Source organism: Lysobacter sp. Root667 (assembly GCF_001427715.1).
Taxonomy (GTDB): domain Bacteria; phylum Pseudomonadota; class Gammaproteobacteria; order Xanthomonadales; family Xanthomonadaceae; genus Lysobacter.
The window spans coordinates 171,065-228,735 of the sequence record NZ_LMHF01000016.1 but is presented as its reverse complement, the minus strand read 5'-3'; the positions used below and the strand labels follow the sequence as shown (position 1 = coordinate 228,735).

The 57,671-nt window shown below is 68.4% G+C and carries 48 protein-coding genes (2 of these 48 running past the window's edge); 35 read left to right on the top strand and 13 right to left on the bottom strand.

Annotated features, from left to right (window positions below; all coding sequences use genetic code 11):
- Together ASD78_RS19670 and ASD78_RS19660 are read right to left on the bottom strand one after the other, a co-directional pair.
- A protein-coding gene (locus ASD78_RS19670) for a hypothetical protein (RefSeq protein ID WP_056104662.1) crosses the window boundary here: on the bottom strand, positions 1–353 show its 5' portion. 193 nt of this gene lie to the left of the window's left edge; 353 of the gene's 546 nt are visible here — the first part of the coding sequence; the start codon lies at positions 351–353; its stop codon lies off the left edge, out of view.
- A 574-nt stretch (positions 354–927) separates the two neighbouring features.
- A complete protein-coding gene (locus ASD78_RS19660) occupies positions 928–2,949 on the bottom strand; it encodes a M13 family metallopeptidase (RefSeq protein ID WP_082575742.1) in 2,022 nt (673 codons plus the stop codon).
- 1,024 nt (positions 2,950–3,973) lie between these two features.
- On the opposite strand from ASD78_RS19660, the gene ASD78_RS19655 reads away from it, so the two are divergent.
- Positions 3,974–4,447, top strand: a complete 474-nt coding sequence (locus ASD78_RS19655; RefSeq protein WP_056104653.1) for a hypothetical protein — start codon at positions 3,974–3,976, stop codon at positions 4,445–4,447.
- Positions 4,448–4,493: 46 nt separating this feature from the next.
- Complete coding sequence (locus ASD78_RS19650; protein ID WP_056104650.1) at positions 4,494–5,111, top strand: GyrI-like domain-containing protein; 618 nt, start codon at positions 4,494–4,496, stop codon at positions 5,109–5,111.
- Positions 5,112–5,376: 265 nt separating this feature from the next.
- On the opposite strand, the gene ASD78_RS19645 is transcribed toward ASD78_RS19650, so the two are convergent.
- Complete coding sequence (locus ASD78_RS19645; RefSeq protein ID WP_056104647.1) at positions 5,377–5,934, bottom strand: DUF3228 family protein; 558 nt, start codon at positions 5,932–5,934, stop codon at positions 5,377–5,379.
- A gap of 272 nt (positions 5,935–6,206) precedes the next feature.
- On the opposite strand from ASD78_RS19645, the gene ASD78_RS19640 reads away from it, so the two are divergent.
- A complete protein-coding gene (locus ASD78_RS19640) occupies positions 6,207–7,793 on the top strand; it encodes an SDR family oxidoreductase (protein ID WP_056104729.1) in 1,587 nt (528 codons plus the stop codon).
- A gap of 214 nt (positions 7,794–8,007) precedes the next feature.
- Here the strand turns inward: ASD78_RS19640 and ASD78_RS19635 are convergent, their stop codons facing one another.
- From ASD78_RS19635 to ASD78_RS19625, 3 genes are all read right to left on the bottom strand, one after another.
- Positions 8,008–8,763 carry a slipin family protein gene (locus tag ASD78_RS19635; protein ID WP_056104643.1) on the bottom strand — a complete coding sequence of 252 codons (756 nt, stop codon included), beginning with the start codon at positions 8,761–8,763 and terminating at the stop codon, positions 8,008–8,010.
- A gap of 17 nt (positions 8,764–8,780) precedes the next feature.
- Positions 8,781–10,205, bottom strand: coding sequence for a nodulation protein NfeD (locus ASD78_RS19630; RefSeq protein ID WP_056104640.1), 1,425 nt, complete (start codon positions 10,203–10,205; stop codon positions 8,781–8,783).
- Between the two features lie 362 nt (positions 10,206–10,567).
- Complete coding sequence (locus tag ASD78_RS19625) at positions 10,568–14,053, bottom strand: methylmalonyl-CoA mutase family protein (RefSeq protein ID WP_056104637.1); 3,486 nt, start codon at positions 14,051–14,053, stop codon at positions 10,568–10,570.
- 521 nt (positions 14,054–14,574) lie between these two features.
- Here ASD78_RS19625 and ASD78_RS19620 point away from each other — a divergent pair.
- The 15 genes from ASD78_RS19620 to ASD78_RS19550 all read left to right on the top strand — a co-directional run bounded on the left by ASD78_RS19620 (position 14,575) and on the right by ASD78_RS19550 (position 31,522).
- Positions 14,575–14,895, top strand: a complete 321-nt coding sequence (locus ASD78_RS19620; RefSeq protein WP_056104634.1) for a YXWGXW repeat-containing protein — start codon at positions 14,575–14,577, stop codon at positions 14,893–14,895.
- An 80-nt stretch (positions 14,896–14,975) separates the two neighbouring features.
- Complete coding sequence (locus tag ASD78_RS19615) at positions 14,976–16,244, top strand: 2OG-Fe(II) oxygenase (RefSeq protein WP_082559942.1); 1,269 nt, start codon at positions 14,976–14,978, stop codon at positions 16,242–16,244.
- A 597-nt stretch (positions 16,245–16,841) separates the two neighbouring features.
- Positions 16,842–17,945, top strand: a complete 1,104-nt coding sequence (locus tag ASD78_RS19610; RefSeq protein WP_055910189.1) for a Glu/Leu/Phe/Val dehydrogenase dimerization domain-containing protein — start codon at positions 16,842–16,844, stop codon at positions 17,943–17,945.
- Between the two features lie 93 nt (positions 17,946–18,038).
- Positions 18,039–19,196 (top strand): isovaleryl-CoA dehydrogenase, encoded by a 1,158-nt coding sequence (locus ASD78_RS19605; protein WP_056104631.1) that lies wholly within the window; start codon positions 18,039–18,041, stop codon positions 19,194–19,196.
- Between the two features lie 1,371 nt (positions 19,197–20,567).
- Positions 20,568–21,743: a thiolase family protein gene (locus ASD78_RS19600; RefSeq protein ID WP_055910194.1), complete on the top strand. Its 1,176-nt coding sequence runs from the start codon at positions 20,568–20,570 to the stop codon at positions 21,741–21,743.
- Between the two features lie 122 nt (positions 21,744–21,865).
- Complete coding sequence (locus ASD78_RS19595) at positions 21,866–22,234, top strand: hypothetical protein (RefSeq protein ID WP_055910197.1); 369 nt, start codon at positions 21,866–21,868, stop codon at positions 22,232–22,234.
- Positions 22,235–22,416: 182 nt separating this feature from the next.
- Complete coding sequence (locus ASD78_RS19590; protein WP_056104628.1) at positions 22,417–22,812, top strand: hypothetical protein; 396 nt, start codon at positions 22,417–22,419, stop codon at positions 22,810–22,812.
- 176 nt (positions 22,813–22,988) lie between these two features.
- Entirely contained in the window at positions 22,989–24,599 is a 1,611-nt protein-coding gene (locus ASD78_RS19585; protein WP_056104626.1) for a carboxyl transferase domain-containing protein, read from the top strand.
- A gap of 345 nt (positions 24,600–24,944) precedes the next feature.
- On the top strand, positions 24,945–26,636 hold the full coding sequence (locus tag ASD78_RS19580) for a molecular chaperone HscC (RefSeq protein ID WP_056104623.1): 1,692 nt from the start codon (positions 24,945–24,947) through the stop codon (positions 26,634–26,636).
- Complete coding sequence (locus ASD78_RS19575; RefSeq protein ID WP_056104620.1) at positions 26,633–27,373, top strand: DnaJ domain-containing protein; 741 nt, start codon at positions 26,633–26,635, stop codon at positions 27,371–27,373. The genes ASD78_RS19580 and ASD78_RS19575 overlap by 4 nt, the downstream gene beginning before the upstream one ends.
- Before the next feature lie 8 nt (positions 27,374–27,381).
- Positions 27,382–28,905 (top strand): J domain-containing protein, encoded by a 1,524-nt coding sequence (locus tag ASD78_RS19570; protein WP_056104618.1) that lies wholly within the window; start codon positions 27,382–27,384, stop codon positions 28,903–28,905.
- Positions 28,906–29,206: 301 nt separating this feature from the next.
- Positions 29,207–29,782 carry a polymer-forming cytoskeletal protein gene (locus tag ASD78_RS19565; RefSeq protein ID WP_056104613.1) on the top strand — a complete coding sequence of 192 codons (576 nt, stop codon included), beginning with the start codon at positions 29,207–29,209 and terminating at the stop codon, positions 29,780–29,782.
- Positions 29,779–30,141, top strand: coding sequence for a hypothetical protein (locus ASD78_RS19560; RefSeq protein WP_055910218.1), 363 nt, complete (start codon positions 29,779–29,781; stop codon positions 30,139–30,141). The genes ASD78_RS19565 and ASD78_RS19560 overlap by 4 nt, the downstream gene beginning before the upstream one ends.
- A gap of 171 nt (positions 30,142–30,312) precedes the next feature.
- Positions 30,313–30,510: a hypothetical protein gene (locus tag ASD78_RS21025; protein ID WP_055910221.1), complete on the top strand. Its 198-nt coding sequence runs from the start codon at positions 30,313–30,315 to the stop codon at positions 30,508–30,510.
- Positions 30,497–31,522: a zeta toxin family protein gene (locus tag ASD78_RS19550; protein ID WP_055910223.1), complete on the top strand. Its 1,026-nt coding sequence runs from the start codon at positions 30,497–30,499 to the stop codon at positions 31,520–31,522. Before ASD78_RS21025 ends, ASD78_RS19550 begins: the two co-directional genes overlap by 14 nt.
- A 183-nt stretch (positions 31,523–31,705) precedes the next feature.
- Here ASD78_RS19550 and ASD78_RS19545 read toward each other — a convergent pair whose 3' ends face one another.
- The 3 genes from ASD78_RS19545 to ASD78_RS19535 are packed head-to-tail and all read right to left on the bottom strand — an operon-like array spanning position 31,706 to position 34,094.
- A complete protein-coding gene (locus ASD78_RS19545; protein ID WP_055910226.1) occupies positions 31,706–31,948 on the bottom strand; it encodes a DUF6587 family protein in 243 nt (80 codons plus the stop codon).
- A 2-nt stretch (positions 31,949–31,950) separates the two neighbouring features.
- Positions 31,951–33,825: a ferrous iron transporter B gene (locus ASD78_RS19540; protein ID WP_056104726.1), complete on the bottom strand. Its 1,875-nt coding sequence runs from the start codon at positions 33,823–33,825 to the stop codon at positions 31,951–31,953.
- 14 nt (positions 33,826–33,839) lie between these two features.
- The gene (locus ASD78_RS19535) at positions 33,840–34,094 is read right to left on the bottom strand and encodes a FeoA family protein (protein WP_055910229.1); all 255 of its coding nucleotides are present in this window, start codon (positions 34,092–34,094) and stop codon (positions 33,840–33,842) included.
- Between the two features lie 143 nt (positions 34,095–34,237).
- Between ASD78_RS19535 and ASD78_RS19530 the strand changes: the two genes are divergently transcribed.
- From ASD78_RS19530 to ASD78_RS19475, 13 genes are all read left to right on the top strand, one after another.
- Positions 34,238–35,020: an enoyl-CoA hydratase-related protein gene (locus ASD78_RS19530; RefSeq protein ID WP_056104611.1), complete on the top strand. Its 783-nt coding sequence runs from the start codon at positions 34,238–34,240 to the stop codon at positions 35,018–35,020.
- Positions 35,021–35,095: 75 nt separating this feature from the next.
- Entirely contained in the window at positions 35,096–35,482 is a 387-nt protein-coding gene (locus ASD78_RS19525) for a VOC family protein (RefSeq protein WP_056104608.1), read from the top strand.
- A 400-nt stretch (positions 35,483–35,882) separates the two neighbouring features.
- Positions 35,883–37,901 carry a biotin carboxylase N-terminal domain-containing protein gene (locus ASD78_RS19520; RefSeq protein ID WP_056104604.1) on the top strand — a complete coding sequence of 673 codons (2,019 nt, stop codon included), beginning with the start codon at positions 35,883–35,885 and terminating at the stop codon, positions 37,899–37,901.
- Positions 37,898–38,497, top strand: coding sequence for a hypothetical protein (locus tag ASD78_RS19515; protein WP_056104601.1), 600 nt, complete (start codon positions 37,898–37,900; stop codon positions 38,495–38,497). Before ASD78_RS19520 ends, ASD78_RS19515 begins: the two co-directional genes overlap by 4 nt.
- Positions 38,494–39,387: a hydroxymethylglutaryl-CoA lyase gene (locus ASD78_RS19510; RefSeq protein ID WP_056104597.1), complete on the top strand. Its 894-nt coding sequence runs from the start codon at positions 38,494–38,496 to the stop codon at positions 39,385–39,387. Before ASD78_RS19515 ends, ASD78_RS19510 begins: the two co-directional genes overlap by 4 nt.
- Positions 39,384–41,960 carry an EAL domain-containing protein gene (locus tag ASD78_RS19505; RefSeq protein WP_056104594.1) on the top strand — a complete coding sequence of 859 codons (2,577 nt, stop codon included), beginning with the start codon at positions 39,384–39,386 and terminating at the stop codon, positions 41,958–41,960. The genes ASD78_RS19510 and ASD78_RS19505 overlap by 4 nt, the downstream gene beginning before the upstream one ends.
- Before the next feature lie 113 nt (positions 41,961–42,073).
- A complete protein-coding gene (locus ASD78_RS19500; protein WP_056104591.1) occupies positions 42,074–43,450 on the top strand; it encodes an amidohydrolase family protein in 1,377 nt (458 codons plus the stop codon).
- A gap of 31 nt (positions 43,451–43,481) precedes the next feature.
- Positions 43,482–44,252, top strand: coding sequence for an SDR family NAD(P)-dependent oxidoreductase (locus ASD78_RS19495; protein ID WP_056104588.1), 771 nt, complete (start codon positions 43,482–43,484; stop codon positions 44,250–44,252).
- 102 nt (positions 44,253–44,354) lie between these two features.
- A complete protein-coding gene (yeiP, locus tag ASD78_RS19490) occupies positions 44,355–44,921 on the top strand; it encodes an elongation factor P-like protein YeiP (RefSeq protein ID WP_056104586.1) in 567 nt (188 codons plus the stop codon).
- 343 nt (positions 44,922–45,264) lie between these two features.
- Positions 45,265–45,492, top strand: coding sequence for a hypothetical protein (locus ASD78_RS21020; RefSeq protein WP_156087903.1), 228 nt, complete (start codon positions 45,265–45,267; stop codon positions 45,490–45,492).
- Between the two features lie 66 nt (positions 45,493–45,558).
- A complete protein-coding gene (locus tag ASD78_RS21015) occupies positions 45,559–45,924 on the top strand; it encodes a hypothetical protein (RefSeq protein ID WP_156087902.1) in 366 nt (121 codons plus the stop codon).
- Between the two features lie 181 nt (positions 45,925–46,105).
- Positions 46,106–46,519 (top strand): hypothetical protein, encoded by a 414-nt coding sequence (locus tag ASD78_RS19480; RefSeq protein WP_156087901.1) that lies wholly within the window; start codon positions 46,106–46,108, stop codon positions 46,517–46,519.
- A 79-nt stretch (positions 46,520–46,598) separates the two neighbouring features.
- Positions 46,599–48,677, top strand: coding sequence for a phospholipase C, phosphocholine-specific (locus tag ASD78_RS19475; RefSeq protein ID WP_056104577.1), 2,079 nt, complete (start codon positions 46,599–46,601; stop codon positions 48,675–48,677).
- A gap of 734 nt (positions 48,678–49,411) precedes the next feature.
- On the opposite strand, the gene ASD78_RS19470 is transcribed toward ASD78_RS19475, so the two are convergent.
- A complete protein-coding gene (locus ASD78_RS19470; RefSeq protein ID WP_235566549.1) occupies positions 49,412–49,969 on the bottom strand; it encodes an NUDIX hydrolase in 558 nt (185 codons plus the stop codon).
- A 177-nt stretch (positions 49,970–50,146) separates the two neighbouring features.
- On the opposite strand from ASD78_RS19470, the gene ASD78_RS19465 reads away from it, so the two are divergent.
- The 4 genes from ASD78_RS19465 (at position 50,147) to ASD78_RS19450 (ending at position 54,516) form a co-directional block, all read left to right on the top strand.
- A complete protein-coding gene (locus ASD78_RS19465) occupies positions 50,147–51,631 on the top strand; it encodes an amino acid permease (RefSeq protein ID WP_055910282.1) in 1,485 nt (494 codons plus the stop codon).
- A 128-nt stretch (positions 51,632–51,759) separates the two neighbouring features.
- Positions 51,760–53,193 carry an amino acid permease gene (locus ASD78_RS19460; RefSeq protein ID WP_056104571.1) on the top strand — a complete coding sequence of 478 codons (1,434 nt, stop codon included), beginning with the start codon at positions 51,760–51,762 and terminating at the stop codon, positions 53,191–53,193.
- Between the two features lie 130 nt (positions 53,194–53,323).
- A complete protein-coding gene (locus ASD78_RS19455) occupies positions 53,324–53,962 on the top strand; it encodes a methylthioribulose 1-phosphate dehydratase (protein ID WP_056104568.1) in 639 nt (212 codons plus the stop codon).
- Positions 53,959–54,516: an acireductone dioxygenase gene (locus ASD78_RS19450; protein ID WP_056104565.1), complete on the top strand. Its 558-nt coding sequence runs from the start codon at positions 53,959–53,961 to the stop codon at positions 54,514–54,516. The genes ASD78_RS19455 and ASD78_RS19450 overlap by 4 nt, the downstream gene beginning before the upstream one ends.
- A gap of 37 nt (positions 54,517–54,553) precedes the next feature.
- On the opposite strand, the gene ASD78_RS19445 is transcribed toward ASD78_RS19450, so the two are convergent.
- The 3 genes from ASD78_RS19445 to ASD78_RS19435 all read right to left on the bottom strand — a co-directional run.
- Positions 54,554–56,140, bottom strand: a complete 1,587-nt coding sequence (locus tag ASD78_RS19445) for an aldehyde dehydrogenase family protein (protein WP_056104561.1) — start codon at positions 56,138–56,140, stop codon at positions 54,554–54,556.
- An 83-nt stretch (positions 56,141–56,223) separates the two neighbouring features.
- Positions 56,224–57,129 carry a dihydrodipicolinate synthase family protein gene (locus ASD78_RS19440; RefSeq protein WP_056104559.1) on the bottom strand — a complete coding sequence of 302 codons (906 nt, stop codon included), beginning with the start codon at positions 57,127–57,129 and terminating at the stop codon, positions 56,224–56,226.
- A gap of 50 nt (positions 57,130–57,179) precedes the next feature.
- Positions 57,180–57,671: the 3' end of a proline racemase family protein gene (locus tag ASD78_RS19435; RefSeq protein WP_056104723.1), read on the bottom strand. It continues 501 nt past the right edge of the window; the window shows 492 of its 993 coding nt (coding positions 502–993); the start codon falls outside the window, past its right edge; its stop codon occupies positions 57,180–57,182.

Sequence of the window (57,671 nt, the reverse complement as noted above, 5' to 3'; positions counted from 1 at the left end):
CACGCCCCGCTTTTGTGGAGGGTGAAGCTGACCGGGCTCAGGCAGGTCTTCTGGAACTGCATTTGGTCGCTTTGGGTGCTGGGCACTTCGATCACTTCGAAATCGTAGGTGCCCTGCGCTTGCACTTGCTTGACCTGCGCCAGGAAGCCGACGGGGCCGTTGGCGTCCATGGGGGCGGAGGTGTAGGTGTTGCCTTCGAGCATGGTTTCGGCGATGACTTGGTAGGTGCCCTCGGTGGGCACCGTCACGGTCTCGTTGGGGGCGATGCCCGGGATGCGGGCGAGGACGCGCTCGCCGGCCAGCACGACGAACTGGGCGATGTAATCGGTGGTGTTGCGCAGGGTGAGCGGCATGGGCGTCCTTGGTTAGTCGAAGGCGTTACAGGCAGGCGGTGGGCCGGGCCGGCTGCGTGGGCAGCGACCGGACATGGTGGGCGGGTGGGCTGGGGACATCCGGCGAATGGGGCGCGTGGCGTCAGGCTGGGCGGACCTGGGCGGCGTAACGGCCACGATGATGCCGACGGCGGCCAAGACGGCGCGCAGCCAGGCCAAGCCTATGAAGCCGATAAACATCGATCCCCTCCCTAGATTCGATGACGGCGCGTTGCCGGGCCCCGCGGCACTTGGACCGTGGCGGTGGGCACTGGCATTCCCCTAGAGGGCATGCTGCTACGAAATGTGCGCGCGATCAAATTCCGGCGGGCGCCGGCGGTTGCGGTGGCTACCGTCCCCTCTCATGGGGACGGTGTGCCGGAGGAAGGCGGCAGGCCGCCTCTCTATTTGCTTGCGGGGCTGGGGTGGGGCGGTGTGGGGGCGAATCGCGGCTTACGCCGCTCCTACAGGAAGCAGGTGGGCGGCGACGGGCGGCCGCCGCCTGCGGATGACGGGGGGCGCAAGGCGGGTGGGCCCGCCGTGCGCGTTGGTCAGCTCACCAGACTTCGCAGCGGTCCTTGGCCGGCCGCACCATCGGGGCGTCGGCCTTGCACTGGAAGGCCTGCTGGAACGCGGGCAGGTTCGAGAGCGGGCCGTTGACGCGGTACTTGGCGATGGGGTGTGGGTCGCCCTGGATCATGCTGCGCTGGGTTTCCAGGCGGGTTTCGTCGCCGCGCCATTGGCCCCAGGCGATGAAGAACTGTTGCTCGGGGGTGTAGCCGTCCAGGGTGGGTTCGGGGCCTTTGCCTTCGCGGGACTTGAGGTAGCCGCGGTAGGCGAGCTTGGCGCCGGCGAGGTCGCCGATGGATTCGCCCAGGACGAGTTTGCCGTTGTGGTGGACGCCGGGTTCGATGAAGTAGCCCTCGAATTGGTCGACGACGCATTGGCCCTTGGCGGCGAACTGGGTCTGGTCCTTGGGGGTCCACCAGTTGGCGAGGCGGCCTTGGGCGTCGAACTGGGCGCCCTGGTCGTCGAAGCCGTGGCTGATCTCGTGGCCGATGACCACGCCGATGGCGCCGTAGTTGACGGCGTCGGTGGCGTTCACGTCGAACGCGGGCGGCTGCAGGATGCCGGCGGGGAAGACGATCTCGTTCTGCGAGGGGTTGTAGTAGGCATTCGACGTGGGCGGGGTCATGCCCCAGCGGCTGCGGTCGGTGGGTTTGCCGATTTGGCTGCGCACGTCGGCGACGTTCCAGCGCGAGGCGGCCATGACGTTGTCCCAGGCGGAGGCGCGGGAAACGACGACGCCTTTGTAGTCCTTGAACTTGTCGGGGTAGCCGAGCTTGGGGAAGAAGGTGGCGCGTTTTTCCAGGGCTTTTTGCTTGGTGGCGTCGTCCATCCAGTCGATTTCGCGGATGGTGTCGTCCATGGCCAGCAGGATGTTCTTGACCATGTCCTGCATGCGGGCCTTGGCTTCGGGCGGGAAGTATTTTTCGACGTACTTCTGGCCCAGGGCTTCGCCCAGCTGGCTGTCGGTGAGTTCGGCGCAACGCTTCCAGCGCGGTTTGATCTGGGTGGTGCCGGCCAGGAACTTGCCGTTGAAGGCGAAGTTTTCTTCGACGAAGGGCGTGGATAGGGAGTCGGCGGCGTTGTTGAGCACCTGCCATTGCAGGTAGGTCTGCCACTGGGCGATGGGGGTGGTGGCCAGTTCTTTTTCGACCTGGCGCATGAACTTGGGCTGGGTGACGTTGACGGCGTTGCGCGGCATGCCGGCGGCGTCGAAGTATTTCGCCCAGTCGAAGCTGGGGACCAGTTTGGGCAGGTCGGCGAAGGCGGTGGGGTTGTCGAGCAGTTTCGGGTCGCGCATCTGCACGTTGTCGAACGAGGCTTCGGCCAGGCGCTTTTCGAAGGCGAAGACGGTTTGGGCGTTTTGCTGGGCCTGGGCCGGGGCGACGCCGGCCAGTTCGAACATCTTGGCGACGTGGACGAGGTACTTGGCGCGCGCTTCGACGAAGCGCGGTTCGGGTTTGAGGTAGTAGTCGCGGTCGGGCATGCCCAGGCCGCCGGCGTAGAAGTGGGCGACGGTCTGGGTCGGTTCGTGCAGGTCTTCGCCGGCGTAGACGATGAAGGGCACGAAGACGCCGACGTCGTGGAGCTTGCCGATCATGCGTTGCAGGTCGGCGTTGTTCTGCATGGCGCCGGCTTCGGCCAGCCAGGGTTGCACGGGTTGGCTGCCCAGGGCGTCGACGCGGGATTCGTCCATGCAGGCGGCGTAGAAGTCGCCGGCGAGCTGGCCGGCGCTGCCCTGGGGCCAGTCGGTGCGGGCGGAGAGTTCGTTGAGGATGTCGCGGACGTGTTCTTTGTTGACCTCGCCGGATTGCCAGCGGCGGCTCCAGCGGTCCATGTAGTCGGGGATGGGGTTTTGTTTGCGCCAGGTGCCGTTGGCGTAGTCGAAGAAGTCGGTGCAGGGGTCGCCGGCGCGGTTGACGTCGGCGGGCTGGATGCCGTGCACGGCGCCGGCGGAGGCGGTGGTGGATGCGGCGAGCAATACGACGAGGGGGAGACTGGACCTGATCACGGCAACGTCCTTGCTGGGTAGGTGGGGCCACTATCAGTCAGGGGCTGGGGGGCGGCTTGGGCCAGAAGTCCTGGGTGGGCGTTGTGGGTGATGGGGTGCGGGGATATGGGTTGGCCGCGGGTGTTTGGCTTTCTGTGGGAGCGGCGTGAGCCGCGATTGCGGGGGCGGCGCTGGGCGGTGGTTTGTCGCATGGCGGGTCGCGACTTACGTCGCTCCTACCCCAAAGCGTTGGGGTGGGTGGGGTTGGTTGGCTGTGGCGCGGTGGGTGGGGTGGCGCGTATCGCGGCTTACGCCGCTCCCACAGAGAGCAGCAGCCGGTGCGCGGTGTGTGGCTGCCTGTGGGAGCAGCAGACGGTGCGCGGTGTGTGGCTGCCTGTGGGAGCGGCGTGAGCCGCGATTGCGAGGGTCGGCGCTAGGCGGTGGTTTGTCGCAAGGCGGGTCGCGACTTACGTCGCTCCTACCCCAGAGCGGTGGTGGGGGTGGGGGTGGGGTTGGGTGGCTGTGGCGCGGTGGGTGGGGTGGCGCGTCGCGGCTTACGCCGCTCCCACAGGGAGCGGCCGGTCTCGACGCTGTTTGGCTTTCTGTGGGAGCGGCGTGAGCCGCGATTGCGGGTGGCGGCGCTAGGTGCGGGTTTGTCGCAAGGCGGGTCGCGACTTACGTCGCTCCTACCCCAAAGCGGTGGGGTGGTTGGGGTGGTTGGCTGTGGCGCGGTGGGTGGGGTGGCGTATCGCGGCTTACGCCGCTCCCACAGGGAGCCGCGCATCGCTTACCTCCGCTGCTCCCACAGGGAGCTACATATCGCTTACCCCGCCGCTTCCACGGGCAGCCGAACATCGCCCACGCCTGCCGCTTTGGGGTAGGAGCGGCGTGAGCCGCGATGGGGTTGGGAGGTGCCCTCACCTGCCCTGGGTTTCTCACTTAAGCTGCGGATCGGTGCGCCGGTGGATTACGGCGCGGCGTGCAATGGGGAGCGCAGGCACGGTCGATGGCGCCTGCATCGGATGGATCACTCAGGGGGAACGGGATGAACCGATACGGGACGAAGCGCTGGCTGGGCTTGATGGCCGCAGCCGGCTTGGGTGCGCTGACGGGATGCGCGTCGGTGGGACGGGAGGCGGCGGTGGGTACTCCGATGGAGGATCGTCCGATCGTCGGTGCGGGCTTCGTCGGGCAGCCGGCCGGTTGGCCGGACGCGGTGCCGCTGCCGGAGGGCGCGGAGATCGACGGCCACCGCTGCGCGAATCGGTACTGCACGCTGTGGTTCGGGCTGATGACCCTGGATGAGGCGATGGTGCTCAAGCGCCGGTACATCAAGATGCTCAAGGACAGCGGCAAGTGGGAGCAGTTGGGTTCGCCGGGCGACCCCTACGAGCCCGAGGCGTTCCGTTACACGGGCGCGGTGGAGTCCGGGTGCGGCTACACGCTGGAGATCAAGCAGGGTTCCGTCCCCAACGACTATTACCACCGCTGGCGTGTGACGACGTCGATGACCTGGTAAGGCGCGCGGCTGCGGCGCGCGGCCGACGGAGGGCTTGGGAGTGGGCATGGACAAGTACGACATCAAGAAAGCCCGCAAGGCCTGGTACGGCGCGCCGGTCGGGGCGTTCGTGCGGCTGGATATGCCGGCGATGGATTACTACATGATCGACGGCGCGGGCGATCCGAACACGGCGGCCGAGTACGCGGCCGCGGTGGAGGCGCTGTATGCGGCGTCGTACACGCTCAAGTTCATGAGTAAGGCGGATTTGCGGCGGGATTATGTGGTGCCGCCGCTGGAGGGTTTGTGGTGGGCGGACGATCTGTCGGATTTCGTGGCCCGGCGCAAGGATCGGTGGCGCTGGACGATGATGATCGTGGTGCCGGAGTTCGTCGGGCGGGCGATGGCGGAGGCGGCGATCGCGAAGGCGCAGGAGAAGAAGGGCTTGGCGGCGTTGTCGCGGTTGCGCTACGAGCGGTTGGAGGAAGGCCCGGTGGTGCAGACGCTGCACGTGGGGTCTTACGACGACGAGGGGCCGGTCTTGAAGCGGCTGCACGAGGAGTTCTTGCCGGCGCAGTCGCTGGTGCCGACGGGGCATCACCATGAGATCTATTTGAGCGATCCGCGCAAGACGGCGGCGGCGAAGTTGAAGACGATTTTGCGGCAGCCGGTGCGGGTGGGGTGAGGTTGTCGGGGCTCTGCACGTTCGTGCCGTAGGTCGGAGTAGGAGCGGCGGTGTCGGTGTGGGGCTGCGCTGTAGGTGCGGTGTCGGATCGCGGCTTACGCCGCTCCTACCCCAAAGCGGGTGTGGTTGGGGTTGGTTGGCGGTGGCGCGGTGTGTGGGATGGCGCGTCGCGGCTTACGCCGCTCCTACAGGGAGCCCAGGGCGGTTCGGTGCGCTGGGCCGGTGGCGCTGTGGGAGCGGCGTGAGCCGCGATTGCGTCGCCGGGTCAGCCGCGCCAGTTGGCGTGGCTGCGCCAGAACTCGACGCTGCGCTGGTAGGCGTCGCGGTCCAGTGGGACGCCGGAGCCGCCCTCCTCCACGCCCAGGGCGTTGCGCATCATGGTGATCGGCGCCATCGGCGTTTCCATCGGTTCGGCGGTGTACATGCAGCCGACCACGCCCCAGTCGGCGGTGGTGTCGGTGCCTTCCTTCGCCAGTTGCTCGCAGCTGTAGAGGATGACAATCAGGTAGTCGGCCACCGGCGGGTCGATGTTTTCGAACCAGCGCACCAGCACCGGCAGCTCGTCTTTGCTGCGCGCGTCGTAGTCGCTGCGCAGCAGGTGGCGGTTGGCGTCGGTGATCGGTACCGCGAGGCAGCGGGTCGAGGTCCAGTTGCGGTGCACGTGCAGCTTGCAGAACGGGGCGTAGCCGTCGAGCACCTGCAGCGGCGCGACCTCGTTGAGGTGGCGCTCGAACTGTTCGGGCGTGCAGTCCTGGATGGTGTTGCGGCGCGGCTCGCGCGGGAACAGGCGGGCGCGGGCGAAATCGGTGAGGACGATGGTCATGGCGGCATTATCGGGCAGTTGCGACCAGGGGCGCGCCCAGAACGCGGCGACGATGGGCCGCCATACTTCGCCCCGGTTAGCGCAGGTGCGGCGCCCGACCGCCGCTAGCGCCTGGCGGGCAACCGCGCTCAAGGCCCGACTGAAGCGCTTGAGCCCCTCTTTGCCGCCCTATTTCGGCCGATAAATCACCCCGGCCCGTTTTTCCCGTACCCTTTCCGACCGTTTCGGCGCGCAATACGGACCTGTCCTTGAACACCAACGCTGCACCCGCCCTGGCCCTCTCGCCGGCATCCGATGCCGACGCCGCCATTTCCGGCGATCGTCTGCATGCCACTCTGGCGCTGCTGGACGCGATCATCGCCGACCGCAGCGTGCTCGATGCGCTGCCCGCGGACGAACGCGAGCGCCTGCTGCAGGCGGTCGCTCTGGTCCACCACCCCGAGCCGCGCGCGCGGCGGCAAAAATCCAAGATCCAGGCACGCGAACGAGCACAGGAAAAAGCGCGCGCGACCGAGGCGCTGCTCGACCAGACCGGCATCCGCACCCTGCGTCGCAAGCCGGTATTCACCACGCCGAACTACTTCCCGCCGCAGGCGCCGGGCCTGCACGACCCCAGCAACCGCGCGTCCGATCCGGTGGCCCACAACGAGTCGCCGGAACTGCTGCATTGCTATGTCTGCAAGCAGAAATACACGCGCATCCATCACTTCTACGATCAGCTGTGCCCGCCCTGCGCGGAATTGAATTTCCACAAGCGCACCGAGACCGCCGATCTGCGCGGACGCGTGGCGCTGCTGACCGGCGGACGCGTCAAGATCGGCTATCAGGCCGGCTTGAAACTGCTGCGCGCGGGCGCGACGCTGATCGTGACCACGCGCTTTCCGCGCGATTCGGCTGCGCGCTACGCCGCCGAGCCGGATTTCGGCGAATGGGGCCATCGGCTGGAAGTGTTCGGGCTGGACCTGCGCCATACGCCCAGCGTGGAAGCGTTCTGCACCCAGCTGCTGGCCACGCGCGAGCGCCTGGACTTCATCATCAACAACGCTTGCCAGACCGTGCGCCGTCCGCCGGCGTTCTATGCGCACATGATGGCCGGTGAGACCGCCGCGCTGCAGACCCTGCCCGAGCACGTGCGCAAGCTGATCGGCCAGTACCAGGGCCTGCGCAGCACCGACTTGCTGCCGGGCGCCCATGCGACCGCGCTGCAAGCCGGCCGCCCCGATCCCGGCGCCACCGGCCTCACCCACGCCGCCGAGCTTTCGCAGGTACCGCTGCTGCCCGACGAACTGCTAGGCCAGGCGCATCTGTTCCCCGAAGGCCGGCTCGACCAGGACCTGCAGCAGATCGACCTGCGCGGGCGGAATTCCTGGCGCCTGCAGATGGACGAAGTACCGTCGGTGGAGCTGCTGGAGACGCAACTGGTCAACGCGGTCGCGCCCTTCATCATCAACGCGCGCCTGAAACCGCTGATGCTGCGCACGCCCGATGGCGCGCAGACCGCGCGCGACAAGCACATCGTCAACGTCTCGGCGGTCGAAGGCCAGTTCTACCGCAACTTCAAGACCACCAAGCACCCGCACACCAACATGGCCAAGGCCGCGCTCAACATGATGACGCGCACCGCGGCCGCCGATTACCACGGCGACGGCATCCACATGAACAGCGTCGACACCGGCTGGGTGACCGACGAGGATCCGATCGAGATCGCCGCGCGCAAGACCGTCGAGGAACGCTTCCATCCGCCGCTGGACATCGTCGACGGCGCCGCCCGGATCGTCGACCCGATCATCCACGGCTTCAACACCGGCGAGCACGTGTGGGGACAGTTCCTGAAGGACTACGCGCCGACGGACTGGTGAGTTTCGCGCGATCCGCATCGAGCGGCCTGCGCAGGCGCGGCAGCGGCCACTGAGGAAGGCGAGGACCGTAGGGTGCGGTGAGCCGCAGGCGAACCGCACCATCGCGCGATCCCGATCGCCGCGCCGGCGCGGTTGTCACCGCACCCTACAACGTCGCCGCGACATCGGCGACCGTTGAAAACGCACTCCGACCCATGTTTTTTGCCGGTTTTCGCTACGAATCGCCACGCTTCGACAGCAGCCTGTCGATCACGTCGACCGGCAGCGGGAACACGATGGTGGAACTCTTCTCGCCGGCGATCTCGGTGAGTGTCTGCAGATAACGCAACTGGATCGCGCGCGGATCGCCGCCGAGCAGCCTGGCCGCTTCGACCAGCGTTGCCGCGGCTTGTTTCTCGCCTTCGGCGTGGATCACCTTGGCGCGGCGCAGGCGCTCGGCCTCGGCCTGGCGCGCGATCGCACGGACCATGGTCTCGTTGAGATCGATACGCTTGATCTCGACATTGGCCACCTTGATGCCCCAGGCATCGGTCTGCGAATCGAGGATATTGCGGATGTCGGCGTTGAGCTTGTCGCGCTCGGCAAGCATCTCGTCGAGATCGTGCTGCCCCAGCACCGAGCGCAGCGTGGTCTGTGCGAGCTGGCTGGTGGCTTCGTAGAAATGCTCGACGTTGATGATCGCCTTCTGCGGATCGATCACGCGGAAGTACACCACCGCATTGACCTGTACCGAAACGTTGTCGCGCGAGATCACATCCTGCGGCGGCACGTCCATGACGACGGTGCGCAGTTCGACCCGCACCATCTGCTGCACAAAGGGTATCAGCAGGATCAGGCCCGGCCCTTTCACCTTGAAGAAGCGGCCCAGTTGGAAGACCACGCCACGCTCGTACTCGCGCAGGATCTTGACCGCACTCATCAGGACTGCTGCGATGAGTACGATCGCCGGAAAGTAGATGATGATGTTCATGGCGACTCCGTCATGCGTCATTGATCGAGCGGAACGACTTCCAGCACCAGGCCGTCCATCGCCTGCACGCGTACCGACTGCCCGCGGCGCACCGGCGATCGCGATGTCGCCTGCCAGACCTCGCCACGGATCCGCACATGGCCGCGCCCATGGAAATCGCCGGTCGCGATGGCGAGATGGCCCACCAGTTCCTGCGCGCCGGTCACTACCGGCAACTTGCGCGCCTTCGCCGCCAGCCAGATCACGCTCATGAAGGCGAGCGCGCTGGCAACGGCGATGCCGAGGATCAATCGCCCCGGCAATCCGAACCCGGGCACGTCGGTATCGAACAGGATGAGCGAGCCGGCAACCAGGGCCACCAGGCCGCCGATGCCGAGCGAGCCGAAGCTGGGGAGCGCGAATTCCGCCGCCATCAGGCCCACGCCCAGCACGATCAGCGCCACGCCGGCGTAGTTCACCGGCAGCACCTGCAATGCATACAACGCCAGCAGCAGGCAGATCGCGCCGGTCACGCCGGGGAACAGCGCGCCGGGCGTATAGGCTTCGATCATCAGTGCGTACAGGCCGACCAGCAACAGCAGATAGGCCACGGTCGGTTCGGTCAATACGCCCAGCAGCCGTGCGCGCCAGTCGGGTTGCAAGGTCGTGACGGCGCCCGCATCCAGCTTCAGCTGAAATCTCCGTTGGCCCAGTTGCACTTCGCGGCCGTTCGCCTGGCGCAGCAGCGATGGCAGGTCGGCTGCGACGATCTCGATGACATGCTGCTGCAGTGCCTGGCTTGCCGTCAGGGTGGCAGCGTCGCGCACTGCGGCTTCGGCGAATTCGCTATTGCGCCCGCGCAGTTCCGCAAGGCTGCGCAGGTAAGCGACCGCGTCGTTGACGACCTTGCGCTCCATCGCCGTTGCGCCATCGCGCCGCGCGTCGGGATGCCTGTCCCGATCGGCGGCTTTTCCGGCGTCCGCCGCGTCCCCCGCATCCGGTTCCTGACCACGCGCCTGGTTCGCGGCGCGCTCCTCATCGTCTGGCGTGGCCGGCGTCGATGGCGTGCCCGGCCCACCCATCGAGACGGGCGTCGCCGCCCCCACCGACGTGGCCGGCGCCATCGCTGCAACATGGCATGCGTAGAGGATGTAGGTGCCGGCACTGGCCGCGCGCGACCCTTCCGGGGCCACCCATCCGATCACCGGCACTTTCGACGAAAGAATCGCGTGATTGATGTCGCGGGTCGCGGCATCGAGGCCGCCCGGCGTGTCGATCCGCAACACCACCGCCTGCGCGTGGTTGTCCGCCGCGCGCTTGAGGCCGCGTTGCACATAGTCGCTGGTGGCCGGGCCGATACCGCCCTTGATATCGAGCAGGTACACCCCGCCCTCCGACGCCGGAAGCGCCGGCGCCAAGCCCAGCCCGAAGGCCAACAGCAAGGCATAGCCAAGCGATCGCATGGCAAACCCCTCGGTTGCCTCTACGTCCTGTCTATTGGATACCTGCGGTTGTTAAGGCGGCGCTAGCGCCGCCCGCGGCAGATTTGCGCGGGTTTCCGTACCAGACGCGTTGGCTTGGCGGACGCGATCGCGGCTTACGCCGCTCCCACAGGAAGCTTCATGACGGCCTGCGGGTCGACTGGCCCTGCGGCCTGCAGTGTCCCCCGGCCGCCACGCTGGGTCAGACCGGTCGGCAGCTCGGCATCGCGCGTACGTGGTTGTGTGCCACGAGGGTCGGGCCGCCGATCCGGACCGGGGTGGCCGAACGCAGATCAGCGAAGGCGGCTACGGCCTCGCCGATCTGGTCGAAGGGCGCGATACGCCTACATGTTGCGGCGGTACTCGCCGCCCACGTCGTACAGGGCGTGGCTGATCTGGCCCAGGCTGTGGGTCTTGACCGCTTCCATCAGGCTGGCGAACACGTTGCGGCGTTCGCGCGCGGCGGCCTGCAGGCCCTTGAGGCCTTCGGCGGCGTAGCCGTTGCGGCCGGTCTGGTAGGCCAGCACGTTGTCGATCTGCTGGCCCTTCTCGCTTTCGGTCGAGCGGATCAGTTCGATCTCGGTGACGATGTCGCCACCGTGGTCCTTGGGCAGGAAGGTGTTGACGCCGACCAGGGGCAGGCTGCCGTCGTGCTTCTTGTGTTCGTAGTACAGCGATTCTTCCTGGATCTTGCCGCGCTGGTACATGGTGTCCATGGCGCCCAGCACGCCGCCGCGCTCGCTGATGGCCTCGAATTCCTTGTAGACGGCCTCTTCGACGATGTCGGTGAGCTTGTCGACGATGAAGCTGCCCTGCCAGGGGTTTTCGTTGAAGTTCAGGCCCAGCTCTTTGTTGATGATCATCTGGATCGCGACGGCGCGGCGCACCGACTCTTCGGTCGGGGTGGTGATGGCTTCGTCGTAGGCGTTGGTGTGCAGGCTGTTGCAGTTGTCGAACAGGGCGTACAGGGCCTGCAGCGTGGTGCGGATGTCGTTGAACTGGATTTCCTGGGCGTGCAGGGAGCGGCCCGAGGTCTGGATGTGGTACTTCATCATCTGGCTGCGCGGGTCGGCGCCGTAGCGCTCGCGCATGGCGCGGGCCCAGATGCGGCGGGCGACGCGGCCGATGACGGTGTATTCCGGGTCCATGCCGTTGCTGAAGAAGAACGACAGGTTGGGCGCGAAGTCGTCGATCTTCATCCCGCGCGCGAGGTAGTACTCGACGATGGTGAAGCCGTTGGACAGGGTGAAGGCGAGCTGGCTGATCGGGTTGGCGCCGGCTTCGGCGATGTGGTAACCCGAGATCGACACCGAGTAGAAGTTGCGGACGTTCTTGTCGACGAAGTACTGCTGGATGTCGCCCATCATGCGCAGGGCGAACTCGGTGCTGAAGATGCAGGTGTTCTGGGCCTGGTCCTCTTTGAGGATGTCGGCCTGGACGGTGCCGCGCACGGTGGCGAGGGTCTTGTCCTTGATGCGCTGGTAGGTCTCGGGGTCGACGACCTGGTCGCCGGTGACGCCGAGCAGGCCCAGGCCGAGGCCGTCGTTGGTCTCGGGCAGCAGGCCGCCGTACTGCGGGCGCGGCTTGCCTTCGTACAGCCGCTCGATGGTGTCGTGGGCCGCGTCCCAGCGGGCGCCGTCTTCGCGCAGGTATTTCTCGACCTGCTGGTCGATGGCGGTGTTCATGAACATCGCCAGGATGATCGGCGCCGGGCCGTTGATGGTCATCGACACCGAGGTGCTGGGCGCGCACAGGTCGAAGCCGGAGTACAGCTTCTTCATGTCGTCCAGGGACGCGATGTTGACGCCGGAGTTGCCGATCTTGCCGTAGATGTCCGGGCGCACGGCCGGGTCTTCGCCGTACAGGGTGACGCTGTCGAAGGCGGTGGACAGGCGCGCGGCGGGCTGGCCGACGGAGAGGTAATGGAAGCGGCGGTTGGTGCGCTCGGGCGTGCCTTCGCCGGCGAACATGCGGATCGGGTCTTCGCCGGTGCGGCGGTAGGGATACACGCCGCCGGTGTAGGGGTAGTAGCCCGGCAGGTTTTCCTTCTGCAGGAACACCAGCAGCTCGCCCCAGCTCTTGTAGGTGGGCGCGGCGATCTTCGGGATCTTCTGGTGGCTGAGCGACTCGCGGTAGTTCTCGACCTTGATGGCCTTGCCGCGCACTTCGTACTCGGTGACTTCGTCGGTGATCGACTTCAGGCGCGCGGGCCAGTCGCGCAGGAGCTTGAGGGCTTCGGAGGTGAGGCTCTGGACGGCGTCGTTGTAGCGCTGGCGCAGGGTCAGCAGGGTGCGGTCGGCGACAACAGCGCCCTCATCCGCCCTGCGGGCACCTTCTCCCGCAGGCGGGAGAAGGGCGTCGGCGGCGTAGAGGTCGAGCTGCTTGGGCAGGGCCTCGTCGCCCAGGTCGTGCAGCGACTGCCAATACGACTGCGCGCGATCGGCGATCTCGGCCTGGGTTTCGATCTGGCGGTTGATGCCGCGGCCCTGCTCGGCGATCTCGGCCAGGTAGCGCACGCGGGCGCCGGGGATCAGCACGGTGGCGCGCGGTTCCTTGAGGTCGGTGTTGACGTCCGGGGTCCAGCGCTGCGCCGGCAGCGAGAGCTTCTCGCGCAGCAGGCGGCACAGGTTGGCGAACATCCAGCTGATGCCGGGGTCGTTGAACTGGCTGGCGATGGTCGGGTAGACCGGGATGTCTTCGTCCTTGGTGGCGAAGGCGACGCGGTTGCGCTTCCACTGCTTGCGCACGTCGCGCAGGGCGTCTTCGGCGCCGCGCTTGTCGAACTTGTTGAGCACGACCAACTCGGCGTAGTCGAGCATGTCGATCTTTTCCAGCTGGCTGGGCGCGCCGAAGTCGCTGGTCATGACGTACATCGGGAAGTCGACCAGGTCGACGATTTCCGAGTCGGACTGGCCGATGCCGGCGGTTTCGACGATGACCAGGTCGTAGCCCAGGCCCTTGAGGAAGCCGATGCAGTCCTTGAGCACGGCGTTGGTCGCCACGTGCTGGCGACGCGTGGCCATGGAGCGCATGTAGACGCGATGGCTGCGCAGCGAGTTCATGCGGATGCGGTCGCCGAGCAGGGCGCCGCCGGTGCGGCGACGGGTCGGGTCGACCGAGATCACCGCGATGCGCATGTCGGGGAAGTTGGCCAGGAAGCGGTTGAGCAGTTCGTCGGTGACCGAGGATTTGCCGGCGCCGCCGGTGCCGGTGATACCGACCACCGGGGTCTTGCCGCCGGACAGCTGCCACTGCTTGCGCAGGTGGGCGAGCTGGGTTTCGTCGAGCAGGCCTTCCTCGATCGCCGAGAGGGTCTTGCCGATGGTGATTTCGTCGTCGATCGCGGCGGGCTTGTCGGGCGCGGTGTCGGCGATGCGGCCTTCGCTGGCGCGGCGGACGACGTCTTCGATCATCGCCACCAGGCCCATGTGCATGCCGTCGTTGGGATGGTAGATGCGCTCGACGCCGTAGGCCTGGAGTTCGCGGATTTCCTCGGGGGTGATGGTGCCGCCGCCGCCGCCGAACACGCGGATGTGGCCGGCGCCGCGCTCGCGCAGCATGTCGACCATGTACTTGAAGTATTCGACGTGGCCGCCCTGGTAGCTGGACAGGGCGATGCCGTCGGCGTCTTCCTGCAGCGCGGCGCGGACCACGTCCTCGACCGAGCGGTTGTGGCCGAGGTGGACGACTTCCGCGCCCTGCCCCTGGATCAGGCGCCGCATGATGTTGATCGCGGCGTCGTGGCCGTCGAACAGGCTGGCGGCGGTGACGAAGCGCAACGGGGTGGCGTCGGCCTGGGCGGCGGGGACTACGGCAACGGGAGTGCTCATGGCGCGCTCAATACGAAAAACGAATAGGGCGCATTGTAGCGCGCGGGCTGTGGGAGGCTGGAGCCGGGCGACGTGCGGGCGGGTATGGCGCGGCGCTGGCGGGGCCGGATGGCAACGGTATGGCGGCCGTCTGTGGGAGCGGCGTAAGCCGCGATCGTGTCGCGTCGAATCTCCGATTGAAGCGATTCGCCGGCATGTGCGGCGTCGAATCGCGGCTTACGCTGCTCCTAAAGGCGCCGCTCCCACAGGCGCCGCTCCCACAGGCGCGAGCGGCGCAGGTCAGGGGCGCGATGGTCGGCCTTGGGATGACATCGCCCTCAGGGGTTGGTCGATAGATAGGTGCGACGGCCTATGAGCGACGCGGTCGCGGCTTGCGCCGCGCCTGCCCCGAAGCGGCCATTGGGGGACGGCTCAGCTTGCTGGCGTGGCACTGAATCGCTGCGAGAGCAGTCGTCAACAGGCACGTGGATACGGGCGTTGTCCTGGCTGACGGCGGATGGCGCCGGTAGCGGAGCAGGAACATGACGATGCGTCCTTGGGTATTGAGCGCGGCGATCGCGGTGACGGCGTTGGGCACGGCGGTACATGCGCCGCCGGCGCAGGCGCGCGGCTACATCGATGTGAGCGTGCGGGTGGCACCGCCGCCGGCGCGCTACGAGCGGGTGCGGGTGCGCTCGGGTTACGTGTGGGCGCCGGGCTACTGGCGCTGGAACGGGCACCGTCACGTCTGGGTCGGCGGGCAGTACGTGCGGCTGCGGCCGGGCTATGTCTATGTGGCGCCGCGCTGGCACCGCTACGGGCCGGGCTGGCGCTTCAACGACGGCCATTGGGCGCGGCGCTGAACCGGCCGCCGCGGGCGTTGCGAAAAGCTAACGCCCGCGGCGTCTGCCCAGGGGCGCGGGCCTCGGTTACGCTCCGGTGGATGATCGACGACCCTGCCCTGACCCGCCTGCGCCTGGAAGCCGAGCACGGCTCGCCGCAGGCGCTCTACCAGTTGGCGACCGCGCTGGTGTCGCGCCAGCGCGTGGACGAGGCCTGCATGCTGCACCGGCGCGCGGCCGAGGCCGGGCTGGCGAACGCGCAGATCGAGTACGCGCGCATGCTGATGTACGGCGTGGGCACCGAGCCCGACCCCGAGCTCGCGGTGGAATGGCTGCTGCGCGCGGAAGCGGCGGGCAGCCCGATCGCCGGCTACTTCCTGGCCCTGATCGCGCTGGGCGAGATCGCGCTGCCGCACGACGGGCGCAGCAACGAGCGCCTGCTGAGCGCGATCCAGGCCGATTACCCGCCGGCGCTGCGCGCGGCGGCGATCCATTTCGGCCGCCGCGCCAGCGAGCGTGACCAGACCCTGTGCCTGCAACTGCTGGAACGCGGCGCGGGCCGCGGCGACATCGTCGCCGCGCGCCTGCTGGCCGAACGCCTGGCGCGCGGCGAAGGTTGCCCGGCGCAGCCGGGCGCGGCCGAGGACATCCTGCGCCAGCTGGCCGCGCACGGCATCGCGCGCCTGCCCGCCAGCGCTGCGCCGCTGCCGACTACGCTGCCGCCGATCCCGCCCGGCACGCTGGCGCTGGAGGAAGTCCTGCGGCCGGTGGCGGTGACGCCGCTGTCCTCGGCGCCGCGGCTGGCGCAGGTCGACGGCTTGTTGTCGGCCGACGAATGCCGGCTGCTGATCGCCAGCGCGCAGCCGTCGCTGCAGCGCTCGCAGACCATCGACCCGGACACCGGCGCGCCGGTGCCGCATGCGCTGCGCACCAGCAGCGATTCGGCGTTCGACCCGATCGTCGAGGACTTGGCGCTGCGCCTGGTGCAGTTGCGCATGGCGCATGCGGCGGGCGTGGCGCTGCCCCAGGCCGAGCATCTGACCGTGCTGCGCTACGCGCCAGGCGAGGAATACCGCCCGCACCGCGACTACCGGCCGCCGGAATCCTTGGAACGCGACCGTCCGCAGGCCGGCAACCGGCTGCGCACGATCTGCGTGTATCTCAATACGGTCGAGGCCGGGGGCGAGACCGAGTTCCCCGTCGCCGGCGCCAGGATCGCGCCGCTGCCGGGGCGCGCGGTGATCTTCGACAACCTGCATCCGGACGGGCGCCCGGACCCGGATTCCCTGCATGCGGGGCTGCCGGTGCTGCGCGGCGAGAAATGGCTGGCGACGCTGTGGCTGCGGGAGCGGACGTACCGGCTGTTCTGAGGCGCGCTTCGTTCGGGGGAGCATTGCCGCGGACGCAGGCCGGCAGGCCGCCCCACCCCGCTTTTGTGGGAGCGGCGTGAGCCGCGATCGATACTCGCGGGCCTGCGGCGCAGCCTGCGTTGGCGCGCATCGCGGCTTACGCCGCTCCCACAGAAAGCACGGCGCCGGCCGCTCGGCTTTAGCTTGGCTTTGGGGTAGGAGCGGCGTAAGCCGCGACCCGCTGCCGCAAAGGATCGTGGCGTAGGCATGTGCGGTATCTCGGTCGCGGCTCACGCCGCTCCTACCCCGAGGCGGGCTGTACCGCTGGAAAGATCGTGGCGTAGGCATGTGCGGTRTCKCGGTCGCGGCTYRCGCCGCTCCTACCCCAAGGCGGGCCGGATCGGCCCACACCACCAGCCCCCTCGCCTGTTCATATTCGCCCTCGCCGCCAGCCGCCCGAACCCATACATAGCCGTATCCCCCGATTGCTTTAGACTGTCGCCCCTGCGGCGTCCGCAGTGAAGGCTCCGCGCAAGCGAAATCCTTTAATTTCACCGACTTACCAGACCTTTCTGGCGTTAAGCGCAATGCGCGATCCACGCCGTTTCGGAGCACCCGATGATTTTCGAAACCCTCGACACCTTCGGCCATGAGCAGGTCGTGTTCTGCCATAACAAGGACGCCGGCCTGAAGGCCATCATCGCGATCCATAACACGGTGCTCGGCCCGGCCCTGGGCGGCCTGCGCATGTGGCCGTACAAGACCGAGCAGGACGCGCTCAACGACGTGCTGCGTCTGAGCCGCGGCATGACCTACAAGAACGCGGTCGCGGGCCTGAACATCGGCGGCGGCAAGGCCGTGATCATCGGCGACCCGGCCGCGGACAAGTCCGAAGCGCTGTTCCGCGCCTTCGGCAAGTTCGTCGATTCGCTGGGCGGCCGCTACATCACCGCCGAGGACGTCGGCATCGACGTCAACGATATGGAATACGTCTACCGCGAGACCGAGTACGTCACCGGCGTGCACCAGGTCCACGGCGGTTCGGGCGACCCGTCGCCGTTCACCGCCTACGGCACCCTGCAGGGCCTGATGGCGGCGCTGAACAAGCGCTTCGGCGACGAGGAAGTCGGCAAGTACAGCTACGCCGTGCAGGGCCTGGGCCACGTCGGCATGGAGTTCGTGAAGCTGCTGAAGGAACGCGGCGCCAAGATCTTCGTCACCGACATCAACAAGGGCCTGGTCGACAAGGCCGTGAGCGAGTACGGCGCCGAGGCGGTGAGCCTGGACGAGATCTACGACGTCAACGCCGACGTCTATTCGCCCTGCGCCCTGGGCGGCACGATCAACGAGCAGACCCTGCCGCGCCTGAAGGCCAAGATCATCTGCGGCGCGGCCAACAACCAGCTGGCCAACAACGCGATCGGCGACGAGGTGTCCAAGCGCGGCATCCTGTACGCGCCCGACTACGCGGTGAACGCCGGCGGCGTGATGAACGTGGCGCTGGAACTCGACGGCTACAACCGCGAGCGCGCCATGCGCATGATGCGCACGATCTACCACAACCTCGGCCGCATCTTCGAAATCGCCGAGCGCGACGCGATCCCGACCTACAAGGCCGCCGACCGCCTCGCCGAAGAGCGCATCGACGCGATCGGCAAGCTCAAGTTGCCGATGGGCCGCACGGCCCCGAGCTTCCGGGGTCGAATCCGCGGCGGCCACTAAGCGATTCGACGACGACGGGGCCGCAAGGCCCCGTCGCTGTTTGGGCGTCACTCACCATTTTTGTGTAACCAGATCAGATCGACAGGAGTTCCGATGCGTCCGTTCCCCCTGGGTGAAGAGATCGATGCGCTGCGCGAAGCCGTGCGCCGCTTCGCCGAAGCCGAAATCGCACCGCGCGCCGCGCAGATCGACCACGACAACGCGTTCCCGCAGGACCTGTGGCCCAAGCTGGGCGAGCTGGGCCTGCTCGGCATGACCGTGCCGGGCGAGTACGGCGGCAGCGAGATGGGTTACCTGGCCCACCTGGTGGCGATGGAAGAGATTTCGCGCGCCTCCGGTTCGGTCGGCCTGTCCTACGGCGCCCACTCCAACTTGTGCGTGTCCAACCTGTACGCCAACGCCAACGACGCCCAGCGCCAGAAGTACCTGCCCAAGCTGTGCAGCGGCGAGTGGAAGGGCGCGCTGGCGATGAGCGAACCCGGCGCCGGCTCCGACGTGGTCGGGTCGATGAGCTGCCGGGCCGAACTCAAGGACGGGGTCTGGGTCGCCAACGGCAACAAGATGTGGATCACCAACGGCCCCGAGGCCGACGTGCTGATCGTCTACATGCGCACCGCCGGCAAGGAATCCGGCAGCCGCTGCATGACCGCCTTCATCGTAGAGAAGGGCATGCCGGGCTTCAGCACCGCGCAGAAGCTGGACAAGCTGGGCATGCGCGGCTCCAACACCTGCGAGCTGGTGTTCGAGGACTGCCGGATCCCGGCCGAGAACGTACTCGGCGAGGTCAACCAGGGCGTCAAGGTGCTGATGAGCGGTTTGAACACCGAGCGCCTGGTGCTCAGCGGCGGTCCGCTGGGCCTGATGCAGGCCGCGCTGGACAGCGCCCTGTCCTACGTGCGCGAGCGCAAGCAGTTCGACGTCGCGATCGGCACCTTCGGCCTGATGCAGGGCAAGATCGCCGACATGTACACCGCGCTGCAGTCTAGCCGCGCCTTCGCCTATCAGGTCGCGCGCGACTACGACGCCGGCCACAAGAGCCGCGTCGACGCCGCGTCCTGCCTGCTGCACGCGTCCGACAGCGCGGTGCAGGTGGCGCTGGAAGCGATCCAGTCGCTGGGCGGCAACGGCTACATCAACGAGTACCCGACCGGACGCATCCTGCGCGACGCCAAGCTCTACGCGATCGGCGCCGGCACCAACGAAATCCGGCGCATGCTGATCGGACGGGAGTTGTTCGAGGGCAATAGCTGAGCCGGCAGACAGTGGGTTCTCGGCCGTAGAGCGGCGCAAGCCGCTGCTGCCTGCGCATTGGTGCGGCGCCTGCGCTAGAGCACCACTGCTCTGTGTGGGAGCGGCTTAGCTCTGTGTGGGAGCGGCGTGAGCCGCGATCGCGTCACCGCAAAAGCCGGCGAACTCGCCGGCTTTTGCGTTCCTGCATCGGGCGCTGGATGCGATTCGGACATCGTTCTCGCCGGTTCGACCGTTGGCCGCGTGCGAGCGGCGCGGCCGCTCGTGGCCTCATCGCGGCTTACGCCGCTCCCACAGGAGCCTGGGCTGGATTGATTGGAGCTGGCCGCGCGGTGATCCGCGGCTACACGGTCGCGGCTTACGCCGCTCCTACCCCAAAGCAAAGCCGCGATGCTGCCCCGCTCCGTCTTTAGCTGCTTCCTGTGGGAGCGGCGTGAGCCGCGATCGCGTCACCCAAAAGCCGGCGAACTCGCCGGCTTTTGCGTTTCTGCGTCGGGCGAGTGCGATTCGCGACATCGTTCGTCGCCGGTTCGACCGTTGGCTGCGTGCGAGCGGCGCGGTCGTTCGTGGCCTCATCGCGGCTTACGCCGCTCCCACAGAAGGCTGTGCTGGATTGATCGGAGCTGGCCGCGCGGCGATCCGCGGCTACACGGTCGCGGCTTACGCCGCTCCTACCCCAAAGCAAAGCCGCGATGCTGCCCCGCTCTGTCTTTAGCTTCCTGTGGGAGCGGCGTGAGCCGCGATCGCGTCACCCAAAAGCCGGCGAACTCGCCGGCTTTTGCGTTCCTGCGCCGGGCCGAGGATGCGATTCGCAGCGTCGTTCGACGCCGGTTCGGTCGTTGGCTGCGTGCGAGCGGCGCGGCCGTTCGTGGCTTCATCGCGGCTTACGCCGCTCCCACAGGAGGCTGGGCTGGATTGATCGGAGCTGGCTGTGCGGCGATCCGCGGCTATACGGTCGCGGCTTACGCCGCTCCTACAGGGGGCGCCGGCGCATCCTTCGACGCCTCTCGCAGACCCTCCGGCACCTCTTGCTGCGCCCTCCTACGCCTCTCGCAGCACGCGTCGACGCCTCTCGCTGCGCCCTCCGACGCGTCTATGACGGCACTTTTTTTAGCGACGGGTCATTGCGGCGCGGTACACCAAGATGAGCCGTTCAGGTGAAGATTTCGTTCTCCCGTCGCAAGGGGGAAAGCGACGCCGTTCGCGCTTTCGGGTCGCGGCGGCAGCGGCCGCGCCGCCTCTCGCATGGGTCCGACAGGGCCGCACGCCACCGCTGCAGAACCGCCCCGACCGGCATTTGCGGCAGTGCAGCATCGGGTCGCATAATCGAACGGTTCCGGCCCTGGCGCCGGCCGCACTATTCGGAGTCCGCCCATGAGCGATGTCGTCATCGTCGGTGCCAAGCGCACCGCCATCGGTTCCTTCCTCGGCCAATTCACCGGCGTCCCCACCCCGACCCTGGGCACGGCCGCGATCGCCGCCGCGCTCGATCATGCCGGCCTCCAGGCCGACCAGGTCGACGAAGTCATCATGGGCTGCGTGCTGCCCGCCGGCCTCGGCCAGGCGCCGGCGCGCCAGGCCGCGCTGGGCGCGGGCCTGCCGACCTCGGCCGGCTGCACCACCATCAACAAGGTGTGCGGCTCGGGCATGAAGGCGATCATGCTGGGCCACGACCTGATCAAGGCCGGCTCGGCCAAGGTCGTGGTCGCCGGCGGCATGGAGTCGATGACCAATGCCCCGCACCTGCTCAACAATTCGCGCACCGGCATCCGCTACGGCAGCGCCGAGATGCTCGACCACATGGCCTGGGACGGCCTGACCAATCCCTACGACGGCAAGGCCATGGGCGTGTTCGGCGACGCCACCTGCGCCCAGTACGGCTACGACCGCGCCGCGATCGATGCCTACTCCGAGGAGAGCGTCAAGCGCGCCCAGGCCGCGATCGCCAACGGTGCGTTCAAGGACGAGATCGTCGCGGTCACGGTCAAGGGCCGTAAGGGCGATGTCGTGGTGGACAGCGACGAAGAGCCCGGCAAGATCGACGTCAGCAAGATCCCGGGCCTGCGCCCGGCGTTCGGTAAGGACGGCGTGCTCACCGCCGCCGCGTCCTCGAAGATTTCCGACGGCGCCGCCGCCGCGGTACTGATGTCGGCCGACGACGCCGCCGCCCGCGGGCTCAAGCCGCTGGCCCGGATCGTCGCCCATGCCGGCCACGCCCAGGCCCCGGAGTGGTTCACCACCGCACCGGTGAAAGCGATTTCAAACGTGCTCGAGAAGGCCGGCTGGACGGTCGCCGACGTCGATCTTTTTGAGATCAACGAGGCGTTTTCGGTGGTCGCCATGGCGCCGATGAAGGACCTGGGCATCCCCCACGAGAAGCTCAACGTCAACGGCGGCGCGGTCGCCCTGGGCCACCCGATCGGCGCCAGCGGGGCGCGTCTGGTGGTCACCCTGCTGAACGCCCTGCGCGCCCGTGGCGGCAAGCGCGGGGTCGCCTCGCTGTGCATCGGCGGCGGCGAAGCCACCGCGATCGCGGTCGAGATCCTGTGAAAGGTTAAAAACGCGTTGTGCAAAAAAAACCGGCCAGCCGCTTGACACGCGTCACTGGCTTGTCATCATGTTATCGGCGCGCAACTGCGCGTTGCCTAACTAATCGACGAGGAAACCGAATCATGACTTTCAACAAGGCGCTGCTCGCCCTGGCTCTGGGCCTGGCCCTGGCCGCTTGCTCGAACCAGAAGCAGGCTGACGACGCTGCGGCTGATGCCGCCGCTGCTTCGACCGAAGCCCAGGCCACCGCTGACGCCGCCGCTGCTACCGGCGACGCCGCTGCTACCGACGCTGCTCAGGCTGCTGCCGACACGGCCGCTACCGCTGCTGACGCCGCTGCCACCTCGGCCGACGCCGCTGCCGCTGCCGCTACCCCGGCCGCTGCCGACGCCGCTGCCGACGCTGCTGGCAAGGCTGCTGACGCTGCCGCCGACGCCGCTTCGGCCGCCACCCAGGCGACCGATGCTGCCAAGGAAGAGCCGAAGAAGTAATACCCTTTACGGGTATGCAAGACTGGAAGAGCCGCCGGTTTACCGGCGGCTTTTCCGTAGTTGATGTAGTGGTCAGTGAACGATAGAACCGGCATCGCCCGGGTCGCTGCGCGCACTGGCGTTGCCTGATGTACGTCCGCTCCAACCAGATAACTCTTCAGACAACTCCTCCGGAGACAACCATGAACACCAAGCTCCCCGTCCTCCTCGCCGCCGCCGTCCTGGCTCTGTCGGCTTGCACCAACAACACCGACACCGCGAAGGACGAGGCCGCTCAGGCCGCGACCGCCGCCGAGCAGGCTGGCGACGCCGCCGCCCAGGCCGCTGACGCCGCCGGCACCGCCGTCGCCGAAGGCGCCGACGCCGCCGCTGCCGCCACCGGCGAAGCCGCTGCCGAAGCCGGCGCCGCTGCCTCGAAGGCCGCCGACGCGACCGCCGCCGCTGCCAACGACGCCGCTGCCGGCGCCGCTGCCGCGACCGCCGACGCCGCCCAGGCGACCGCCGACGCCGCTCAGAAGGTCGCCGACAAGGCCGACGCTGCTGCGACCGAAGCCAAGAAGGAAGAAGCGAAGAAGTAATTCGCTTCGTACCTGGAAACACGGAGAGGCCCGCGCAAGCGGGCCTTTCTTTTTGCGCCCTGCATCCACCGCGCATGGGCCTACGCCCCGCGCCCGCCGGCGAGTGTGCGAAAGCGTGATTGGCCCGCGCCGACGCTTTGTGGTTTGATGCCGCGTCTTTCGAACAACCCGCATCGATGCCCGCGATCACCTCCCAACTCGACCCGCGCTCGCAGGATTTCCGCGACAACGCCGCCTATCACCAGGCCTTGGTCGAGGAGCTCGACGCCCGTCTCGCCCGCGCCGCCCACGGCGGCGGCGACAAGGCCCGCGACAAGCACACCGAGCGCGGCAAGCTGCTGGCGCGCGACCGCATCGCCGCGCTGCTGGACCCGGGCTCGCCGTTCCTGGAGATCGCCCCGCTCGCCGCCGAAGGCATGTACGACGGCGCCGCACCGGCCGCGGGCATGGTCGCCGGCATCGGCCGGGTCCAGGGCCAGGAAGTGGTGATCGTCGCCAACGACGCCACGGTCAAGGGCGGCACCTACTTCCCGATGACGGTGAAGAAGCACCTGCGCGCGCAGGAAGTCGCGCGCGAGAACCGCCTGCCCTGCATCTACCTGGTCGACTCCGGCGGCGCCTTCCTGCCGCTGCAGGACGAGGTCTTCCCCGACCGCGAGCACTTCGGCCGCATCTTCTACAACCAGGCCCGGCTGAGCGCGGAAAACATTCCGCAGATCGCCGTGGTCATGGGCAGTTGCACCGCCGGCGGCGCCTACGTGCCGGCGATGTGCGACGAATCGATCATCGTGAAAGAACAAGGCACGATCTTCCTCGGCGGCCCGCCGCTGGTGAAGGCCGCGACCGGCGAAGTCGTGGACGCCGAAGCCCTGGGCGGCGCCGAAGTCCACACCACCGTGTCCGGCGTGGCCGACCATTTCGCCGAAGACGACCGCCACGCGCTGCAGATCGCGCGCGAGATCGTCGGCAACCTCAACCGCCGCAAGGTCCTGCCGGTCGCCGTGCAGCCCGCGCGCGAGCCGCTGTACCCGGCCGATGAGCTGTACGGCATCGTGCCCAAGGACACCCGCCGCCCGTTCGACATCCGCGAGGTGATCGCGCGTATCGTCGACGGCAGCGACCTGCAGGAGTTCAAGGCGCGCTACGCCAAGACCCTGGTGACCGGCTTCGCCCACGTACACGGCTACCCCGTCGGCATCGTCGCCAACAACGGCATCCTGTTCGCCGAGAGCGCGCTCAAGGGCGCGCACTTCATCGAGCTGTGCAACCAGCGCGGCATCCCGCTGGTGTTCCTACAGAACATCACCGGCTTCATGGTCGGCAAGAAGTACGAGAACGCCGGCATCGCCAAGGACGGGGCCAAGATGGTCACCGCCGTGGCCTGCTCGCACGTGCCCAAGTTCACCGTGGTGATCGGCGGCAGCTTCGGCGCGGGCAATTACGCCATGTGCGGCCGCGCTTACGGCGCGCGCTTCCTGTGGATGTGGCCGAACGCGCGCATCAGCGTGATGGGCGGCGAACAGGCCGCTTCGGTGCTGGCCACTGTGCGCCGCGACGGCATCGAGGCCGCCGGCAAGGTGTGGACGCCGGAAGAGGAAGAGAGCTTCAAGGCGCCGATCCGCGAGCAGTACGAATCGCAGGGCAATCCCTACTACGCCAGCGCGCGACTGTGGGACGACGGCATCATCGACCCGGCCGACACCCGCCGCGTGCTCGGCCTGGGCCTGTCGGCCAGCCTCAATGCGCCGATCGAGGACCGCACCCGCTTCGGCGTGTTCCGGATGTAGTCCGTGGGGCCCGGGAACGGAGTCAAGCGCCGCTTTGCCGCGGTGGCCCCACCCCGCGCCCGATCTCAGGCTCTGGTTCCCCCGCCCACGGTCGGGCCACACTCGCCGCCCGCCCCCAGCCAGCCGGCGAGCCAGGGCTGGATCACCCGCCTACGGCTTGGGATCGGCTGCTGTTACAGCCGGCGACGCCCATGGCCGCGCCCGCGCAACATGCCGGGCGAGCCCGCGGCACGGTATCTTCTCGATCTACGCGCAGGACGCGCGACGCCCAGACCGCCACCGATCGGCGGACGCGACGCTCACGACCTGCATGACCCCGACCACGCAGCCTCATACCTCGCACCCATGATCGTCGGCATCGACCTCGGCACCACCCATTCCCTGATCGGCAGTTACGGCCCGGACGGCCCCCGCCTGATCCCGAACGCGCTGGGCGAGCTGCTGACGCCCTCGGTGGTCAGCGTCGACGACGCCGGCGCGATCATCGTCGGCCGCGCCGCCCAGGAGCGCATGGTCTCGCACCCGCAGCGCAGCGTCGGCGCGTTCAAGCGCTGGATGGGCACCGACCGCCGCACCAGCCTGGGCAAGCACGCGTTCCGGCCCGAGGAGCTGTCGGCGCTGATCCTCAAGTCGCTGCTCGCCGACGCCGAGGCCCAGTTGGGCGGCAAGGTCGAAGAGGCGGTGATCAGCGTGCCGGCCTATTTTTCCGACAGCCAGCGCAAGGCCACGCGCATCGCCGGCGAGCTGGCCGGGATCCGGGTCGAGCGCCTGATCAACGAACCCACCGCGGCTGCCCTGGCTTACGGTCTGCAGCAGCGCAGCGAGGGCCGCTACCTGGTGTTCGACCTCGGCGGCGGCACCTTCGATGTCTCGATCCTGGAAATGTACGACGGGATCATGGAAGTCCACGCCAGCGCCGGCGACAACTTCCTCGGCGGCGAAGACTTCTCGCGCTGCATGCGCGACGCCTTCCTGCGCGACAACGACCTCGGCCTGGAGCGGCTGTCGCTGGCCGAACTGGCGCAGCTGGAACGGCGCCTGGAACTGGGCAAGCGCGAGCTCGCGCACGGCCACGAAGCCGAGGTCGAGATCGTCCTGCAAGGCCAGCCGCGGCGCTGGCGCATGGACGAGCACACGTTCGCGCAGCTGTGCGACCCGCTGGTGCAGCGCTTGCGCGCGCCGCTGGAACGCGCCATGCGCGACGCCAAGCTGCGCCCGGACCAGCTCGACGAGATCGTGCTGGTCGGCGGCGCCTCGCGCATGCCGCTGGCCGCGCGCCTGGTCTCGCGCATGTTCGGACGCTTGCCGCTGCGCCACGTCAACCCGGACGAAGCGATCGGGCTGGGCGCCTGCGTCGCCGCCGGCATGAAGGCGCGCGACGAATCGCTGGAGGAGATCATCCTCACCGACGTCTGCCCGCACACCCTGGGCGTCAACACCGCCGAGGAGACCGGCAACGGCCAGCACGCCAGCGGCATCTTCTCGCCGATCATCCACCGCAACAGCACCGTGCCGGTGAGCCGGGTCGAGCGCTACTACCCGCTGCGCGACGGCCAGCGCCAGGTCGAGTTCGAGATCTACCAGGGCGAGAGCCCACGGGTGGAGAACAACGTCCGTCTGGGCAGCGTCTCGGTCGACCTGCCGCCCATGCGCCGCAACGAGAACCCGGTCGATATCCGCTTCACCTACGACATCAACGGCCTGCTCCAGGTCGAGGCCACGGCGCTGTCGACCGGCCTGACCCGCGAGGTGGTGCTGGAAAAGAACCCCGGCGTGCTCGGCGCCGACGAGATCCGCGCGCGCCTGGCGGTGCTGGCCGCGCTCAAGGTGCATCCGCGCGACCAGCAGGAAAACATCGCCCTGATCGCGCGCGGCGAACGCCTGTACGAAGAACTGCTGTGGGCGCGCGACCAGCTGCAATCGGCCTTGCTGCAGTTCCGCAGCGTGCTCGACGGCCAGGACGTGCGGGTGATCTCCGAGCATCGCGGCGAGTTCAGCCAGTTCCTGGACCAGATCGAGGGCCAGGGCCACGCATGAATCCGTTTGCGGAGCTCGGACTGGAGCAGGACGCCGACGAGCGCGAGGTCAAGCGCGCCTACGCCGCCGCGCTGCGCCAGGCGCGCCCCGATCAGGATCCCGAGCGGTTTCAGCGCGTAAACGAAGCCTACCGGGCCTGCCTGGACTGGCTGGCCTGGCGGCGCCACTACGACGCTCAGGACGACGACAGCGACGAGAACCACGAGGCGGATACGAGCGAAGCCGCGGACCCGGCGCCCTCGCCCGCCGCCATCGCGGCTGATGCCGATGTCGATGAGCACGATCCGTACGCCGAACAAGACGAACGCTCGGCGTTCCCGGATCCGAAGCAGTTCGTCGCCGAGCTGTTCGAAGTCTCCAGCCTGGGCAGCGCCCAGGACATCCATGACTGGCTGCAGTCGCACCCTGCCTTCTACGCGATCGGCGCACGCGAAATGTATGCGCCCAGCGTGATCGCGCAACTGCAGGACGAACCCAACCTGCCACCGCGCCACCTCGCCGCCTTGCTGCATTTCTTCGGCCTGGACGAGGTCGGCGAAACGCGCGCCTGGCTGGAACCCAAGATCGAGGCCCTGCAGCGGCGCGCCCTGGTCACGCCGGAGGACAGTGCCGCCATACGCCTGCTGTTCGGCCGGCGCGACGGCGAGCCGCACCGTCGCGAAGGCTTGCCGCCGGGCATGATCTGGGTGCTGGTGATGACCGCGATCGCGGTCGCTCGCTGCATGCACACGACCTGACACGCGCGATGCACGATCCCTTCGCCCTGCTCGGCCTGCCGCGCGACGCCGACGAGCGCGCGATCAAGCGCGCCTATGCGCAGCGCCTGCGCACGACCCGGCCCGACGACGACCCGGCCGGATTCCAGCGCCTCAACGAGATCTACCAGCGTTGCCTGGCGCTGGCGGCGAACCCTCAGGCCTGGCGGCACGACGAGGACGACCACGAAGGAGACGACGAAGCGGCCGATGCCGGCGCAGGCGAACTCGCCGTGCTCGCCAGCGCGCGCAGCGACGCCGTCGCCGAGGCGAGCGCGGATGCCATCGCCGTTGCCGTCGCCACCGACGCCGCTTTCGCCGCCGGCGACGAAACGCCCGAGTCCGCGTACTGGAACTTCGATATCGGCGCCTTCATCGACGACCTGCTCGATCACGCCCAGCGCGACACGCCGCAGACGCTGGAACGCTGGCTGCGCGGCCTGGTACCGCTGTACTCGCTGCAGCTCAAGCAGGCCTTGCGTACGCCCGTCGCGCGCGCGCTGATCGAATCCATGCCGCCGCCCCCGCCGCCGCAACTGCGCGTGGCGATGCGGTTCTTCGACCTCGACGGCGTGTCGGCGGACGGCGATTCGCTGCAGTACGACCTGCAGCAAATCCTGGCCAAGGTCGACGAGGTGGTGGAGCTGGAGCGCGAGATCGCGGAGTTGCGCTCGCCGCGGACCAAGCCGATCGATTTCCTGCTGATGCGCGAGCTGCTGGGGCCGCGACACTGGTTGCGGCGGCTGTTCGTGCTGCTGATCCCGCTGCTGCCTTCGCGCTTGAACGAGCTGCGGCTGGCGCTGGAAGGCGATTATCCCAACGCCATCCAAGCGCGGCTGGATCCCGAAAGCGTCGCATTCTGGCAGCGCGCCACCGACCGCAACGGTTTCGACTGGCGCCGGCTGCTGATCGCGCCGCTGCGCATACCGCTGTACTACGCAGCGACGATGGCCTTCCTCGCCGCGCTGACCATGAGCGCCGCGCCGTTCCAAAAGTTGGGCTATCACAGCCTGTTGCTGGCCGTCGCTGTGCTGGGCTGGACGCTGTCGAGCACCGCCATACCGCGGATCGCGCGCTATTTCGAACGCAAACACGGCTGGGATCCGGCGCTGCTGCACAGCGCGGTACTGATTGCCTGCGGTCTCGCGGCGAGCCCTTGGTGGCCGGTCGCCGCGATCGCGCTGTTCGTCGTGGTCGGGCTGGCCTGGACCGCGCCGCGTCCCATGCTGAAGCAAGGGCTGCCTGCGGTCCTTGCGATGGCCACCGGCGCGATCGCGGTATTCGTGAACGGGCTGGCCTTGCAGAACGGCGAATCGGCGAGCACACCGGTCCTGATCGCCACCGGGCTCTACGCCGGCGCGGTACCGATCCTGCACGACGTGTTCCACGCATGGCGCAAGCGCATCAGCCTGTACGAAGCGCGCCGCCGGCTGGGCGGATTCTGGTGGCTGGTCGCCGCGCACGTGCTGGCGTCGACGACGTTTCCGGCCTGGATTCCGCTGCTGCGCGACTGAATGCGCGAACTCGACACAGGATCGAGACGGCCCTAGCCCTGTTCATCGTCCTGAAAAATATCTGAACCATTCTGCGCTCGCGCAGGATGCAACTGCACGGTAACAAACCGCGCAAATCCGCGTTGTTGTTGGCGACGCGCAGACCGCACCGAAACTGAATCGGCGATGCAGATTTTCGCTGCACGAATTGGTGAGCCGCATCACACCGATCGCGTGGTATCAGCGTGTTAGCCTCCAAAGCTCACGCACGCTGTCACCCGTTCTTCACCCGAACGTTCCCCCGAACAGAGGAAGCCGCGCTATGGCCATTTTCAATCAGCCCAACTCGCCCAAGCGCGAGACGGTACCGCCGCCGCAACCCGAGACCGCACTCAAGCGCGAACCCGACACGGCCAACGAAATCAGCTTCGGTCAGGCCGCGGCGCCCGCACCCGCGCCGTTCGCCAGCACCGCGCCGGCACCGTCGTACGCGGCCAGGCCGGTCGAGCGCGAAGGCGGCAAGGAATCGCTGATCGCTTCGGATCTGTCGATCGAAGGCAAGATCCAGGGCTCCGGCCATATCCGCATCGCCGGCCGCTTCAAGGGCGATGTGCAGGTCGACGGCGATCTCACCATTGAAGTCGGCGCCAAGTTGAACGGCGGCGTGAAAGCACGCAAGGTCGTGATCGCGGGCGAGCTCGAAGGCAACATCGATGCGGCGCAGCGCGTCGAACTGCTCGAAGGCGGCGCCATGCTCGGCGACGTCAAGGCCGGCGTGGTCACCGTCGCCCCGGGTTCGCGCATGCGCGGCCAAGTCGAGTTCGGCTTCGAGGACAAGGACGGCAAAGGCGGCGACAAGGTAGGCAACGGCAAGTCGGAGAACGGCGCCAGCGCATGAGCGCCGTGCGCCAGGGCTTGCCCGGTTCGACGCGCACCTGTCCGCATTGCAAGACCACGATCCTCGACAGCGCCAGCGTCTGCCCCGCCTGCAAGCACCACCTCAAGTTCGACCCGGACGCGCTGCAACAGGCGGCGGCGAAGTTTTCGCCGCTGCATGTCGAAGGCACGATCCACGCGCCCGCCGAGGGCGCGTGGGAGTACACCATGCTGCTGGCGATCCGCGACGAGGACGGCAACGAGATCACCCGCCAGGTGGTCGGCGTAGGCGCCTTGTTTCCGGGGGAGCAGCGCACCTTCACCTTGGCCGTCGAGGCGGTGGCCGCGACCGGCTACAAAGCGGTCAAGCGCAAGCGCTGATCCGCTATCCCGATCACGCTTCGGCATGGCCGGCGTTTGTTGCGCCGGCCATGCCGCGCTAGCATACGGATGCCACGCCTTAACCGCCCCCGCGCAGACCTTCGCGCAGCGCCGGATCGCGTGAGAACGAATAGTCCCTACAAGGAATAGTCCCTACAAGGAGACGTAGCCATGACCAAGTCGCTGATCGACAAGATCGGGCGCGAACGCGCCGACCAGATGATAGAGAAGGCGGTGACCGACGCGGTCGCCGAAGCACAGGCGAACGGCCTGCCCGAGGCCGTGAAGATCGATGGTGTGTGGGTCAAGCGATACCCGGACGGTCGGATCGAACCGATCGATGGGGGGGCTTCCCATGCCGCCCAATGACGACGCGCCGACGATGGTGGTCCTGGCCGGCCCGAACGGATCCGGCAAGAGCACCATCACCCGTGAGCTCCGCGAGAGCGAGCACTTCCCCAAGAACTACATCAACGCCGACGACATCGCGGTCACGCTGAAGGAGCGTTACCCGGACGAGAACCTGCGCAACCTGCACGCGGCCAACATGGCCGAGGACCAGCGCAAGGCCGCGGTCAACGGCGACAAGCCGTTCGCTTTCGAGACGGTGATGTCGACGCCCGGCAAACTGGCCTTGTTCGACGAGGCGCACACCAAAGGCTTCGGCGTCGACCTGGTGTTCGTGACCACCGAGAGCGCGCAGATCAACAAGGTGCGCGTCGAGAACCGCGCCGCGCTGGGCGGGCATTCGGTCGACGGCGCCAAGATCGTCGAACGCTACGAGCGCGCTATGGGCCTGCTGCCGGCGGCGGTCGAGAAGGCCGACACCGCGCATATCTACGACAACACCGGCAAGAAGCCCATGCTGGTGGCGGAGAAGCATCCCGACGGCCACATGAGCTATCCGCTCGGCGAACAGACGCCGGCCTGGGTGGTGGAGCGCCTGCAGAAGCCGCTGGAGCAACGCGAGAAGTCGCGCGCCGAACTCGTCGCCATGGCCGAACAGGTCAAACCCGGTTCGTCGTCGATGATGGTCGATGCCGACATCGGCCGCGGCCTGACCTACAAGGGCCTGGTCGCCAAGACCACCGACAGCCACGTCATGCAGTTCGTGCCCGGCCACGAGAGCGGACAGGCCAAGCTGGTCGTGCACGACCGCAGCGTGGCGCCGACCGGCGACTACGCCAACCTGTCCCGCCCGGAGCACCGCGGCACCCAGGTCGAGATCGGCTACGCCTTCGGCGCGGACGGCAAGCATCCGGCGACCTCGCACGTGGTCGCGCCGGCGCTCGCGCAGGGCCAGCAGCAGCAACAGCAGCAGGGACAGATGCCGCCGCCGGGGCAGGAGCCGCCCTCGCAGGGGCCGCGTTCCAAGCTCTGAGCCGTCGCAGCCGACGGTCGTCTATCAGAAGCCCCGCAGTCGCGGGGCTTCTTTTTGCGCGTCGAGAAAACCGCGTTGCCGCTCCCGCGGACGCGCTTGCGCCTTCGCGAAGGCGGATAGAGGAAGATTCGCTTCCGCAGCGGAGAACGAATTCTCGGCGCAGTTTTTACGGAACTGCGACGATCAGTCCGTCGGCCCGCAGTTGTCGCAACCGGCGCAGTTGGGGCCGGACGCGCTGGGCGCCGGCGCGATCGCGCGCCCGAGGCGGCGCATCCAGTCCGGGCGCCCGTCGCGGACCAGCGGCAGCGCGCAGACGATGCGCAAGCGGCGCACGCCGCCGGGGAACTGCTTCTTCGCGACCACGGCCGCGCTGACGATCACCGCCAGCGCGATCACCAGGTATTGCGCGAGCAGCCCGGCGTCCATACTCAGCCCGCTCCCAGCGCGACCGCGACCTGATAGGTCACGAACGAGGCCAGGTAGGCCAGCGCGAACAGGTAGCCGGCGCTGATCGCGACCTGCTTCCAGGAGTTGGTCTCGCGCCGGATCGTGGCCAGGGTCGAGATGCACTGCGGCGCGTAGATGAACCACACCAGCAATGCCAGCGCGGTCGCCAGCGACCAGCCGTCGGTGATGATCGGCGCCAGCGCCTGCGCCGCGGCCTCGTCGTCGGCGGCCGACAGCGCGTACACCGTGGCCAGCGAGGACACCGCGACTTCGCGCGCGGCCAGGCCCGGGATCAGGGCGATGCAGATCTGCCAGTTGAAGCCGATCGGCGCGAACACCGCGGTCATGGCGTGGCCGATGCGGCCGGCGAAGCTGTAGTCGATCGCCGGCATCGTCGCGTCGGCGGGAGCGCCCGGGAACGAGAGCAGGAACCACAGCAGGATGGTCAGGGCCAGGATGATGCCGCCGACCCGGCGCAGGAAGATCCAGGCGCGCTCCCACAAGCCGATCAGCAGATCGCGCGGATGCGGCACGCGGTACGAAGGCAGTTCCAGCAGCAAGGCATGCTCGCCCTTGTCGCGACGCCACTTCTTCATCACCCACGACACCATCAGCGCGCTGAAGATGCCGGCCGCGTACAGCGCGAACAGCACCAGGCCCTGCAGGTTGAGCACGCCCAGCACTTTCTGCTGCGGGATGAAGGCGCCGATCAGCAGCGCGTACACCGGCAGGCGCGCCGAGCAGGTCATCAGCGGCGCGACCAGGATCGTCGCCAGGCGGTCGCGCGGGTCCTGGATGGAACGCGTGGCCATGATCCCGGGGATGGCGCAGGCGAAGCTCGACAGCAGCGGGATGAACGAGCGTCCGGACAGGCCGGCGCCGGCCATCATGCGGTCGAGCAGGAAGGCCGCGCGCGGCAGGTAGCCCGATTCCTCCAAGGCCAGGATGAAGGCGAACAGGATCAGGATCTGCGGCAGGAACACGATCACGCCGCCGAGGCCGGCGATGATGCCCTTGACGACCAGACTCTTGAGCGGCCCCTCGGGCATCGCACCACCGACGGCGTCGCCGAATAAGGCGGTACCGGCCTCGATCAGGTCCATCAGCGGCGTGGCCCAGGCATAGACCGCCTGGAAGATCAGGAACATCACCACCGCCAGCGACAGCAGGCCCAGCACCGGGTGCAGCAGCCAGCGGTCGAGGCGATCGTCGATTTCGGCGGTGCGGCGCGGCATGCTCACCGCCAGCGCCAGCAGGCGCCGGGTCTCGGCGTGCAGGTCGGCCGGTTGCGCGCCTTCGGCCAGGTGCACGCGCGGTTCGTGCGGCGCCTCGGAAAGCCGGTCCAGCATCGCCACCAGTTCGCGCGCGCCGTCGCGGCGCACCGCGACCGTCGGCACCACCGGCACGCCCAGTTCGCGCTCCAGCACCGCCAGGTCGACCTCGATGCCGCGGCGCTTGGCCGCGTCCATCATGTTGACCGCCAGTACCATCGGCCGGCCGAGTTCGCGCAGCTCCAGGGCGAAGCGCAGGTGCAGGCGCAGGTTGGTGGCGTCGACCACGCAGACCATCACGTCGGGCGCGGGTTCGCCGGGGTAGAAGCCGCGGCAGAGGTCGCGGGTGACCGCTTCGTCCAGGCTCGCCGCATGCAGGCTGTAGGCGCCCGGCAGGTCGAGCACGGCGTAGCTGCGGCCGGAGGGCGCGTGCAGGCGGCCTTCCTTGCGCTCGACGGTGACGCCGGCGTAGTTGGCGACCTTCTGGCGGCTGCCGGTGAGCAGGTTGAACAGCGCGGTCTTGCCGCAGTTCGGGCTGCCGACCAGGGCCACGCGCGGGATCCCGGGCGTGGCGGCGGCTTGCATCGTCGCGGCATGACTCATGGTTCGCTCCCGCCCGCTTCCGGCTGTACCTGGATCCGCGCCGCCTCGCTGCGACGCAGGGCGAAACGGGTGAAACCGATCTGGATCAGCAGCGGCTCGGCCGAGACCGGCCCGGCGGCCATCACCTCGACCCGCTCGCCCTTGACGAAACCCAGCTCGCGCAGCCGTCGCGCGATCGCGTCGTTCGGGGCCTGGTCCTCTACGGACTCGACCGTGGCCGCGACGCGGCGCGGCAATTCGGACAATTTCAAGGTTTCACCAGTGGGCGCACGGGGCGTCCGGTCGGACATCACAAATACGAATTGTTCTCATTCTAGCATCGACGGCCGTACCGGGGCGGATCGCGACGGCGGCCGGCTATCATTCGCCAGACTCCACACAGCCCCCGCCCCCGATGTCGCATCCGTTGCTGAGTCTGCGCGAGGGCCCCGTGGCCCGCCTGCGCCTGAACCGCCCCGCCCTGCACAACGCCTTCGATGCGGTCCTGATCGCGGCCCTGACCGGGGCCCTGGACGCGGTCGCCGGCGAGGACGCGGTGCGGGTGGTGGTGCTGGAGGGCGACGGCGCCTCGTTCTCGGCCGGCGCCGACCTCAACTGGATGCGCGGCATGGCCGCCGCCAGCGAGGCCGCCAACCGCGACGACGCCCTGGCCCTGGCGCGGCTGATGCGGACCCTGGACGAGCTGCCCAAGCCGACCATCGCGCGCGTGCACGGCGCGGCCTTCGGCGGCGGGGTCGGCCTGGTGGCCTGCTGCGATATCGCGATCGGCGCGCCGGAGGCCAAGTTCGGCCTGACCGAGAGCAAGCTCGGCCTGCTGCCGGCGGTGATCTCGCCCTACGTGATCGAGGCTATCGGCGCGCGCCAGGCGCGGCGCTGGTTCGCGACCGCGGAAATCTTCGACGCCGACACCGCGCTGGCGATCGGCCTGCTGCACGCGCTGGTGCCGGCCGACCAGCTCGACGCGGCGGTGCAGCGCCAGATCGATCTGCTGCTCAAGGCCGGCCCGGTCGCCGCGGCCCAGGCCAAGGCGCTGGTGCGCCGGGTCGCCGCGCACGGCGACCGCGACCGCCACGACAGCGACAACGCCGACCTGATCGCGCGCCTGCGGGTCTCGCCCGAGGGCCAGGAAGGCCTGGGCGCGTTCCTCGACAAGCGCAAGCCGGCCTGGAATCCCTAGCTGGATTCCCTAGCTGGAATCCCTGGATCGTCCGCAGGCCCCGCACCGCCCCCGTCCGCTACAAGGAGCCGTACCGTGATCGACCACATGGGTATCAACGTCGCCGACTATCCGCGCAGCCGCGCCTTCTACAGTGAAGTGCTCGCGACCCTGGGCTTCGCCGTGGTCATGGACGTGACCAGGGAACAGAGCGGCGGCTACGAAGGTTGCGGCTTCGGTCCGCCGCAGCAGCCCAAGTTCTGGATCGGTACCGGTCCGGCCCACGGCGGCGTCCACATCTGCTTCAGCGCCGCTACGCGCGCCCAGGTCGACGCCTTTCACGCCACCGCCCTGGCCCACGGCGCACGCGACAACGGCGCGCCCGACATCCGCGCGCATTACCACCCGAACTACTACGGCGCCTACGCCTACGACCTGGACGGCAACAACATCGAAGCGGTCTGCCATCTGCCACCGGCATGACCGACTCGCGCCACCAAAAAAGCGCAGGCCGCCGCGGCCCATTTGACGCGGCGCGCGTTCGCCGGCTTCACTACCCCTTGCACCGGCACGTCCGCCACTGAATCCACCACCACCTCGTAGCCGCGCCGGCGCCTCGCGCGCCAGCCGGCCGCGCCCCGCCCGCAGGAAGGCCAGAGTCAGCATGCTCGATCACTACGCCGCCTACGTATCGGACCCGGACGGGCACGACATCGAAGCGGTCCGCCGCCTGCCGGCATGACGCCCCGGCCGATCGCGCGCGCCGCGCGCCATCCAAGCACCGACCGCACCGAGGAGTCGTCGACGTGATACTGGCTTACCCGCACGGCCGAAACACTCGGCCCTCGCCCCGCCCAACCCCAGACGGGAAGGTTTGATCCGCATGTTCAGCAAGATCCTGATCGCCAACCGCGGCGAAATCGCCTGCCGCGTGATCCGCACCTGCCGCCGCCTCGGCATCCGCACCGTCGCGGTCTATTCCGACGCCGACGCCGATGCCCAGCACGTGCGCCAGGCCGACGAGGCCTATCCGATCGGCGGCCCGCGCCCGGCCGACAGCTACCTGCGCGGCGACGCCGTCATCGAGGTCGCGCTGCGCAGCGGCGCCCAGGCGGTGCATCCGGGTTACGGCTTCCTCAGCGAGAACGCCGACTTCGCCGACGCGGTCGCGGCCGCGGGCCTGGCCTTCATCGGCCCGGCCGGCGCCTCGATGCGCAAGATGGGCAGCAAGGCCGGCGCCAAGGAACTGATGCAGGCCGCCGGCGTGCCGGTGGTGCCGGGCTATACCGGCGCCGAGCAGGCGCCCGAGGTGCTGCACCGCGAGGCTGACGCGATCGGTTACCCGCTGATGATCAAGGCCGCGCACGGCGGCGGCGGCAAGGGCATGCGCATCGTGCGCGCCAGCGACGAATTCCTGGCGAACCTGGAAAGCTGCCAGCGCGAGGCGCACAACGCATTCGGCCGCGACCGCGTGCTGTTGGAACGCTATGTCGAACAGCCGCGCCACATCGAGATCCAGATCTTCGGCGACAGTCACGGCCAAGTGATCCACCTCAACGAGCGCGAGTGCTCGGCGCAGCGCCGCTACCAGAAGGTGCTGGAGGAATCGCCGTCCTCGTTCCTGAGCGCGGAACTGCGCCAGGCCATGGGCGCGGCCGCGGTCCAGGCCGGACATGCGATCGATTACGTCAATGCCGGCACGGTCGAGTTCATCGTCGGCCAGGACGGGGGTTTCTATTTCATGGAGATCAACACCCGCCTGCAGGTCGAGCACCCGGTCACCGAGTACGTGACCGGCCTGGACCTGGTCGAGTGGCAACTGCGGGTGGCCTCCGGCGAACCGCTGCCGCTGGCCCAGGACGCGATCGTCCAGCGCGGCCATGCGATCGAAGTGCGCCTGTACGCCGAAGACCCGGAGGCCGGCTTCCTGCCCGGCTCGGGCCGGCTGGAACGGCTGCGCCTGCCCACGCCCGACGACCACGTGCGCATAGACTCGGGCGTGATCGAGGGCGACACGGTCACGATCTTCTACGACCCGATGATCGCCAAGCTGATCGTCGCCGACGTCGACCGCCCCAGCGCCCTCGCCCGCCTGCGCGCGGCGCTGGCCGAGTGCGAGATCGCCGGGCCCAAATCCAACATCGAGTTCCTGGAACGCCTGGCGCGTCACCCGGCGGTGATCGAAGGCCGTATCGACACCGGCTACCTGGACCGCCACCTCGACGAGTTCATGCCGGCCGCCGACGGCGCCAGCGACGAGAACGCCGACGACCTGCTGATCGCCGCAACCGTGGCCGAGCTGCTGGCCCAGGAACGCGACACCCGCCGCCGCGCGGCCGCCTCCAACGACCCGGAATCGCCCTGGGCGATCGCCGACGGCTGGCGCCTGGGCCACGGCGGCCGCCGCAGCCTGGCCTTCCTGCGCCGCGACGAGCGCCTGGAGCTGCACGCCCAGGGCAGCGCCGGCGACTACCGCATCGAACAGGCCGGGCGGACCCGCCACGTCCAGGGCGCGCGCCAAGGCGGCGACGGCCTGAGCCTGCGCATCGACGGCCGCGCGCGCCGTTTTGCGTTGTTAGGGGATGAGCGCCGGGTGGTGGTCCACGACGGCGAGCGCCGGCTGCGCTTGCTGCCGGTCCCGATGTATCGTCACGAATCGGCCGCGGCGGCCGGCACCGGCAACCAAGTGGTCGCCCCGATGCCCGGCCGGGTGGTGGTGGTCAAGGCCGGCGCAGGCGACCAGGTCGAAACCGGGCAGGAGCTCATGGTGATCGAAGCGATGAAGATGGAACTCAGCCTCAAGGCCCCGCGCGCAGGCACGGTCGCCGAAGTGCGCGCCGGCGCCGGCGAATTCGTCGAGGCCGACGCGGTGCTGGTGGTGCTGGTGGTGCTGGACGCATGAATCCGCGCCCTGCCCTCGCCGCTGCGCTCCTGCTCGCGCTGTCGGGCTGCGTCGCGTTCGAGCACGCGCCCGCGGCCGCGCTGTCCTGCGACCCGGCCCTGGCCGGACGCTGGCGCTCCAGCGACGACGGTCCGGGCCGCGATATCGTGATCGACGCGCGCTGCCGCGCGCAGTGGCCGGTGCACGGTCGCACGGTCGAAGTGAACCTGCGCAGCTACGCCGAAGGCCCGTTGCGCTACCTGGTGCTGACGCCGCAGGACGCCGAGCGCATGCTCGGCGACGAAGGCGCGGGCCTGAGCGCGCAGGTGCCGGCCGACAGCGTGTTCATCGCCGCCTACCGGATCCGCGGCCGGCAACTGCGCGGCTGGCTGCCCAATGCCGACCTGGTGCGCGCCAGCGTCCAGGCGGGCCGCTTCAAAGGGCGCCTGCTCGCGAGCGACGAGGACGGCAGCGACGACAACGCGACGGTGCTGATGCAAAGCGATGCTGAAGCGCTTGCGGCCTTGCTCAAGCGCGGCCCCGAGCCGCTGTTCGGCCGGCTGGACGAGCCCGGATCGGAAGCGGTGGAACTCAAGCGCATCGGAGCCGCGCCATGACCCCCTCGGTCCGCATCGTCGAAGTCGGCCCGCGCGACGGGCTGCAGAACGAAAAGGCGCAGATCGCCACCGCCGACAAGATCGCCCTGATCGATCGCCTGTCCGCGACCGGCCTGCGCAGCATCGAGGCGACCAGCTTCGTCAGCCCCAAATGGGTGCCGCAGCTGGCCGACGCCGCCGAAGTGTTCTCCGGCATCCAACGCAAGCCCGGCGTGCATTACCCGGTGCTGGTGCCGAACGAACAGGGTTACGAACGCGCACGCGCGGTCGGCGTGGAAGAGATCGCGGTGTTCACCGCGGCTTCGGAAGCCTTCAACCAGAAGAACATCAACGCCGGCATCGACGAATCGCTGGCGCGCTTCGCGCCGGTGCTGGCGCGCGCCAAGGCCGACGGCGTGGCGGTGCGCGGCTACGTATCGACCGTGCTCGGCTGCCCCTACCAGGGCGCGGTGCCGGTCGCCGACGTGGTGCGCGTGGCCAAGGCCCTGCACGCGATGGGGTGCTACGAAATCTCGCTGGGCGACACCATCGGCGTCGGCACGCCCGGCAAGGCGCGCGCGATGCTGAAGGCGGTCGCGGCGGAAGTGCCGATGCCGGCGCTGGCGGTGCATTTCCACGACACCTACGGCCAGGCCCTGTCCAATATCCTGGCCTGCCTGGAAGAAGGCGTGGCGGTGGTCGACTCGGCCGTGTCCGGCACCGGCGGCTGCCCCTACGCCAAGGGCGCCAGCGGCAACGTCGCCAGCGAAGACGTGGTCTACATGCTGCACGGCCTGGGCATCGAGACCGGCATCGACTTGAACGCACTGGCCGACACCGGCCGCTGGTTGGCCGGCCTGCTCGGCCGCGAGACCGGCAGCAAGGTCGGCAAGGCGCTGGGCGCGTCATGAGCCAGCGCCGGCCCGGCAGCGAACCGATCGCGCCGCCCACTGCGGTGGACGCGGCCGCGACCCTGGCGGCGCTGGAACTGGCCGGCAACGACCCCGCGCTGTCGGAGGCCACGCGCGCCCTGCTGCAACAGGCCGCCGAGGCGATCCGCACCAGCAGCGAAGACGCCGACGTCGCCCACTCGCGCTACCGCGCGGTGTTCGACGCGGTGCCCGATCCGGTCAGCATCCTCGACGAGGAAGGCACGGTCCTGGATCTCAACAAGGCCGGCATGGCCGCCTACCGCCGGCCGCGCGACCAGATCGTCGGCCAGCCGATCCACGTGCTCAACCCGGAACTGCCGCGCGACCACCTCAACCCGGTATGGGAATCCCTCAACCGCGGCGAAACCTACGTCATCGAAGTCACCAACATGCGCGGCGACGGCACCCGCTTCCCGGTCGAAGTGCATTCGGCCGGGTTCGAGCACGAGGGCCGGCGCTGCATCGTCGCGGTCGCGCGCGACCTCAGCGGCCGCCGCGACGCCGAACTGCGCTACCGCGAGCTGATGGAAACCATCGACCACGGCATCGTCGTCCACGATCCCGACTTCAAGGTGATCTACGTCAACGGCGCGGCGATGCGCATCCTGGGCATAGTCGACGGCCACAGCGCCGATCACGACATGGCCGCCGAACACTGGATGGTGATCGACGAACACGGCCGCGAACTGAGCCAGAAGGAGTTCCCGGCGCAACGCGCGCTCGACAGCGGCCGCCGGGTCGAGAGCATGGTGGTCGGCCTGTACCACCGCGTGCGCCGCAACCTGATCTGGCTGTCGGTGACCTCGCTGCCGCAGTTCCCGGCCGGCGGCGACCGCCCGCACCAGGTCCTGTCGCTGTTCACCGACGTCACCGCGCTCAAGCGCGACAGCGCCCTGTTCGACCGCGCCCAGAGCCTGGCCCACATCGGCGGCTGGGAATGGGAAGCCGGCCCTGACCTGCTCTACCTCACCGAAGAAGCGCAGCGCATCCTCGGCCACGACCCGGTGCCGGCGAGCATGGGCGCCATGCTCGACTGCCTGCGCCCCGGCGACCGCCTGCGCCTGCGCGACGCGCTCGATCACGCGATCGCGTTCGGCCGCAATCTCGATCTGGAACTGCAGGGCATGCGCGCCGACGGGCGCGGCTTCTGGGTCCGCGCCATCGCCCAGGCCGAGGCCGCCGACGCGCTCAACGCGCGCCTGATCGGCACGCTGCAGGACATCACCGAACGCAAGCACGACGAAGAGAACCTGCGCATCCAGGCGCGCAGCGACCCGCTCACCGGCCTGCTCAACCGCGACGCGGTGCTGTCGGAGCTGGAAAGCCGGCTCGACGACCCCGAGCGCGCCGCGCTGGCGGTGCTGTACATCGACCTGGACCGCTTCAAGGTCGTCAACGACGTGCTCGGCCACGCCGCCGGCGATCGCCTGCTGGCCTCGGCCGCGCGCCGCATCCAGCGCGCGGTCGGCAGCGAAGGCATGATCGCGCGCTTCGGCGGCGACGAATTCCTGGTGGTGTGCGAAACCGGCAACGACCCGGCCCGCCCGGAACGCCTGGCCGACTCGATCCTGGAAATCTTCGGCGACAGCTTCCGCCTCGACGGCGAAGAATTCAGCATCACCGCCAGCATCGGCATCGCCCAGGCGCCGATCGACGGCGTGCGCTCGCAGCAGCTGATCCAGAGCGCCGACGTCGCCATGTACGACAGCAAGCGCCGCGGCCGCAACGGTTGGCAGAGCTTCACCCCGGAGCTGGCCGAACAGCAGCTGCACCGCCTGCAGCTGGAAACCCACCTGCGCCGCGCGGTCCACAACGACGAGTTCCATCTGGTCTACCAACCCCAGGTCGATCTCGGCAACGGTTCGGTGGTCGCGGTCGAAGCGCTGATCCGCTGGCGCAACCAGTCCTTGGGCGAGATGCGCCCGGACCGCTTCATCGACCATGCCGAAACCACCGGCGACATCGTCGGCATCGGCAGTTGGGTGCTGAAGGAAGCCTGCCGCCAGCTGCGGCGCTGGCACGAACGCGGCCTGGACGTGCAACGGGTCGCGGTCAACGTGTCCTACCGCCAGTTCCTCGGCGAAGACCTGGCCAGCAGCGTGGCCGCGGCCTTGGCCGAATCCGGCCTGCCCGGCAGCGCGCTGGAGCTGGAATTCACCGAGCGCGTGCTGATCGAAGACGTGCCCGACACCATGCGCACCTTCCACGCCCTGCGCGAGATGGGCGTGATGCTGACCATCGACGATTTCGGCGAAGGCTACAGCGCGCTCAACTACCTGCGCCGCCTGCCGATCCACGGCCTCAAGCTCAGCCAGCTGTTCGTGCAGGGCGTGCCGGACAACCAGTCCGACGTCGCGGTCTGCCAGGCGGTGACCGGAATCGCGCGCAGCCTGGGCCTGGGTCTGGTCGCCGAGGGCGTGGAATCCGAACGCCAGCGCGCGTTCCTGCTCAAGCTCGGGGTCGAGGTCGGCCAGGGCTTCCTGTTCGCGCCCGGCCTGATGCCGGACGAACTGCAGCAGTACTACCGCTCGCCGCTCGCGCTGCCGGGTTGAGGATGCGCGGCGCCGCGCCGTCTTGCCGTCATGCTCGCGAATGCGGCGATCCCGTCGCTTCCGCGCGCGGCCCGCAAACGCGAAGGTCGCCCTCTTTCACCCAAGGTCTGCCGATGAAACACCGCTTGCGCCCGGCGCTGTCGGGCCTGCTGCTCGCTCTTGCGGTCTTCGCCGCCCACGCGGCCGATCCCAAGCCCGCGCCGCGCGAAACCCTGCTGCTGCGCCCCGAACGGGTCTGGACCGGCGACGACGACGCCTCCCTCACCGGCTGGGCGGTGCTGGTGCGCGACGGCGCGATCGTCGCGGTCGGTCCCGCCGATACGATCGAGGCGCCCGCCGACGCACGCCGCATCGATCTGCCTGGCGCCACCCTGACCCCGGGCCTGATCGACCTGCATTCGCACCTGTTCCTGCACCCCTACAACGAGGCGCCCTGGAACGATCAGGTGCTGAAGGAAGCCGAGGCCTACCGCACCCTGCTCGCCGCCCGCCATGCCCGCGACACCCTGCGCGCCGGCTTCACCAGCTTGCGCGACCTCGGCACCGAAGGCGCCGGTTACGCCGACCTCTCGCTCAAGCGCGCCATCGACGAAGGGCTGATCCCGGGCCCGCGCCTGTTCGTAGCGACCCTCGCCATCGTCGCCACCGCCAGCTACGGCCCCGGCCCGCGCGGCTTCCGTCCCGACCTGGAACTGCCCGGCGGCGCCCAGGAAGTCAGCGGCGTCGACGAGACCGTGCGGGCGGTGCGCGAACAGGCCGGCCACGGCGCCGACTGGATCAAGGTCTACGCCGACTACCGCATCGGGGCCGACGGCAGCGCCCAGCCCACCTTCAGCGCCGCCGAACTGCGCGCCCTGGTCGAAACCGCGCATCTCAGCGGCCGCACGGTCGCCGCCCACGCCGCCACCGACGCCGGCATGCGCATGGCGATCGAGGCCGGGGTGGACAGCATCGAGCACGGCTATGGCGGCAGCGCCGCGACCTTCCGCCTGATGCGCGAGAAAAACGTCGCCTACCTGCCGACCCTGACGGCGGTCGAGTCCACCGAGCAGTACTACAACGGCTACGTGCCCGGGCAATCGCCGCCGACGCCGAAACTGCGCGAAGCCGAGCAGGCGTTCCGCACCGCGCTGGCGCAGAAGACCACGATCGGCTGCGGCAGCGACGTCGGCGTGTTCCGCCACGGCGACAACTACCGCGAGCCGGCGTGGATGGTCAGGCTGGGCATGAGTCCGGCCCAGGCCCTGCGCGCCTGCACCTCGGTCGCCGCGCGGATCCTGCGCCAGTCCGAGCGCATCGGCCGCATCGCCCCGGGCCTGCGCGCCGACCTGGCCGCGTTCGCCGGCGACCCCAGCCAACGCATCGACGCCCTGCGGCAGCCGCTACTGGTGCTCAAGGACGGCGTGGTCTACCGCAGCCCCGAAGAACCGCAGGCTCCGGGCCAGGACGGCCCCGAGCCGGCCGCAGCGACCGCGCAGCCAGTCCGGTAAAATCGCCGGTTTCCCCGACCCGGACCTTCCTATGCAACTCGACTCCGTGCGCGCCATCGTCACCGGCGGCGTCTCCGGCCTCGGCCTGGCCGTCGCCCAGCACCTGGTCGCCAACGGCGGCAAGGTCGCCCTGCTCGACCTCAACGACGACAAGGGCGCGGCCGCGGTCGCCCAGTTCGGCGACGCCAAGGCGCGCTACTTCCGCACCGACGTCAGCGACGAAGCCGGCGTGGTCGCCAACGTCGCCGCCGCCCGCGACTTCCTCGGCGGGCTCAACGTCGCGATCAACTGCGCCGGCATCCTCGGCGCCGGCCGCGTGCTGGGCAAGGACGCGCCGATGCCGCTGGCCCAGTTCCAGAGCACGGTCATGGTCAACCTGGTCGGCAGCTTCAACGTCGCCAAGGCCGCCGCCAACCTGATGCAGCACAACGAAGCCGGCGACGACGGCGAGCGCGGCGTGATCGTCAACACCGCCTCGGTTGCCGCCTACGAGGGCCAGATCGGCCAGGCCGCGTACTCGGCGTCCAAGGGCGGCGTGGTCGGCATGACCCTGCCGATGGCGCGCGAACTGTCGCGCTTCGGCATCCGCGTGATGACCATCGCGCCGGGCATCTTCTGGACCCCGATGGTCGACGGCATGCCCGAGTCGGTGCAGCAGTCGCTGAGCGCTTCGATCCCGTTCCCCTCGCGCCTGGGCCGTCCGGAAGAATTCGCCGACCTGGTCGCCTACATCCTCGGCAACCGCTATCTCAACGGCGAGACCATCCGTCTCGACGGCGCCACCCGTCTGGCGCCGAAGTAAGCCTCTCTTCCTGCTCCCCGTGGGAGCGACGCAAGTCGCGATGCTTGCAGCCGCGAATGGCGCCGCTCCCGCCGCAGCAAACCCTCTACCGGAACGCACGCAATGAAAGCCTACGACGTCAAGAAAGGTAACGTGATCGAACACAACAACACCGTCTACCAGATCCGCGATATCGAGCGCAGCTCGCCGCAGGGTCGTGGCGGTAACGTGAAGTTCCGATTCACCATGTACTCGGTCCCCGGCGGCACCAAGCTCGACCTCAGCGTCGGCGGCGACGACGAGCTCAAGGAAGTCGAACTCAGCCGCCGCCAGGTGACCTACTCGTACAAGGACGGCGACGCCTTCGTCTTCCTCGACGACGAGGACTACACCCCGTACACGCTCGACGCCGACGTGATCGGCGACGCCGCCGGCTATATCGTCGACGACCTGTCGGGCTGCTATGTGCAGATCATCGACGACCAGCCGGTCGCCATCCAGCTGCCGGCCAGCGTGACCCTGGAAGTCATGGAAACCCCGCCGGAACTCAAGGGCGGCACCGCCACCAAGCGCCCGAAGCCGGCCAAGCTCTCGACCGGCATCGAGATCATGGTGCCGGAGTACATCGTCAACGGCGAACGCGTGCTGGTGAACACCGTGACCGGCGAGTTCGCCGGCCGCGCGGACTGATCTAAGCGCAGCGATCAATGGTCGAGCGGCCCCTATTATCGGCGACAGATGCCTCCGGCGTCTGTCGTCTGTGCGGCACCCGCATAAGCCAGTCTGAGGTCGCTTCGAAGCTCGCCTTAGCTGAAGCCACAGCCAATCTATGAAAGACCTTCGCCACTTGCTCATCGCCCTTGCGCTGACGTCTTGTGCATCCAGCACGGAATCGATTCCTCGTTCGGAGCTCATCGGAGTCTTATGTAGCTCAGAGGACGGCGGCAAGACTTGTTACGGATACAGCGAAACGTATGAGGACGGAACATCAGACGCGTGCGGGCGCGTTCCGAACGGAGGGCCCGAGTTCGCAATGAAGCTCAGCTATGAAATTGCTGGAAACGCGAAATGCGAGACCGTGGCGAAGACCTCTGATCCGCGCGTCATGCCAGTCGGCACGAGAATCTGCGCCCTCTATCTGGACCGAAAACCGGAAGGATTCACCTATCGCTTTGACGACGACAAGCCGACAAAGGTCAGATGGGTTTACAACGCGACCAGAGCCGACAAATGGTGCCAGCACCTCATTGAAAGACTGTAGCGCAGCAATCTTCAATTGTTCACCGAACGCCGTTTCGCGGGCCGCGACGGTTAAGATGTCAGTCGAATGAAAACTGGGCCGTTGCTTCCGGCCATCACGATTTTGTCGCCTGGTTGCTATCCACTGGACACCGTCACAAGCACCTATGGCACCCTGCCTGAAGCCCACGCCGACCGCCTGTTCGTTCGTGGTTGGTTGCTGGACATCCTGCCGCCGTCCTCGCACCGTACGTCCAACAACTTGGCCCGCAACACCTCTACCGGTGAGTTTTCGTTTGCGCAAGCCGAGGCGCTGTGCCGCGCCGAAGGTCTGCTGGCGCTGCGGCTTGAGGTCAACGACGACAACGAGCGCGCGCGCGGCATCTACGAACGCGCGGGCTACCGCGCGCATCCGCGGCGTTTGATGACGCTCTGGCTGGATGCGGCGGCCTGAATCCCTCGCCCCGCATTCGCCGACAGTACGAAAGATCGGTCTGACGATGCTTTCGATTCACGCTTAGGCATGCAGGACATGCCCAACACTCAGGCGGCGACATCGCCCATATGCCTGTCGCAGGGGCGCGCCGCGGGTTTACCCTGAGCCACGCCCATAGGCCCGACCAGAGGAACGCCCCATGCATCAACGATCCATGCATCACCGCAGCGCGTTGATCCTGAGCCTGGCCTTTGTCGCCCTGGCCGCGCACGCACGCGAACCCAAACTCGACGACCCGCGCCCGAACGGTTACCTCAGCCTGCGCGAGCGCTCGTCGTGCGAGCCGCCGGAACAGCACCCCGACTGGTGCCAGCAGCCGCACGAAGTGCGCGCCTTTCTCGAACGCTACGACCTTTGCGAGCATTGGGCCGGCGAACCCTCGCCGGAAGGCAACGACGCCGACGACCGCGAGCGCCGCAAGGAGATCGGAGACGGCGTGCGCAGCGCCTGCACCGGCAACGACCGCCGCCTGGCCGAACTGCGACGCCGTTACCGGAACGTGCCTGCGGTCGCGGCGCTACTGTCGGAACTGGAACCCAATTACGGGCCCTGAGCGCGCGCTGCCACACCGCTGCAACCATCCTCGCCCAGCATCGCGCGTTCCCCCGCATCACCGCTCGCAAGGAACGCCCATGGTCTCCGACACCCGTCGCGATTTCCTCAAGTTCGCCGGCGCCGCCGCCACGCTGGCGATGCTGCCGCCGGGCATTCGCGCTGCGCTGGCCACGCCCGCCGCGCGCGTCACCGGCACGATCCAGGACGTCCAGCACGTGGTGATCCTGATGCAGGAGAACCGTTCCTTCGACCATTACCTCGGCGGCCTGCGCGGCGTGCGCGGCTTCGACGACCCGCGCCCGATCTCGCTGCCCAACGGCGATCCGGTCTGGCGCCAGCCCAAGAGCGGCGGCCAGGCGGTACTGCCGTTCCGGCTCAGCACCGACAGCACCGCCTCGCAATGCTTGGCCGACATCGACCACAGCTGGAAGGGTTCGCACGCGCGCTGGAAGGACTACAACGCCTGGATCGCGACCAAGGGCCCGATGTGCATGGGTCACTTCACCCGCGCCGACCTGCCCTACTACTACGCGCTCGCCGACGCCTTCACCGTCTGCGACGCCTACTACTGCTCGCACCACGGCCCGACCAATCCCAACCGCATGCACCTGTTCACCGGCACCAGCGGCATGACCGTCGGCGACCTCGGCGCGCAGGCGGTGAACAACGCCGACGATGGCAACTGGACGTCGGACATGGCCAAGGACAAGGCCAGCTTCGTCGGCCACCGCTGGAGCACTTACGCCGAGCGCCTGCAGAACGCCGGCATCGGCTGGCGCGTGTATCAGGAGTACGACAACTACGGCGACAACTCGCTGCAGTCGTTCGCCAACTTCCGCAACCTGGACCGCGACTCGGAACTGTACAAGCGCGGACGCGCCTGGGTGGACGGCTCGACCGCCGCCAACGCCGCGAGCTCGCGCGGCGAGCACCTGGTCGCCGCCTTCGCCAAGGACGTGCGCGAAGGCACGCTGCCGGCGGTGTCGTGGATCGTGCCGCCCTACATCATGAGCGAACACCCGGCCGCGACCCCGGCCTACGGCGAATCGCTGAGCGCGCGCCTGCTGGAGGCGCTGGTCGCCAATCCCGAGGTCTGGTCCAAGACCGTGTTCATCATCAACTACGACGAGAACGGCGGCTTCTTCGACCACGTACCGCCGCCGCTGCCGCCGATCAAACCGGAACTGGGCAAGAGCACCGTCGACACCGCGACCGAAAACTACAACGGCACCCCGGTGGGTCTGGGCGTGCGCGTGCCGATGTTCGTGATCTCGCCGTGGAGCAAGGGCGGCTGGGTCAATTCGCAGGTGTTCGACCACACCTCCGTGCTGCGTTTCCTGGAGGCGCGCTTCGGCGTCGCCGAGCCCAACATCAGCGCCTGGCGCCGCGCGGTCGCCGGCGACCTCAGCACCACCCTGGATTTCGCCGGCGCCGATCCGGTATGGCCGGCGCTGCCGGACACCCGCGAGCATATGAGCCGCGCCGACCAGTCCTGCAAGCTGCCGGTGCCCAGCGCGCCCAAGCAACCGAAAATGCCGCGCCAGGAACCAGGCCAGCGCCCGGCCCGTGCCTTGCCGTACCAACTGCATGTACACGGCCGCATCGAGGCATCGAGCGGACGCTACTGGCTGGATTTCGCCAACAGCGGCATCGCCGGCGCCGGCTTCAACGTCTACGCGCGCAATCGCAGCGATGGCCCGTGGTACTACACGCTTACCCCAGGCACTCAGTTGTCGGATTACTGGAGCGCCAAGGCCTACACCCAGGGCAAGTACGACCTCAGCGCGCACGGCCCGAACGGTTTCCTGCGCAGCTTCCAGGGCGACCTGCTCAAAGCCAGCGCCAACGGCGGCGCCAATCCCGAACTGCACGTCGAGTACGACCTGGCCAACGACCGTTTGCTGCTGCGCTTCACCAATTCCGGCACCGGCGCCTGCCGGCTCACACTGCGCCCCAACCACTACAGCAGCGCCGCCCCGCGCAGCTACCCGCTCGCCCCCGGCGCCAGCGTCGACGACAGCTGGCCGTTGGCTGCCAGCGCGCATTGGTATGACCTGAGCCTGAGTTCGGACCACGACAGCACCTACCTGCGTCGCTTCGCGGGTCATATGGAAACCGGACGGTCTAGCGTCAGCGATCCGGCGATCGGGGTTTAAGGGCGGCCCTCACCCCAACCCCTCTCAGCCTTGCACACCCTTCGGGCGCTGCAAGCTGGAGAGGGGTTCAGGCCGGCGACGGCAACAACGCTCCAAGCGCCCTTAGCTCTAGCAGTTGCTCTAGCAATTGCCGTTGCCGTTGCCGTTGCCGTTGCTGTTGCTGTTGCATTGAAATCCAATACACCGCACTCGCTCAATCCCACTCAGACCCGAAGGGCGGCGCGCAGGACGCGCGCCGTTTTTCGAGGAACAGGATGTTCCTTCGAAAAATCACCGCGCCAGCTCCGAATTCGCACGGGAGGGTAGGCAAGCCCTTCTCTTTGGTTACTTTCTCTTGGGCTAGCAAGAGAAAGTGACCCGCACGCGCAGCGGGCGGAAGCTGTTGCTTAAGAACGAAACCAACGCAGCAAACGGAATTCGCGATCGCGGCTCACGCCGCTCCCACAGAAAGCAGAAGGAAATCGGAAGCGAAACCATCGCCGGCAAGCGAAGTTCGCGGTCGCGGCTCACGCCGCTCCTACCCCAAGGCGGGTGGCAAGAGAAAGTGGCACGCATGCGCGGCGGGCGGAAGCTGTTGCTTAAGAACGAAACCAACGCAGCAAACGGAATTCGCGATCGCGGCTCACGCCGCTCCCACAGAAAGCAAAAAGCAAAAAGCAGAAAGCAGAAAGCAGAAAGCAGAGCCGATCTGTATCGAGACCGGCGCGCGAACCGCAGTTCGCGCATGCCGCGTCTTACCCCTTCCGAGCCAACCACTTCCTCGCCATGCGCCGCATCGACTCGTCGCTGTGCGGGTCGTCCAGCAGCTCGTCGATACGCCGCCATGCCAGGTCCAGCGACTCCTCGCTGACCACATAGTCCTCGCTGCCGTTGGCGCGGACCACGTAGCGCACGTCGTAGTGCCAATGCCCCGGCACGTCGCGGCGCTCGGGGATCCAGTGCCGGTCCAGGTCGAACGGCTGCGGCTCCACGCTCAAGTCGGTCAGGCCGGATTCCTCTTCGGCCTCGCGCAGGGTCACCCGCGCCAGGTCGCGGTCGCCGTCGGCGTGGCCGCCCAACTGCAGCCAGCGTTCGAGCTTACGGTGATGGGTCAGCAGCACGCGCTCGCCGGCGCGGTCGACCAGCCAGCAACCGCCGGTGAAGTGACCTTCCAGGCGTTCGCGCCGGAACGGGTCCTGGGCGTCGTCGAGCAGGTCGAGGAAGGGCTGGACGCGTTCGGCCTCGTCGGGCCAGAGCCGCGCATAGTCGACGAGATTGGAACGCAGCTCGGCGTCGGGGTCTGAATGTCTCACAAGCATCCCAAATGCTGCACTGCGGCTTGATTCGGAGGCGGATTATGCCGGGAAAGACCATGACTTTGTCCCGCTTGCCGCTCCTTTCCCCGCTGGGTTATGGTGGCCCGCCGTTGCGCCATACGCCGGTCGTGCCGTTTGTACGGGCGGCCGACCTCTCACCATCTGGGGATACTGATGTCTAAGGGCCTATTCATCACCAAGCCGGTGCAAGCCGCGCCGCACGTAGACGCCGGGGAAACCCACGGCAGTCTTCAGGGCGAAGCCTCGCTGAAACGCGCACTGACTTCCAAGCACTTGGTGATGCTGGGCATCGGCGGTGTGATCGGTGCCGGTATCTTCGTCCTCACCGGCCAGGCCGCGGCGCAACACGCCGGCCCGGCGGTGGTCATCAGCTTCATCCTCGCCGGCTTCGCCTGCGCCCTGGCCGGCCTGTGCTACGCCGAGTTCGCGGCGATGCTGCCGGTCTCGGGCAGCGCCTACTCTTATTCCTACGCCACCCTGGGCGAGTTCGTGGCCTGGTTCATCGGCTGGAACCTGGTCCTGGAGTACCTGTTCGCGGCCTCGACGGTATCGGTCGGCTGGTCCGGCTACTTCAGCGAGCTATTGCAACTGGTAGGCGGATGGACAGGCACCGACCTCGCCTTGCCCAAGGCCCTGGCCTCGGCGCCGTACACCTTCGTCAACGGCAGCATCCAGGCCACCGGCACCTTCATCAACCTGCCCGCGGTCTGCATCGTCGCCGCGCTCAGCGGCCTATGCTACGTCGGCGTGACCCAGTCGGCCTTCGTCAACTCGATCATCGTGACCATCAAGCTGGTGGTGATCCTGCTGTTCCTGGCCTTCGCGGTGAAGTACATCAGCGCCGACAACTGGACCCCGTTCATCCCCGAAAACGAGGGCCCCGGCAAGTTCGGCTGGGAAGGCATCGCGCGCGCCTCGGCGATCGTGTTCTTCTCCTACATCGGTTTCGACGCGGTCTCCACCGCCGCCGGCGAGGCCAAGAACCCGCAGCGCGACATGCCGATCGGCATCCTGGGTTCGCTGTTCATCTGCACCATCCTGTACATCCTGGTGTCGCTGACCCTGACCGGCATCGCCGACTTCCGCACCCTCAACACCCCGGAACCGGTCGCGACCGCGCTCAGCAACTACCCGGCCTTGAACTGGCTGCGCTTCATCGTGGTGATCGGCGCGCTCGCCGGCCTGTCCTCGGTGATCCTGGTGATGCTGATGGGCCAGCCGCGCATCTTCTTCACGATGTCGCAGGACGGCCTGATCCCGAAGATGTTCGCCAAGGTCCACCCGAAGCACCAGACCCCGTACGTCGGCACCATCATCGTCGGCATCTTCGCCTGCACCCTCGCCGGCCTGTTCCCGATCGACGTGCTCGGCGAGCTGGTCTCGATGGGCACCCTGCTGGCCTTCGCCACGGTCTGCGTCGGCGTGCTCGTGCTGCGCTACACCCGTCCGGACCTGCAGCGCCCGTTCAAGGTGCCGCTGGCGATCATCGTCTGCCCGCTGGGCGCGCTCGCCTGCCTGTTCCTGTTCTGGCAGGCCTTCTCCGAGCATTGGCGCCTGATGGTCGGCTGGACCGCGATCGGCATGGTGATCTACATGATCTACGGCTACCGCAACAGCAAGCTGCGCAAGGCGGCCTGACCTGGTGCGATTCGCAAGGCCGGCGGGGGCTCCTAACCAGTGCTCCCGCCGGCCTTGACCGTTTCCGGCCCCGCGCGGGCCTGCTCGATCGCACCGGACCGGCCACGGCCCGGCGCCAGGAAGAACCGATGAAACAACTCTGGGCAACCAAACATCCGCACGCCGCGCACGCCGATGCCGAAGGCCTGAGCCTGCACCGCACGCTCGGCCCCTGGGGCCTGACCGCGCTGGGCATCGGCGCGGTGATCGGCGGCGGCATCTTCGTGATCACCGGCCAGGCCGCGGCCGACCACGCCGGCCCGGCGATCATGCTGTCGTTCGTGCTGGCGGCGATCTGCTGCACCTTCTGCGCCCTGGCCTACGCCGAGTTCGCGGCGATGGTGCCGGTGTCCGGCAGCGCCTACTCCTACACCTACGCCACCCTGGGCGAACTGGCGGCCTGGTTCATCGGCTGGATGCTGGTCCTGGAATACGGCGTCTCGGCCTCGGCGGTGGCGGTCAGCTGGACCGGCTACTTCCTCAGCCTGCTCGACCATTTCGGCATACACCTGCCGCAGGCCCTGGTCAGCGCGCCGCTGGACGCGCAGCTGCGCCCGACCGGCGCGATCGCCAACCTGCCCGCGGCCGCGATCGTGCTGCTGCTGACCTGGCTGTGCTACGTCGGCATCCGCAAGTCGTCGGCGATGAACATGGCGATGGTGGCGCTCAAGACCGGCCTGATCGTGCTGGTGATCTTCGCGGGATGGAAGTACGTCGATCCGGCCAACTGGCAGCCCTTCATCCCCGAGAACCAGGGCCCGGGCAAGTACGGCTTCGAAGGCGTGCTGCGCGGCGCGGCGCTGGTGTTCTTCGCCTACATCGGCTTCGAGGCGGTGTCGGTGGCGGCGCAGGAATCGCACAAGCCGCAGCGCGACCTGCCGATCGGCATGCTGCTGTCGCTGGCGATCTGCACCGTGCTCTACATCGCCATGGCCGCGATCATGACCGGCCTGGTGCCCTACACCCAGCTGGGCACCGACGAGCCGGTGGTGACCGCGGTCGCGGCGCATCCGCAACTGGGCTGGCTGCGTGTGGTGGTCGAGATCGGCGCCCTGATCGGCCTGTCCTCGGTGGTGCTGGTGATGATCATCGGCCAGCCGCGCATCTTCATGATCATGGGCCGCGACGGCCTGCTGCCGCCGGTGTTCACCAAGATCCACCCGGTCTACCGCACCCCGCACATCAACACCGTCATCACCGGCATCGGCATCGCCCTGCTGGCGGCGCTGTTCCCGCTGGACGTGCTGGGCGAGCTGACCTCGATGGGCACCCTGATCGCCTTCGCCGCGGTCTGCGCCGGCGTGCTGATCCTGCGCCGCACCCAGCCCGACCTGCCGCGGCCGTTCAAGATCCCGTTCGCCTGGCTGATCTGCCTGGCCGGCATCTTCAGCTGCCTGGCGCTGCTGTCGACCATGACCGCGCACAACTGGTTCCTGATGGTGGTCTGGACCGCGATCGGTTTCGCGATCTACTTCCTGTACGGCATCCGCCACAGCCGCCTGCGCGCGGCGTCGGGGCGCTGAGCCCGGGCGGGCCGCCGGCCCGCGTAGCGCGATCCCCGGCGGGCCGCCCCCAGCGGCCCGCCGACCGCCGGAACGCCGCATCGCCGCCCGCGGACACGCCGTCGGCGCGCAGAGTTTGTAAACTGGCGCCATGAGCGCCGCCCTGCCCTACGACCCGCAACGCCTGGCCCACTGCGCCGGCGAGATCATCGTCAACGTCCGCGAGCTGGCCGCGCGCGGCTGGACGCCCGCCACCAGCAGCAACTTCTCGCGCCGGATCGACGAACGCCATGCGGCGATCACCGTCTCCGGCCGCGACAAGGGCCGCCTGACCGAGTCCGACATCATGGTCGTGGACCTGGAGGGCGAGCCGGTCGCGACCAGCCACCGGCCCTCGGCCGAGACCCTGCTGCATACCCAGCTGTACAAGCGCTTCCCCGAGATCGGCTGCGTCCTGCACACCCATTCGCAGACCCAGACCGTGGCCTCGCGCCTGTACGCCGGCATGGGCCACGTGCACCTGGAAGGCTACGAACTGTTGAAAGCCTTTTCCGGCAACACCACCCACGAAATGGTCGTGGAGCTGCCGGTGCTGCCGAACACGCAGGACATGCACACCCTCGCCGCCCAGGTCGACGCCCTGCTCGACCGTCAGGACATGTGGGGCTATCTGATCGACGGCCACGGCTTGTACGCCTGGGGCCGCGACATGCCCGAGGCGAGGCGCCACCTGGAGGCGTTCGAGTTCCTGCTCGGATGCGAACTGGAACTGAGGAGACTGCAGCGATGAGCCGTCTGCGCATATTCGACGAAGACGACGCCGGCACCCCGCGCGTCAGCACTGCCGACCGCGCCGAGATCGCGCGCGAACTGAGCCGCATCGGCGTCGGTTTCGAGCAATGGCAGGCCAACCGGCCGGTCGTGCCCGGCGACGCGCCGGAAACGATCATGGACGCCTACCGCGCCGACATCGACCGCATCGTCGCCGAGCGCGGGTTCAAGACCGTCGACGTGGTCAGCATCGCGCCGGACAACCCGCAGCGCGAGACCATGCGCCACAAGTTCCTCGACGAGCACTACCACAAGGAAGACGAGGTCCGGTTCTTCGTCGCCGGCTCCGGCCTGTTCACCCTGCACGTCGACGCCGGCGTGTACGAGATCAAGTGCGAGCAAGGCGACCTGATCTCGGTGCCGGACAGCACCCTGCACTGGTTCGACATGGGCCCGGAGCCCAGCTTCGTCGCGATCCGCTTCTTCACCGAGCCGGACGGCTGGGTCGGCCATTTCACCGGCACCGATATCGCCCAGCGCTTTCCGCGCTACGAGAAGGGCCAGGCGGCCTGAGCCGACCCGCGGGCGCGATCCGATCGCGCCCCGCCGCTTACCGACGCAGGCCTGAGCAGGCCTGCGTCCACGTCCCGTCGATCTGCCGCCACACGCCGCCCGGATTGGCGTCGCGCAATTCCGGCGGCAGACGGTCGTCGCGGACCTGGTCGTAGCACTGCAGCGCGGCGAAACGCCGGATCGAAGCAGGCATGCCCACCGAGGTGAAACCGGCGTGGCCGGTGCTCGGATAGGGACCGCCGTGCTGCATCGCCGCGCTGACCGCCACGCCGGTGGGCCACTTGTCGGCGATCAAGCGCCCCACGCGCGGACGCAGCACCTGCGCGATCCGCGACCACAAGCCATCGTCGCTACCGTCCTGCGCAGCATGCAGGGTACCGGTGAGGTTGCCTTCGAATACTGCGGCCACCGCGACCATCGCGTCGTCGCCATCGGCACGCACCAGCAAGGCCACGGGTCCGAAGGCCTCGCTCTGCAGCGCCTGGGCGTTGCGCATGAAGGTCGACGCATCCACGCCGAGCAGGCTCGGCGCGTAGCGGTAACCCGGACCGGACGCAGCGGCCGTGCCCGCCAGCACCTGCGCGCCGGCGCCGCGCAAGGCCTCGACCGAATCCGCCAGATGCCGCTGCCCGCTGCTGGAAAACAGCACCATCGGCGAGGCCGCGGCGAAATGCGCGCTGGCCGCCGCGACGAACGCGTCGCCCGCATCACCCGTCGGCACCACCACCACGCCGGGATTGGTGCAGAACTGGCCGCTGCCCAGGGTGCAGGACGCGAAGAACTCCTGCGCCAACGCCGGCCCGCGCTCCGCGACGGCGCCGGGCAGCACGAACACCGGGTTCACGCTCGACATCTCCGCATAGATCGGGATGCCGGCAGCGTCGGCGGCGGCCTTCAAGGCCATGCCGCCGCCCCGGCTGCCGGTGAAGCCGATCGCGCCGATGCGGCTGTCGCCGGCCAGGGCCAAGCCGAGCGAGCTGTCGAAGTCGTAGAGCAACTGCACCGCGGCGCCGGGCAGGCCGGCTTCGAGCAAGGCTTTGTGCGCGATACGCGCCAGACACTGGCTGGTGGCCGGATGCGCGGGATGCGCCTTGGCGATCACCGGATTGCGTGCGGCGATGGCGGAGGCGAAATCGCTGCCCGCGACGGCGTTGAACGCGAACGGGAAATTGTTCGGCCCGAACACCAGCACCGGCTTGCGCAGCGGCGCGTAGTGCGCGCGCAGGCCGGCCTGGGTGTCGATGACCGGATGAGTCCAGGCATGGCTGCGCACCGCCTGCGCGGCCTGGCGCAGTTGTCCGGTGGTGCGCGGCAGTTCCACCGCGGCCAGGCGCGGCGTGGCCGGCAGCGCGGTTTCCGCATGCGCGGTGGCCACCAACTGCTCCGCAGCCGCCTCGATGCCGGCCGCGTAGCGCTCGAGGAAATCGGCGATGCGTTCGACCGGTGCCGCCGCCAGCGCAGCGGCGACGGCAGCGGCGGCCGAGACCGCAAGATCGAGGTCCTGGCGGCCCGAGCGCGGAAACTCCGGCCCGATCGCATCGCCCGTGGTCGGATCGTGCGCGCGGAAACTGCCGGTGCTCTCCAGACTGGCCTGCCACTTGCCCGCTATCAGGATCTGTTCCATTCCTCACCTCACCTGGATCGCGCAGCGCCGCTCGCGCGACGACGGGCCTGTTGCGCGCATGCTGAATCCCGACGCGACCGGAATCAAAGCTTCGGCCGCGAGGCGATGGCCGCATCGATCACCTTCAACGCCGCGTCGCGCTCGGTGCCCTCGACCACCAGCCGCGGTGCGCGCACGCGTTCGTTGCCCATGTCCACGCGCTGCTGCATCAGCTTGATCAGCTGCACGAACTTGGGGACGGTATCCATGCGCAGCAGCGGCAACAGCCAGGCATACAGTTCCAGCGCCGCCTTGGAGCCGCTGTCGCGCGCGAGTTCGAACACGCGCACCGATTCCTCGGGGAAGGCGTTGACCACACCCGCGATCCAGCCCACCGCGCCCATCGACACGCCTTCGACGATCGCGTCGTCCATGCCCACCATCAGCTCCAGGCGATCGCCGACCAGGGCCTGGATCGCGGCGAAGCGGCGGATGTCGCAGGACGACTCCTTCACCGCCTGCAGCTGCGGATAGGCCGCGGCCAGCTCGGCGATGTGTTCCGGCGTGAAGTCGGTCTTGTAGGCGACCGGATTGTTGTACAGCAGCACGGGCAGCTGGGTGGCCTCGATGATCGCGCGCATGTGCGCGCCCATCTCGCGCCAGTCCGTGGAGTACACGTAAGGCGGCAGCGCCATCAGGCCGCCGCAGCCGAGCCGCTGCGCATCCTGGGCCAGGCGCACGGCCTCGGCGGTGGACAGCGCGGCGATGCCGGGAATCACCGGCGCGCGATCGCCGAGCGCTTCCACCAGGGTCTGGATGATCGCGAGCTTCTCGTCGTACGCGAGCGTGGCGCCTTCGCCCAGCGAACCCAGCGGCACGATGCCGGTGCAGCCGGCGTCGATCAGGCGGCGGGCGTGCGAGGCCAGGAAGGCGTGATCGACTTCGCCGCTGGCGGTGAAGGGCGTGGTGATGGCGGGTACGACGCCGCGCCAGAAAGTAGCGTTGCTCATGCGATCTAGGTCCGTTGCGATGGGAATGGAAAACCGGTGAAGCAGAAACGTCAGGCCTGGATGCCCCAGGCGAAGGGATCGTCGTCCTCGATCAGCAGCCGGCCTTCGCCCATCAGGTGCGCGCGGCCGCTGATGCGTGGGCGGATGCGCTCGATCAGGCGCTGGCCTGCGCCCATCTGATCGGCGCCGCCGTTGGCGCGCCCGTTTTCGGCCAGCGTATAGCTGCCTTCGAACACGCTGCCGAGCACGCTCTCGATGCGGATTACGGCGTCCGGTGCCAACGCACCGTCGGCGGCCATGCAGGCGAGCTTGGCGGAGAAGCCGGTGCCGCAAGGAGAGCGGTCGTAGGCCAGGCCCGGACACAGCACGAAATTGCGCAGCGCGACGTCGGCGCTCAGCGCCGGGCCGTTGAGTTCGATATGGTCGATTTCGGCGCCGTCCGCGCCGCGCACGTCGGCCGCGATCAGCGCCTTGCGGATCGCTTCGGTGTAGCGGGTCAGCTCGCGCCAATGCGGCAGATCCAGCGGGAGCGGGCTGTCCTT

Bases quoted from the DNA above. Each gene is read 5' to 3' on its own strand.
- ASD78_RS19655 (WP_056104653.1), top strand. From the start codon at position 3,974: ATGAACCGATACGGGACGAAGCGCTGGCTGGGCTTGATGGCCGCAGCC.
- ASD78_RS19650 (WP_056104650.1), top strand. From the start codon at position 4,494: ATGGACAAGTACGACATCAAGAAAGCCCGCAAGGCCTGGTACGGCGCG.
- ASD78_RS19645 (WP_056104647.1), bottom strand. From the start codon at position 5,934: ATGACCATCGTCCTCACCGATTTCGCCCGCGCCCGCCTGTTCCCGCGC.
- ASD78_RS19635 (WP_056104643.1), bottom strand. From the start codon at position 8,763: ATGAACATCATCATCTACTTTCCGGCGATCGTACTCATCGCAGCAGTC.
- ASD78_RS19630 (WP_056104640.1), bottom strand. From the start codon at position 10,205: ATGCGATCGCTTGGCTATGCCTTGCTGTTGGCCTTCGGGCTGGGCTTG.
- ASD78_RS19625 (WP_056104637.1), bottom strand. From the start codon at position 14,053: ATGAGCACTCCCGTTGCCGTAGTCCCCGCCGCCCAGGCCGACGCCACC.
- ASD78_RS19620 (WP_056104634.1), top strand. From the start codon at position 14,575: ATGACGATGCGTCCTTGGGTATTGAGCGCGGCGATCGCGGTGACGGCG.
- ASD78_RS19615 (WP_082559942.1), top strand. From the start codon at position 14,976: ATGATCGACGACCCTGCCCTGACCCGCCTGCGCCTGGAAGCCGAGCAC.
- ASD78_RS19610 (WP_055910189.1), top strand. From the start codon at position 16,842: ATGATTTTCGAAACCCTCGACACCTTCGGCCATGAGCAGGTCGTGTTC.
- ASD78_RS19605 (WP_056104631.1), top strand. From the start codon at position 18,039: ATGCGTCCGTTCCCCCTGGGTGAAGAGATCGATGCGCTGCGCGAAGCC.
- ASD78_RS19600 (WP_055910194.1), top strand. From the start codon at position 20,568: ATGAGCGATGTCGTCATCGTCGGTGCCAAGCGCACCGCCATCGGTTCC.
- ASD78_RS19595 (WP_055910197.1), top strand. From the start codon at position 21,866: ATGACTTTCAACAAGGCGCTGCTCGCCCTGGCTCTGGGCCTGGCCCTG.
- ASD78_RS19590 (WP_056104628.1), top strand. From the start codon at position 22,417: ATGAACACCAAGCTCCCCGTCCTCCTCGCCGCCGCCGTCCTGGCTCTG.
- ASD78_RS19585 (WP_056104626.1), top strand. From the start codon at position 22,989: ATGCCCGCGATCACCTCCCAACTCGACCCGCGCTCGCAGGATTTCCGC.
- ASD78_RS19580 (WP_056104623.1), top strand. From the start codon at position 24,945: ATGATCGTCGGCATCGACCTCGGCACCACCCATTCCCTGATCGGCAGT.
- ASD78_RS19575 (WP_056104620.1), top strand. From the start codon at position 26,633: ATGAATCCGTTTGCGGAGCTCGGACTGGAGCAGGACGCCGACGAGCGC.
- ASD78_RS19570 (WP_056104618.1), top strand. From the start codon at position 27,382: ATGCACGATCCCTTCGCCCTGCTCGGCCTGCCGCGCGACGCCGACGAG.
- ASD78_RS19565 (WP_056104613.1), top strand. From the start codon at position 29,207: ATGGCCATTTTCAATCAGCCCAACTCGCCCAAGCGCGAGACGGTACCG.
- ASD78_RS19560 (WP_055910218.1), top strand. From the start codon at position 29,779: ATGAGCGCCGTGCGCCAGGGCTTGCCCGGTTCGACGCGCACCTGTCCG.
- ASD78_RS21025 (WP_055910221.1), top strand. From the start codon at position 30,313: ATGACCAAGTCGCTGATCGACAAGATCGGGCGCGAACGCGCCGACCAG.
- ASD78_RS19550 (WP_055910223.1), top strand. From the start codon at position 30,497: ATGCCGCCCAATGACGACGCGCCGACGATGGTGGTCCTGGCCGGCCCG.
- ASD78_RS19545 (WP_055910226.1), bottom strand. From the start codon at position 31,948: ATGGACGCCGGGCTGCTCGCGCAATACCTGGTGATCGCGCTGGCGGTG.
- ASD78_RS19540 (WP_056104726.1), bottom strand. From the start codon at position 33,825: ATGCAAGCCGCCGCCACGCCCGGGATCCCGCGCGTGGCCCTGGTCGGC.
- ASD78_RS19530 (WP_056104611.1), top strand. From the start codon at position 34,238: ATGTCGCATCCGTTGCTGAGTCTGCGCGAGGGCCCCGTGGCCCGCCTG.
- ASD78_RS19520 (WP_056104604.1), top strand. From the start codon at position 35,883: ATGTTCAGCAAGATCCTGATCGCCAACCGCGGCGAAATCGCCTGCCGC.
- ASD78_RS19515 (WP_056104601.1), top strand. From the start codon at position 37,898: ATGAATCCGCGCCCTGCCCTCGCCGCTGCGCTCCTGCTCGCGCTGTCG.
- ASD78_RS19510 (WP_056104597.1), top strand. From the start codon at position 38,494: ATGACCCCCTCGGTCCGCATCGTCGAAGTCGGCCCGCGCGACGGGCTG.
- ASD78_RS19505 (WP_056104594.1), top strand. From the start codon at position 39,384: ATGAGCCAGCGCCGGCCCGGCAGCGAACCGATCGCGCCGCCCACTGCG.
- ASD78_RS19500 (WP_056104591.1), top strand. From the start codon at position 42,074: ATGAAACACCGCTTGCGCCCGGCGCTGTCGGGCCTGCTGCTCGCTCTT.
- ASD78_RS19495 (WP_056104588.1), top strand. From the start codon at position 43,482: ATGCAACTCGACTCCGTGCGCGCCATCGTCACCGGCGGCGTCTCCGGC.
- yeiP (WP_056104586.1), top strand. From the start codon at position 44,355: ATGAAAGCCTACGACGTCAAGAAAGGTAACGTGATCGAACACAACAAC.
- ASD78_RS21020 (WP_156087903.1), top strand. From the start codon at position 45,265: ATGAAGCTCAGCTATGAAATTGCTGGAAACGCGAAATGCGAGACCGTG.
- ASD78_RS21015 (WP_156087902.1), top strand. From the start codon at position 45,559: ATGAAAACTGGGCCGTTGCTTCCGGCCATCACGATTTTGTCGCCTGGT.
- ASD78_RS19480 (WP_156087901.1), top strand. From the start codon at position 46,106: ATGCATCAACGATCCATGCATCACCGCAGCGCGTTGATCCTGAGCCTG.
- ASD78_RS19475 (WP_056104577.1), top strand. From the start codon at position 46,599: ATGGTCTCCGACACCCGTCGCGATTTCCTCAAGTTCGCCGGCGCCGCC.
- ASD78_RS19465 (WP_055910282.1), top strand. From the start codon at position 50,147: ATGTCTAAGGGCCTATTCATCACCAAGCCGGTGCAAGCCGCGCCGCAC.
- ASD78_RS19460 (WP_056104571.1), top strand. From the start codon at position 51,760: ATGAAACAACTCTGGGCAACCAAACATCCGCACGCCGCGCACGCCGAT.
- ASD78_RS19455 (WP_056104568.1), top strand. From the start codon at position 53,324: ATGAGCGCCGCCCTGCCCTACGACCCGCAACGCCTGGCCCACTGCGCC.
- ASD78_RS19450 (WP_056104565.1), top strand. From the start codon at position 53,959: ATGAGCCGTCTGCGCATATTCGACGAAGACGACGCCGGCACCCCGCGC.
- ASD78_RS19445 (WP_056104561.1), bottom strand. From the start codon at position 56,140: ATGGAACAGATCCTGATAGCGGGCAAGTGGCAGGCCAGTCTGGAGAGC.
- ASD78_RS19440 (WP_056104559.1), bottom strand. From the start codon at position 57,129: ATGAGCAACGCTACTTTCTGGCGCGGCGTCGTACCCGCCATCACCACG.